A 57,671-nucleotide genomic window follows, 5' to 3' on the forward strand; every position below is an offset into this window, starting at 1 on the left:
GACACCCCGAGTGGTTCCCTTGGCGACCCGATACGGGCCGGCCGGGTCGAACGTCAGGCCGACGGGCAATCCGGTCCGCGGGTCGTAGGCCCAGGCATTGATCGACTCCTTGAAGAAGCGGACTGAGCCGTCGGCGAAGGCGAAGTTGCAGCCGCCAGGGTGGAAGCTGGAGGTACCGCTGATGTAGGCCGCCATCCTGGGGTCGCTGGAGTCGCCGAAGAGCTCGTCGACCCGCCGGTGGGAGTTCATCGGCCAGAGTGTGCAGAACAGCGTATCACCATAATTGGCCGTAGCCCACCAGTGCCACCAGGTCGCCGAGGACTTGTTGAGCAGGCCGTGGGCGCGCTCGCCGAGCAGGAACGTGTTCGACGTCCCGTCGGTGATGTCAGCCATTCTGGTGCTGCTGGAGAGGTGAAAGAGCCCGTTCATATGGGCCTGCGGGATAGGATCCTGCTGGAACCAGAGCTGCCAGGTGCCGGAGTTTCCCGCGTAGCTGGTGTAATGCATCGACGCATCGCCGGGGTCCAGGATCTGGACGACCCTCCGCTCGGCGACCCCAGGGTCGCTGGGGCACTGGAGGAAATTCAAGCCGACGCCGAAAATCGTCGTGTTGGCCGAGTTGTGCACGTTGCCGTCGAAGTTGATCGTATTGAACAGCGCCTGCTGATCCATCTGGGGGAGGACGGAGACGAAGACGCTGTGATTGCTATACATCCGATTGACATTCGTGAACATCCTCTGGAAAGGGAAGCCCATCGGCATCGTTCCGACTATCTCCGTGTAGTGGACCGTGGCGAGGGCCAGCTGTTTGAGGTTGTTGTTGCACTGCATCCGTCGGGCGGCTTCTCGCGCCGACTGGACGGCCGGCAGGAGCAACCCGATCAGGACGGCGATGATGGCGATCACCACGAGTATCTCGATCAACGTGAAGCCTCGTCGCCGCCGGGGGAGAATCTTGGCCATAGCACTCTCTCCTCACTTTCCAGAGGAACGGGGCGGGGGGTAGCCGGTTAACTCGGACAGATCAGCGTCGGGGCGAATTCGGGCGTGGTCGTCGAACAGTGGTCTTCGATACGGGAGGCCCCGACGCGTCGCGGCCGGGGAGGACCATCACCTTGCTGGTGGGCCGGTCCCGGGGCGCGTCGACCGATCCGAGGCCCTGGGGGCCGCAACCAGGCGCGGCGGGCATCATCGCCATGACGACGGCAATCGTGATCCACCACCGGAATCTCATCGCGTGCCTCCCGTCCATGGCGACCCGTCCCATAACTTCAAGAACCCGTCTTGGTCCGCCGAGGCGATTGTCCGTCCGTCCGGGCTGAACGCCACGCCCCAGACGTAGTTCGGATGACCTCGCAGAGCGATTAGCTCCTGGCCGGCATCGACGTCCCAGATCCGGACGGTGTGATCGGCGCTGGCCGAGGCAAGCCGCCGCCCGTCGGGGCTGAAGGTGACGCCGGTGACCCACATCTTGTGCCCTTTGAGTGGCCGGCCCTGGGGGCGACTGTTCTTGGCATCCCAGATGCGGAGAGTCCCGTCGGAGCTGGCCGATGCGAGCTTCCTGCCATCCGGGCTGTAGGAGATCCCTTTGATCAACTGCTCGTGGCCTTCGAGCGCCGCGAGGGGGCGCCTCGACTCCGCGTCCCAGACCCGGAGGACCTTCCCGACGGCCGCCGCGATTTGCCGCCCGTCGGGGCTGAAGGTCACATGGGGCACCCCGGCTTCGAGTCCTCCGATCGTTCCCAGCATGCTCCCCGTGGCTACGTCCCAGACGACCACGTCACCACCGGGACTGCGGTATTCCCCGCCGGCGGAGGCGAGCCGCTGCCCGTCGGGGCTGAAGGCCACGCTCCAGGCGACCCCCCTGTGGGCCCGCAGGGTATGGATCGCCAGGCCGGTCGCCGCATCCCAGATCATCACCTCGCCCGGGCGATCGGACTGCTTCCAGTCCCCCGCGGCCGAGGCGATCCTCCGGCCGTCCGTGCTGAACGCCACGCCATAGACCGGGGCCGAGTGGCCGGACAGGGTCGTTAGCAGCCGGCCCGATCGCACCTCCCAGATCCTCAAGGCCTGATCCATGCCGGCCGAGACCAGGAGCCGGCCGTCGCGGCTGAAGGCCACAGCCGACGCCCTCGAGGAGTGTCCGGCCAGGGTCCGGGCCTCCGGGGTGGCCTCCGCATCCCAGACCTTGACCGTGCCGTCCTCACCGCCGGTGACCAGGCGACGGCCGTCGGCGCTGAACGCCAGCCCGAAGAACGGCCCGCGGTGGCCTCGCAAGGTGATCAAGACACGACCGTTCTCGGCGTCCCAGATCTGGGCGGAGCCATCGTCGCTGGTCGAGGCGATCCGTCGGCCGTCGGGGCTGAAGGCGACCCGGTTCACGCAGCTCCCGTGGCCCCGATACGCCAGCACCTTCCGATAATCGCCGGCATCCCAGACGTGGACCATGGCATCGTACCCCCCGGCCGCGATCCGAGTCCCGTCCGGGCTGGATGTCACGGACATCGCGCCCCCCTCGACCGGCAGTTGACTCAAGACCTTGCCCGTCGCCGCGTCCCAGACCCAGACCTGGCCGGGCTTCCGATCGGGGTCGGCGAGGTTAGACTTTCCCACGAACCCCACCAGTCGCGAGCCGTCCGGGCTGAACGACGCCGAATAGCTGGGCTCGTCCGGCACCGGGATCATGAGCCGTTCCCGGCCCGTCTCCGCGTCCCGGACCTGGACCCAGCCATCCGGCACGGGATCGCCACTCGAGATCACGATCTCCCGGCCGTCTCGGCGGTAGGCCACATAGCCGTCGGCGTTCATCGGCCCCAGGCCCATATCGATGATCGCGCGACCGGTCGCTACCTCGTGGACCAGGAGCTTGGAGGGCTGATGAATCGAGCCGCAGACCGAGGCCAGCCTCGTCCCGTCGGGGCTGAAGGCCACCGCGCAACGCCCCGCCCCATGTCCTCGCAGGGCCCTGATCTCACGCCCGGTCGCCGAATCCCAGATCCGGACGACGCGATCCAATCCTCCCGTGGCGATGAGCCGGCCGTCGGGGCTGATCGCCACCGAGTAGACGAGGCCCTCGTGGGCCGGGAAGGACATCAGCTCGGTGTGAGTCTGGCGCTTCAGGTAGTGACGTTCCCAACCCCAGTTGTCCTCGGGGCACTCCTCCAGCAATTCCTCCGTCCGGGCCGGGTTGTTCTCCCGGAGTTCGCGATCGGCGGAGAGGATCCGGTTGAAGTAGCGGACCTGGCGCTCGGCCTTCAACGCGAGGTCCTTCTCGGCATAGGCGATCGTTAGCCGAGAGTGGTAGGTCAGGGCGACCGCCAGCCCGACCAGGGTCAGGGCCGCCACCCCGCTCATGCCCACCAGCGACGCCGCCGCCGGGTGACGCCGAACCCACTTCGCCGCCCGCTCCGCCGCGCCCGTCCGCCGCGCCAGGATCGGCTTGCCCTCCAGCCACCGCTCCAGGTCGTCGGCCAGGGTCGCCGCCGAGTCGTACCGCCTGGCCGGCCCCTTCTCCAGGCACTTTAGGCAGATCGTCTCCAGGTCCCGGTCGACCTTGGCGTTGATCGCCGATGGCCGCTCGGGCGCCCGCTCCCGGACCTGCTCCAGCGTCTCCAGGAGCGAGCTGCCGCGGAACGGCGCCCGGCCGGTCAGGCAGGCGTAGAGCACCGTCCCCAGCCCGTGGACATCGGACGAGGTCGTCACTGCCCCCCGACGCCCGCTCGCCTGCTCGGGGCTCATGTACGGGACGGTCCCGGCGATCTGGCCCGACTCGGTCGTCAACTCGACGCCGATCCGCATGGCCAGGCCGAAGTCGGTGACGTGGGGGCGGCCCTCGGCGTCGATGAGGATGTTGGCGGGCTTTAGGTCGCGGTGCAGGATGCCCCTCTGGTGCGCGTGGTGGACGGCCCTGGCAACCGTGACGACCAGCCTGGCCGCGGTCCGGGGATCGTCGCCGTAGCGGGCGAGCTGGCGGTCGAGGCTTCCCCCCTCGACCAGCTTCATGCTGAAGTAATGCTGGCCCTTGTGCTTGCCCACCTCGTAGATCGGCACGATGTGGTCGTGGTCCAGCTCGGCGACGGCGCGGGCCTCGGCGTGGAGCCGCTTGATCTCCTCGTCGTCGGCCAGCCGTCCGGCCAGGAGCATCTTCAGGGCCACGACCCGGCCCAGGCTGACCTGGCGGGCCCGATAGACCCGGCCCATGCCGCCGCGGCCGATCGGCTCGATCAGCTCGAAGTCGCCGAAGTACTGGACGCGAGTCCCCGGCGGGAAGGCGTCGGCTCCATTGACGCCCGGCGGCGGGGACGGGGAACGGCCCGGCCCCTCGGCTAGCGACGCGGTCGCGCGACCGGAGGCGACAGTCGAGGCCGAGGCCTGGCCAACGGTCTCTGCGCGGGCGTCGGACGTCCCGACCATCGCGGCGTCCGGGGTGTCCTTATCGGCTCCGGCTCGGATCGAGTCAGGCGGGACCAACCGGGCCATCTCGCCCTGGTCGGAGAGGAACTGGAGGAGGTCCGGCTCCAGGTCCGGGTGCTCGGCGAGCCAGACGTCGAGGGTGGGGGCGCGGCCGGCGTCGAACGACTCCAGGTATTCCCCGATGACCCGCTCCAGCCGCTCCCGCCTCTCATCGCTGTCAAACTGTTCGGTCGGCTCCATCACGCCTCCCCTCTGGACTCTCCAAGCATCTGCCTCAGCGCCCGCAGCCCCCGCTGGAGCAGGCCCCCCACCGCCGCCGTGCTCCGACCGACCTCCTGGCCAATCTCGGCCATCGACATGCCCCTCAAGTACCGCAGCTCCACGGCCCGTCGCTGGTCGACGGGCAGGCGGGCCAGGGCATCGGCCAGGCGGAACAGCCCCTCATCTCGCTCCATCCGGCTCAAGGGAAGCGATTGACCGGCCGCCAGCCAGGCCTCCAGCCGCCGCGAGGATCGCCCCAGCGCCTCGTCCAGCGAGCGTTCCCGTCCGGCCGCCCCGTCGCCGTACTTCCGGGCCGCGTCGACCACGGCCCTCGCCAAGATCATCCTGAGCCAGGCCGCCTGCTCGCCATGGGTCTTCCCCCGGAACTGGTCCCGCTTCTCGTGGGCCTTGAGCAACGTCTGCTGGACCACATCGGAGGGGTCGAGCTGGCCCCGGAGCCGGCCGTCGATCTGGAGCCGGGCGAGCAGGAGGAGATAGTCGCGATAATCTTCGAGCGGCGGCACCCGGTCGGCGTCGAGTGTCATCGCTCCCCCTACAGATAGAGACGGAGCCGGCTTGTAAATTCAGCGCGTCTCAATAATAAAATATCCGAATCGCACGGCTTCAGACGGTGGAATGGGGTTCGCCGGAATTTGGTCGGCGGGAGTATGAGAGGGGTTATGAAGCTGAGGACACGTCGATCCGGGTACCTGGGCCGGGTGGCTTCGGCAAAGCATATGGATATCATCGACTTCGCCATAGGCGAGAAGTAAAGACGTCAAAGCGTAAACCTACAAGGCCCATCAGTTCAATAGGCTACGTGCGAATCCCGATAATTTGGGACGCGTCCTGCCGTCCGGCCCTGGGCCGGGTAGAGGCCCACGCCATCGGGACGACCGCGGTGACCGCCAGGGTCACCGCGACTGACCTGCCCCGGAAAGTTGGACCAGCTAAACGAGAGCTTTTCGGTCGGATTGACCCGCTGACCCGACCCGGAAAGTTGGACCAGCTAAACGAGAGTTTTCCGGTCGGACTGACCCGCCCCGGAAAGTTGGACCAGCTAAACGAGAGTTTTCCGGTCGGACGAGGCGTTCAGATCACTGGCCTTCAATACGGCGAAATCCCTCGGGGCCAGGTTCCCCAGGGCGCCGTGCGGGCGGACTTCATTGTAGTCGACCCGCCACGATTCCACCCGCTCCCGGGCGTCTTCGAGGCTGGTGAAGTAGGTCTGATTGAGGCACTCCTCGCGGACGCGGCCATTGAAGGACTCGATGAAGGCGTTGTCCGTCGGCTTGCCGGGGCGGCTGAAATCCAGCGTCACGCCGTTCAGGTGCGCCCACAGGTCGAGCATCTTGCCCGTGAACTCCGGGCCGTTGTCCACCCGCAGTGCACGCGGCGCCCCTCGGGTCGAGGAGACCTCCGCCATCACCTCGGCGACCTGCCCGGAGGTGAACCGCGGGGCCACTCGCATGGCCACCGCCTCGCGGGTGAACAGGTCGAGCACCGTCAGGACGCGGAGCTTGCCGCCATCCGAGAGTGCGTCACTCATGAAGTCCATCGCCCAGGCCTGGTTGGCCGCCTCGATGGCCGGCCGGTCGTCGCGATGGCGAGAGCTCACCCGTCGCCTCGGGGCCTTCCGCCGCAACGTCAATCGCTCCAGGCCGTAGAGGCGATCGACCCGCTTGACGTTGATGGCCCAGCCCTCGCGTTCGAGCAGGATGTGCAGCCGGCGGTAGCCGTATCGGACGCGGCTGGTGGCCAGCTCGCGCAGCCGCAGCCGGAGGGGCTCCTGGGCGTCGCGGGTCCTCCGGTAGTGATACGTCGACCGCGGGTAACCGACGACCTGGCAGGCCCGCCGCACGCTGACGCCGAAGCGGACGGTCAGGTCCGCTACGACCGCCCGTCGCTGCGGCGGGCTCAGGATTTTTTTGCCAGGACGTCCTGGAGCATCTTCTTGTCGAGGCTGAGGTCGGCGACCAGCTGCTTGAGCTTCTGGTTCTCCTCCTCGAGCAGGCGGAGCCGCCGCACCTCGGGGGTGCCCAACTCGCCGTACTTGACCTTCCAACGGAAAAACGTGGCCTGGCTGACGCCCAGTTTGCGGCAGGTCTCCTCGACCCCCAGTCCGGACTCGGCCTGCCTCAGGGCGAAGGTGATCTGCTCGACGGTGAACTTCGACTTCTTCATGGGCCTGAGCTCCTGAAAACCCGAGGCCTCATCGTATCCGAACTCTCAAGTGCGATGGCCCAGGAAATCGGGGGCACGTCAGAAATCGGGGGCACGTCATTTCAGGCGGATGGCGACCGATGGCGGGCCCGCTTCATATCAGCCTAGATTAGAGATGCCGTTCGTTCGATCCGATAAAATTCGCTCCGGGCATTCCGGCGGGATTCCCATCCCACAGTCAGTCCAGGGTCCTCAAGGCCCCGGTCGCCTCGGCCGGATGCCCGGTGCAGCCAACATCCCATGGACGATTTCGGATCATGAGACTGATCGACCTGAGCACCGACGAGCTGAACCGGGCCCTGGCCTCGGTCGATCGTGGTCGAGTTCCCGGGACCGACATCGCGGGGGATGGCCGGCTCGGATGATGGAATCCTGCTCGGCTCGACGTCGATCACCGGCCGGCCGCCCGGACGTCTGATCCGACGCGAAACCTCCCGCGTGTTTCTCGCCAAAGTTCGCGGCTGCTCGCCGTCGAGGACAACACGGACACGGCCAAAGGCCCGACGAGATTGCTCCAACTGTGCGGGCACGACGTTCGGATGGCCCCTGACGGCGATCAGGTCGCCCGGCAGCTCCGTGCCGAGAATTGCCGCAAGGACGCAATCATCACTGCAGTGTCGGGGTGCTGCCAACCCGAGGACCTCCGCCACTCGAAGGAAGTGGGCTTCGATCGGGACCTGACCTGGCGGAGCCCCTGGATGACGAAAGGAAGTGGGCTTCGATCGGGACCTGACCTGGCGGAGCCCCTGGATGACAAGGTGCCGACGACGCGGCTCACGTCGACCGGCGGTTAGCCCGCGTCAGGCGTGGAAGGGCCGTCCATTCGCAACCCAGGGGGGGAAATCTGAGTTGCGTTCGACGTCGGCATTGTCCCTGTATTCCCGGGATCTCCGTCGTCCACGGAAACAGGGGAGTTGCCAGATGAAACACCCGGCATATCATGACCAAATTCTCTGACGCTAATTTTGGCTGCTCTTGTGTGGTTGGGATGTCCGGGACAAGATTGATCTGGAAGACGCGAGACGTCCCCGGTGTGGCCGCTCGCCGGGTACGGGTCTCTGAAATGGGGACTTGATTGGGACCGATCCAAGCCGGCGATTGCCGGCATCGAATGCCATCGTTCAGGTTTCCGGCGGGCGTAACCAAGAGACGGGACATCGGCGAGGAATCTCTGCAATGTCGAGGCGATGGAACATCTTGGTTTTGGCCGTTGTGGCGATCGGCGGCCTGGCCATCGGTGCCGCAATCTCGAGCCCCGAGGCGTGGGAGCGATGGCGGGAAAGGTCGGCGGGGAAGGCCCCCCAGGCGATTCCGGCTCGCCCTCGGGACGGGTCGAACAATTCGATTCCGGACGCCCGATCTCGGCCCACCTCCGACCTGGCCGAGGCCGCCTTGGACGGTCATCGCCCCGCCCTCGAGCATTCGAGACCGGGCGAATTGGGGCATGCTGACGTGAGGATGAAGCTGTTAGTTCCCGCCTATTTCTACCCGGCGGGAAAGTCGCTGGACGATTGGGAACGAATCTTCAAGGGAGCTCTGCGGACCCCGCTGACCATCATCGCCAATCCGAATTCGGGCCCGGGCGAGACGGAGGATGCGAACTACCTCGCGGTCATCCACAGGGCCGCGTCATCCCAGATTGCAATCGCGGGATACGTCGATACCGGGTACGCAAAACGGCCCACGGCCGAGGTCCGGGCCGACATCGAGAAGTGGATCCGCTTCTATCCGGAAATCGGGGGCATCTTCCTCGATTCGCAGTCCCCGCGGGCGGAGCATGTCGATTACTACGCCGCATTGCGGACGTTCGTCGCCGAGAAGATCTCCCGCGGGTTCGTGATCACGAATCCGGGCACGACCTGCGCCGAGGAGTACTTCTCGCGGCCAGCGACGGACGTCGCATGCGTCTTCGCCTCGCACGAGCCATTCGACAACTTCCGGCTCCCTGCGACCTGGAGTGGGCGTTACCCGAGCAAGAACTTCGCGGCGATCCCGTACGGGATCGAGGGCGAGGCGGCCATGAGAGGGTCGATCAGGCAGGCGGCCAGTGGACACCTGGGGTATATTTACGTCAGCGATGCGAAGTCGCCCAATCCCTGGGACCATCTCCCGCGGTACTGGGAGGCCGAAGTCGACGCCGTACGCCGCGTGAACCAGAGGCAAGCGCCGTAGGTCTCGGGGCCCGACCGGAGGTTCGTGGTACGTCTTGGCGAGACGGGGAGGGGCCGAACTCGATCCGAGACCGAGCCCATCCAGCCCCGACGATCTCTTCAACTCTTGCCGGGCCCCGGCCTTTGTTCGGTGCAAACGGGTCGCCTCAACCTTCTGACCTCGTAATCTCTGCGAGTCGGTGAACGATGAGATCGGAAATCTGGTCGCCTCCCCCACGCCCGATCCCCGGTTACGAGATTGTCAGGCCGCTCGGCGGTGGTGGCATGGGGGTCGTCTACCTGGCCCGTCAAATCTCGCTGGGCCGCGTCGTTGCGATCAAGCTCCTGGCGAACGGCCCCGACTCGAGCCTGGTCAGCTTGGCGAGACGGTTCCGTCGCGAGGCGGAATTGATGGCCAGGATACGCCACCCTAACATCGTCTCCATTCACGAGTTCGGCGAAGTTGACGGCCTTCCTTTCCTCGTCATGGAGTATGTCGAGGGGAACGACCTCCGGCATTCGATGGTCGAGGGGACGCCACTCGAGATCCTCCAGGTCCGATCGCTGATCGCCCCGCTGGTGTCGGCCCTCGACTGCTTGCACAAGCACGGGATCCTGCACCGCGACTTCAAGCCGGAAAACATCATCATCGGGCCGGGCTTCACCCCCATGGTGTCCGACTTCGGGATCTCCGTGGAATACGCCACGGCCGGGTCGCTGACCAAGGGGGACCAATGGTTCGGGACGATTGGCTACGTGGCCCCCGAGCAGCAATATCGCCTTAATGTCGACGAGCGGGCCGACCAGTACTCGATGGCGGCCGTCATGTACGAGGCCTTGACCGGCCAGAAGCCACTCGGCGTCTTCAAGCCACCGTCTCAATTGAACCGGCGGCTCGACGAGCGCGTTGACGAGGTGCTGATGCGGGCCTTGCAGGAGGATCGCGACGACCGATTCCCGACGATCGTGGGATTCGGGACGGCGCTCGAGGCCGCGCTCGCCCCGCCGCCCGCCCGTCGACCGCCTGCGGGACGGCGATCCCTGCGAATCGCCGCGATCGCGCTGCTGCCCCTCATCGGCATCGCCTGGTGGATCCTCCGCCATCGGGAGGTCGTCGTTGTCAGCAAACCGGGCAAGGGCGTCGCCACCCGGCTGAGCAAGTCATTGGACCTGTCGTTCGTGTTCATCTCCCCGGGCGAGTTCACGATGGGATCTCCCGATTCGGACCCACTCGCGAGCGTCCATGAGATGCCCCCGCATCCCGTGAAGATCGCCCGTTCGTTCTATCTGTCCACCTGCGAGATCACCGTGGGACAGTTCCGCCGATTCGTCGAGGCGACCGGATACCGCAGCGATGCCGAGGCCCAGGGGCGAGGCGGGTATCTCTACGACGCACAGCAGGAAGCACTCCTCCAGCACCCTCACTACCTCTGGAGCAGCCCGACCGGGGACAAATCGCCCGATGATGACGAGCCCGTGGTGCAGGTGAGCTGGAACGACGCCGTGGCGTTCTGCGCGTGGCTCTCGAAGGCCGATCGCAGGACCTACCGGTTGCCGACCGAGGCCGAATGGGAGTATGCGTGCCGGGCGGGCAAGAACGCCCGTTGGTGCATGGGCGACGATGTCGGAGAACTCGGGACCTACGCCTGGACCGAGGAAAACTCCGGAATGGCCGCCCATCCGGTCGGGCTCAAGCGCGCGAACGACTTCGGCCTCTACGACATGCATGGCAACGTCTGGGAGTGGACCCAGGATCGCTTCGCCTCCTATGAGGGAGCCCCGGCGGCCGCCCCGCCAGGCGCCGCGCCGCCCGTCGAGCGTACCCTTCGCGGGGGCTCCTGGGAAAAGGGCGAGCTGATGCAGACCCGATCCGGGGCGAGGCGTGACTCGCCCCCAGATTATGCCTACTTCACCTACGGCTTCCGCGTCTGCGCACCGCTCTGAAGCATTCCCGCCGTGGCCTCCGAGGGGAGCTCGACCGTCCATGGATGCACCTCACCATCAAGAGGTTTTGCGTTGCCTCTTCCGGGAATCGAACGACGCGTTCTTCCTCTTCGACCCCGAGAGCCTCGTCGTCCTGGACCTGAACCCGGCGGCCCTGCGGCTGACCGGCCTCGATCGCAAGACGGCCCTCCGCTCCCGCGTCACCGAGCTCTTCAGCTCGGACGATCCGGTAGGCGTCGAATCCCTGATCGACGCCTACCGCAACACGGGCGTCTTCCATTCGAGGGAGGGCTATTATTTCAAGCGGCCCGGCTCAACCCCGCTCGCGATCAACGTCAGCGCCAGCCGGATCCACACGACCCCGAAGTCAATCGGCCTGGTCGTGGTCCGCGACATCAGCGAGCGTCGCAAGGCCCAGGAGGTGCTGGAGCGATTCTTCCAGTTCTCGCCCGCCCTCTTCGCCATCCTCGACGACGACGGCCGGTTCCTCAAGGTGAACGCCGCCTGGCCTGAGACCATGGGATATTCGGAGGAAGAGCTCCGATCGGTCGAGGCCATGGCGCTCGTGCCCCCCGAGGATCGAGAGGCCGCGCGGCTGGATCACGTCGAGCCGGGTCCGCAGGGGCCGACCACGCGCGAGATCCGGTTCCGCCACAAAGACGGCGGCGACCGATGGCTCGCCTGGAGCTCAGCCAGGGGCGATGGGTTCAACTATGCCGTGGCATTCGACGTCACGGGCATGAAGGAGGCCGAGGCGCTGCGGCGCGCGAAAGAGTCGGCAGAGGCCGCGAGCCGGGTCAAGGGCCAATTCCTCTCGAGCATGAGCCACGAACTCCGGACTCCCCTCACGGCGATCCTCGCCCTGGTGGACGTGCTCATCGCCGACCCCTCTTTCCGGCGGATCTCCGAGGATCGCGCCATGGATCTCCTGACGATCCGCAGGAACGGCGATTATCTCCTCCAGCTGATCAACAACGTCCTCGACCTGGCGAAAATCGAGGGCGGCACGTTGACGGCGGCCCGGAGCCCCTGCGACGTCGCGGAGATCATCGCCGGAGTTGCCGAGTTGCTGAAAGTCAGGGCGGACGCCAAAGGTCTCACCCTGACGGTGGTCCCCCCCGCCACTCCGCCGCCCACGATCATGACCGACCCGACCCGACTGCGGCAGATCCTCATCAACCTCGTCGGCAACGCGATCAAATTCACCGAGAATGGGGGAATTCGGATCGAGGTCGGTGCCGGGGCCAATTCGTCGCTTTATCTCGACGTGACCGATACGGGGGCGGGCCTCTCGGACGAGGAAATCGCCGGCCTGTTCCAGCCATTCCGACAGGTTCGAGACTCGCAGGGGAAGAGCCCCGCGGGGACCGGCCTCGGGCTTGCAATCAGCCGGCGACTGGCCGAAACCCTGTCCGGCACCATCTCCGTCGTCCGCAGCAAGCGGGGGATCGGCAGCACTTTCCGGTTATCCATCCCGGTGCAGGATCCTGACCGAGAGGCCTGGGCGGTGGGGGCGGCCGTGGCGACTCGCACCCCGCCCATCCCGCCGGCGGCGGCAGAGACCAGGCGAACTCGAATGCGGCGGATCCTGCTGGCGGAAGACAATCCGGACAATCGGCGGGCCGTGAAGCTCAGGCTCGAGATGGGCGGGCTGGAGGTCTCCACCGCGCAGAACGGCCAAGAGGCCTATGAGATCGCCCTGAGGTCGAACGCCGACGGGCTCGCCTTCGACGTGATCTTGATGGACATGCAGATGCCGATCCTCGACGGGTTCGAAGCGACCCGACAGCTCCGGATGAAGGGTTACGAAGGCCCGATCGTGGCCCTGACGGCGTTCGCGTTCGAGGAAGATCGCGAGGAATGCATCCGCTACGGGTGCAACGATCACGTCGGCAAGCCGATCGACTGGGACCATCTGTTCAGCCTGATCGATCGCCTGAGTTGATCGAACGGTCGAAACCCGGCGGAAGGTGGCTCGGAACCTCGGGGTGGATGCGTCGCGCCCGTGTCCCTGTCCGCTGGCGGTGAGGGAGCACTGCCTTTGCTCACCTCCGGTCTGATACAACGTGGGCGGGCCGGTGGCGCCATCGGTCCAAGGCAGATGGGCGAACGCCCTTCCGGCCTGGCACCGCGAGGCAGGCGAGGCGATTGGCACCGGGCTCAGGCTCGATACCTATGAGATCTTTCGACCCGGAACGGGAGCGTTCGATGATGATCCAGGTAGCGGCTCGTGCCCCTTCGGGGCTGGCGGCAGGGGTGGTGCTCTCGGCCTGGCTCCTGGCCTCGACGGCGGCCTCGGCCCAGGAGCGCCCGGCGGGGATCGCCGCCCCGAAGGGCGACCTGGTCGCGATGACCGGGTCGTGGAAGGGGGAACGACTTGCGGACGGTCGACCCAAGGTTTCCGACGACATCCTGACGCGGATGAAGGCCGTCTCGATCGAGGAAGCCTGGGACGTGCTGCGCCTGCGCGGCTATGAAAACCAGTTCGTCACCGGCTGGGAGATGATCCACCCCGACACGCCGTTCGTCGGGCGGGCGCTGACGGCCGCCTACCTCCCGGGCAGGCCCGACCTGGTCGAGCAGATCATGAAGACCGGCAAGGAAGAAGGGCGGGTCGGGCCGTCGAACTCATGGCCGATCGACATGCTCAAGCCGGGCGACGTCTACATCGCCGACGGCTGCGGGAAGGTGTCCGAGGGGACGCTCATCGGCGACAACTTGGGCAACGCCATCTACGCAAAGTCGGGGACCGGGGTAGTGTTCGACGCGGGGGCCCGCGACCTCGATGGGCTGCGGAAGATCGAGGGGTTCAACGCATTCGTCCGCGGCTGGGATCCTTCGTTCCTGAAGGATATGGTCCTGTCGTCGATCAATCGGCCGATCCGGATCGGCATGGCCACCGTCCTGCCGGGCGACGTCATCCTGGCCAGGCGCGAGGGTGTCATCATCATCCCGGCACAACTGGCGGAAGCCGTGGTCGTCACCGCGGAGGTCGTCGCCCTCAAGGATGAGTTCGGCCATATCCGGCTCCGTGCCGGCGTCTACGCCCCCGGGCAGATCGACATCCCCTGGACCGCCCCGATCAAGGCCGACTTCTTCAAGTGGCTCGACGCACGCCCCGAGAAGACGCCGATCCCCGCAGCCGAGATCGAGAAGCATCTGTGACGTGAACATCGCCCCGGGGCCGGTCGAGGCCGGTCCCGGGGCGATCGGTCATGTCGCGGCGAGGATCGAGCGCATGCGCTCGGCGACGATCGCGTCCTCGCCGGGCTCCAGCATCCAGACCCCGATCTGAACCTGCTGCTTCGAGCCGGGGCCGACCTCGATGCTGGGGTCGCCTTCGCGGAGCTTCTTCACCATGTCGGCCACCGTCAGCCCTCGCTTCTGGTAGTCCCAGGTGATGCGCAGGTGGGGAACGGCGTTGGCGATCTTCGGGACGTAGACCTCGGTGACGACGTCGGGGAAGGCCTTCAGGGCTCCGATGATCAGGTTGCAGCGCCCTTCCCAGTCCTTCCAGACCGCCGTGTGGTCCTCGTTGAGGAAGTTTTCGAGGGCCACCAGCATGCCGATGACTTCCTCCTTGTTCACCTTGTTGGTCCGGCAGAGGGTGTCGCCGTTGGGGCTGTTGTTGAGCCTGGCCGCCTCGATCAGGTCCTTGCGGCCGAGCAGGAGGCCCGCGGACTGGGGACCTCGGAGGCCCTTGCCGCCCGAGAATGCGACCAGGTCGAAGCCGAGCTTCGTGTACTTGTAGAGATTCTCGACCGGCGGGACGTCGGCGGCGGCGTCGATCAAGGTTGGCACTCCGGCCTTCTTGGCGATCGCGACGAACTCCTCGTGATGGACCTTGCCCAGGGGGTCGGCAAAGTTCAGGAAGAACATCATCGCGGTCCGGTCGCTGATCGCCGACTGCATCTCCTCGCGGGTCTCGACCTCGATGAGGCGGACGCCTGCGTTGCGGATCGCGTGGTCGTAATTGACCCTGTGCGTCTTCTGGACGATGACCTCGTTCTTCATCCCCGTGGTGTCGGGAAGCTGGCTGATGCGGGCGCGGTCCTTGCCGGCGACGCACGCGGCCGTCGACAGCGCCATCGCCGAGGCGCAACCCGAGGTCACCAGGGCCGACTCGCAATGGAGCAGCTCGGCGATCCGCTTGCCCACGGCGTTGTGAAGGTCTTCGAGCGTCACGAATTTGCGCGAGGCGACCTGCATGGCCGCCACGACCTCGGGCCGCATCAGGGATCCCGTCAGCGCCGTGAACGTGCCCGCGGCGTTGATGAACGACCGGATGCCCAGCTCCTGGATCATGTCGCGGGCGGGCGCCGCCACGACCCCGGCCGCAACGGCCTGCCCCGGGGACACCAGGAATCGCAAGCCCGGGACCCCGGCGAGGGCACACAGGAGGGTGCGGCGGCTGGCCTGTAATCGTCCCATTCTCGGTCTCCGGCGAGAGAAGTGTGTCGTCGCGGATCGGGCCGGTGAATCGGACGGGCGAGGGGGCCCGGCCAACCCGGGGAGAGGGCCCCCCATTCTGGCGGTGGCCGCCGCGTAAGTCCACGGCTCAACAATCGCGGCCAATCGGTCATTCGGGCACCCGGGCGGGGGTCGCCTCGCTCGGCAAGGGGTCGTGTTCGGTGAGGGGCGGGGGCCGCAGGCCATCCCAGCGGCGGTCGCCCGTGTGCCGATAGTTCTTGGGGAGGGTCGTCCAGTCGGGGCGCGATAGCCCGTTCAGCTCGTAGACGATCTTGCCGTCGCGGATGGTCATCTCGCAGGTCAGCTTCTGCGTCCCCATCAGGCGGCCGCCAAAGGAGTCGATGAAGCCGAATCGGCCCCGATCGAGGCTCAGCACGGCGATGTCGGCGGGGGCCCCGACCGAGAGGTTGCCGATCTGCTCCTGCCTGATTTCGCGGGCGGGGTTCCAGGTCGAGCGCAGGATGACATCGTCGAGCGGCAGGCCCAGTGCGAGAAACTTGCTCATCACGTTGAGCATGTCCTTCATCCCGGCATTCACGCTGCTGCTGTGCAGGTCGGTCGAGAGTGAGTCGGGCAGGAAGCCCTCCTCGACGATCGGGACGGCCACGCGCCAGGTGAAGCTGCCGCCGCCGTGGCCGACGTCGAAGTAGACGCCCCGTTTGCGGCCCTCGATGAGCGCGGGGTTTGTGTGGCCCGTCGCGTCGAGCTCGCCGCGGAGCCCGGAATAGACGTGGGTGTAGATGTCGCCCGCCCTGAGCTTGCTGGTCATCAGCTCGGCGAGTGTCTTCTGCGGGTAGGCGCGGCCGAAGTCGATCATCACCGGGAGCCCGGCGATCGTGCCCGCCTCGATGGCGCGGTCCACCGCGACGAACTCGGGGCCCTGAAAGTGCGCCGTCTTGATCCCGACGATCAGGCCCTTGTGACGCAGGGCCATGTCGGCGGTCTGCCGGGCGTCCATATCGCTGACGACCCGCTCGAAGCGGAGCCCGCGCATCCCGTGGCCGACGATGTTGATGAAGGCGAGGACGCGGGTCCTGGAGCGGTCGATGACACGCTCCTTGAAGTCGTCGAAGTTGCGCCAGCCGGCGCATCCCGCGTCGGCCAGGGTGGTCACGCCGCTGCGGAAGGTCACTCCGTCGGGGTAGACGCTGTGGTCGCCCGCGTAGGAGTTTCGCTCACCGGTCCCCGCGTAGACGTGAGCATGGATGTCGATCAGGCCGGGCGTCACGTACAGACCCGACACGTCGATGGACTTCAGCGCCTTGGATGGATCGATGGCGGGGGCCACCTCGGCGACCTTGCGATCGCGGATCGCCACATCGAGCACGGTGCTGACGCGGTTCTTGGGGTCGATGACGTGGCCGCCGCGGAGCAGCAGATCGTAGGGCTCCTGGGAGTGGGCAACACAGGCGAGCGTCAGCACGAGGAAGGCTGGCAGCGCTTTCATGAGTCCCCTCGGATTGGCCTGGGTGCCGGGGGCGTCGGTCCGCCCCCGATATCTTGCGTGGTCGGACGGGCCGTGTCGAGCGGCAACCCCGCGCCCCGCGATGGGGCCGCCGCCGACTCCAATGCGGCCGGGGGTTCTGCTAGACTCCGCCTTCCGTCGGGCCGCGGGGGATGCCGTCGAGGCCCCGCGTCGGCCGAGGTTCGCCGCCCATCACCCGCGGGGAGAACATCAATATGACCAGGACCATTCCCGTCATCCTGTCGTCGGCCGCCGTCGCGCTCGGTCTCGCCCTGCCTGCCTTTGGCCAGGCCCCGGCGCCGGCCCCCGAGAAGAAGTTCCTGACGAAGGACGGCTCGCGGCCCACCGGCCTGTTCGCGCCCGGTGTCGCCGTCGGCAAGACCGTGTACGTCGCGGGCAAGGGGGACTATCGCCCGGACGCCGACCTCTCCGAGAAGGTGAAGAACTGCCTCGGCGAGATCAGGAAGACACTCCAGGCCGGCGGGCTCGACCTGAAGCACGTCGTCAAGTCGTTCGTCTATCTCGAGGACAGCTCGCAGTACGCCGAGTTCAACAAGCACTACGGCGAGTTCTTCCCGGAGAACCCCCCGGCGCGGACCACGCTGGGAGTCGCCGCAGTGCCCGGTGAATCTCGCCTGGAGATCACCTGCATTGCCTACAGCGACCTCGACGAGCGGAAGCAGATCGGCACGCCCCCGGCCGGATTCCCCTACAGCCCCGGCATCCTGGCCGGCGACACGCTCTACGTCTCGGGCAAGGGGGATCAGCTCCCCGACAAGACCCATCCGGCGACCTTCGAGGAGCAGTTCCGCCAGACCATGAAGAACGTCCAGACCACCCTGAATCAGGCAGGCCTGGACTTCAAGAACGTCGTTATGAGCCACGTCTTCCTGGACGACTCGAAGAACCTCGAGGTGGCCAACAAGGTCTACAAGGAGTTCTTCGCCGAGGGCGACGAACCCGCCTGCGCCACCGTCTTCGTCGACTGGATCCCGGGGGGCTCGCACTCCGAGGTCACCTGCATCGCCACCACGAAGCTGGAAGGCCGCAAGGTCGTCCGCCCCTCCGACGTCAAGCACGGGCTGGCCGAGGGGTCGGTGGCCGCGAGCCCAGGCGTCTGGGCGGGACCTACCCTTTATCTGTCGGCGCTCGCCGGATCCAAGACCCCGGGGGCCGATGCCAAGGCCGACCTCGACGCGCAGATCCACCAGGTCGCCAAGGACCAGGTCCGGGTGCTCGACGCAGCCGGCCTGAAGCTCGAGGACATCGTCTCGGGCTACGTCTACCTCAGGGAGATGAAGGACTACGACGCCTTGAACGCGATCTATCGCCAGTACTTCTCCAAGGGCCCCGGAGTCAGGACCTGCCTGACGCCGAACTCGAAGGCCGAACAGGGCGACATCCGCGTCCGCGCCTCGTTCATCGCGGCGAAGACCCGGCAGCCCTGACCGAGCGGGCCGGGTCGTGCCCTCGCCTCATTTCAAGGGCGCGGGCACGACCGGCACCCATCCCGGGACCACAAACGCGTACGCGGTGACGATCAGGCCCACAATCGTGACCAGCGCCAGGCTGTGCTTGATGACGGCGCGGAAGATGGCCGCCTCGTTGCCCACCTGCCGGGTCGCCACCACCGCGACGACGATCGACTGGGCGTCGATCATCTTGCCCATCACGCCGCCGCTGGTGTTCGCCGCCGCCATCAGGATCGGCGAGAGGCCCATCCGCTCGGCCGTGACCTTCTGGAGGTTGCCGAACAGTGCATTGGAGCCCGCGTCGGTCCCGGTCAGCGCCACGCCCAGCCAGCCCAGCAGCGTGCCGAAGAACGGGTAGCCGACACCCGTCCGGGTCAGGCTCAGGCCCAGCACGGTGTCCATGCCCGAGTATCGCGTCACGTATGCCAGCCCCACCATGAAGCTGATCGCCAGCAACGACGGGACCATCTGCACGACCGTCCGACCGAAGATCAACGCGATCCGCGCAGGCGAGAGGCCCAGCCCTAGCGCGGAAATGACCCCGCCCAGCAAAACGGCGGTGCCGGGCAGAGTCACGAAGTTCAGGTCCATGAACGCATCCTCGGGCGTCGGCTTCTCGACCACGGGCGCAACCCGCAGCACCGAGCGGTGCAGGCCCGGCATCGGCTGCTTCAGCGATGCGACCGTGAGCATCTTGACGATCGCCGGCTGGGTCACGACGAAGATGAACACCGAGGCGAGCAGGAACGGCGACCAGCCCTTCAGCACGGCGGCCACCGAGTGGCGGCGGATCACCAGGGCCTCTCCCTCCGTCGGGCCGTGTCCCATAATCGACTTCGGCTTCCAGATCTTCAGGAATCCGACCATCGCGAGCAGCGAGAAGAGCGCCGCGACGATGTCGACCAGCCCTGCATCCTGGTAGTTCGACCAGTAAAACTGCGCCAGGGCGAACGACAGGCCGCTGACCGCTAGTGCGGGCCAGACGGCGAACGTCTCGCGCCAGCCCACCATGCTCCTGACCAGCCAGAACGGCAGAATTAGTGAGATGGGAGGCAAGATGCGCCCCGTCATCGCGCTGAGGGCGGCCTCGGGCAGGCCGGTGACGCCCGTCAGGACGCGGATGGGATTGCCCACGCCTCCCCAAGCCACGGGCGCCGTGTTGGCGACCAGGCAGAGCGTGGCCGCCTTGAACGGATCGAAGCCCAGCCCGATCAGGAACGAACCGGCGATCGCCACGGGCGCCCCGCCTCCGCCGGTCCCTTCCAGGAACGCGCCGAAGCAGAAGGCCACAAGGATGAGCTGAAGCCGCTTGTCCGACGAGAGCGAGGCGATCGACTCCTTCATCACCTCGAACTGCCCGGTCTCGACGGCGATCTCGTAGAGGAAAATCGATGCGACGATGATCCAGGCGATCCGCCACATGCCGAACTGGACCCCGAGCGCGAACGCGCTGCCCACCATCGGAGCGGGCATGCCGAACACCGCCCAGGCCAGCACGACGGCCGCCAGGGCGCCGACCGATGCCGCGACCCAGACCCGAGCCTTGAGCACCAGGAGCGTGAAGAAGAGCGAGACCACCGGCACGGCCGCGACCAGGGTCGACAGCGGCCATGACCCGAGCGGGTTGTAATCCTGAGACCAGGTCAACAAGGGCGCACCTGTCGGTCGTGGCCGCGGGGGAGGGTCCAAGCTGGCCGGGCGAGGCGCCGCGAGTCCGCACGAAGACCCCGCGGCATGCCCGGTGGAAGGAACCTAACCGAACCGGCCGAGCGACTCCACCGACTGGCCAGCGGCTTCTTCCAATCAGGCGGACGGAGCAGACGATCGATCCGACTTGTGCGAACCCCGACTAGCCCGATGGGACGCGTCCCACCCCCTCGCCTGGCTGAGTTTCAGACCTCCCACGTAAGGACCGGCGTCAACTGCCCGAAGAATCGATCCCGGTCATTTTCCGACTTAATGTGCGGCCACATCCCAGACCATCCGCGCGAAGACGACGTAGGCGTTTTCAAGCTCGCCGCCTCGGAAGAATCGCACGGGGAGGTTGGGCGCTCCGAGGAAAGGGCGGATGGTCCAGCCGAGCTGGATTCCGACGAAAGCGTAGATCAGGAGCCAGGCACGCAGCAGCCAGCGATGGCGGGGGTTGCGGACGATTAACGCTTGATAAGCTCGGCGAAGGTGCCACTGGGCTCCCAGGCTGGCGACGGTGAACATCAGGGCGTTGAACAGGATCGCGGGCTCGTAAGCGGCCGAGGAGGCGTACCAGACGCAGGTCAGCGGCGCCAGCGAGACCAGGATCAGGCCCAGGGCGGCCTGCGAGGCGACGATTGATCGGAAGGATTCGGCGAAGTCGGACCTCACGCCCAGCAGCGTGCTGATGACGAAGAAACTGGGCAGGCTCAGGCCCAGGGTCACCAGCAGCAGCAGCGGGACCTTAATCGCCGAGAAGACGACCTGCCACGGACGGTCCCCCTCGATCCCGCCGAAGGTGCCCATCACGGCTCCATAAGCGAGGCCGCAGGCGAGGACGAGGCCCCAGGGCCGGCCGGCCGGGCGGCCCCGCAGCACGTCGTCCGCCCGACGGAAGGGGCTCATGAGAGGACGCTCTGGAGCGAGAGCCAGACCGCCTCGAAGAAGCTCGACTCGCGGGCGCGGAACCAGGTGAAGGGGATCGCCGGATTGCCCAGGAAGGGGCGCAAGACCCAGCCCATCTGGGCGCCGACCAGCCCGAAGAGGATCACCCAGCAGCGGAAGACGGCCTTCACCCGACCGCTGGGCACCTGGTCCTCGATCGGATCAAGGGCCCCCGGGTGCGGCACTTCCAGCTCGCACGGCTTCTCGTCGCCGACCAGCTCATCGGCCTCGGTGGGGGCGGGCAGGGGCCTGACCAGGCTCAGGCGGTGCAGCGTCTGGAGCAGGAACGACAGCCCCAGGACCCCCGAGACGGCGAAGACCGCCACGTTCAGCAGGACCATGAACGGGTAGCTCGCCGTGCTGACGGAGAAGAAGGCCACGATCGGGCCGAGCGAGGCCAGCACCGCCACGATCACCGCAAGCGACGTCAGCAGCAGCCGCGCGACCGACCTCGGCGTCAGCCTCGAGCCCATCAACGCATTGAACACATAGAGCGACGGGAACGTGACGGCGAGCGTCAGCGCGAAGAGCAGCGGCACCTTCACGATCGAGGCGAAGACCTGCATGTAAGACGGGCCCGCCCCCTTGAACAGGGCGAAGCAGCCCATGCAGGCGCCGTAGCTCATGGCGAGGATCGCCAGCACCACCGAGAGCCCGCCGACAGGGGTCTCAATCGTACCCCGCCGCAGCCCCGGCAGACGCGTCGCCTCGCCCCTCAGGATCCTGTCCAGGTCGGCCCACCAGGCTTTCATGCAAAGTCCTCCCCCATCCGTTGCGGGCTCGCATCCAGGCGCGAGCCGATGGGGGCTTACTTTGCATGACAAAGAGCCAGAAGTCAACGACAAACTTTGCGTGGCAAAGCGAGAGTCGGCCCGGTTCGCCTGCTCAGAGGAGCTTGTCGAGCGTGACGGGCAGGTCGCGAACACGGCGGCCGGTGGCGTGATGGATGGCGTTGACCACGGCCGCGGCGGTGCCGACGAGGCCGATCTCGCCGATCCCCTTGACGCCCAAGGGGTTCACCACATCATCGCGTTCCTCGGCGAAGATGACGTCGATCTGGCCGATGTCGGCGTTGACCGGGACGTGGAACTCGGCCAGGCTGTGGTTCATGAACCGGCCGAGGGCGTGGTCCATGACGCTCTCTTCATGCAAGGCCATGCCGATGCCCATCACGACGGCGCCCATGACCTGGCTGCGGGCCGTCTTGGGGTTGAGGATCCGGCCTGCCGCGACCGCGTTGACGACTCGCGTGACCTTGACGGTGCCGAAATCGGGGTCGACCTCCACCTCGGCGAAGATGGCCGAATGCGAGTAGCGCGAGAAGGGGGCCTGCTTCGCGAGGTCGGGCTGGCTCTTGGCTTCTTCCTCGATCGGCTTGCCCCCGCCGGACCGCAGGGCCTCGACGATGGTGACGCCTCGATCTGGATCGGCGATCAGGCGGACCCGGCCGTCGGCGAACTCGACCTCATCGTGTGACGCGTGGGCGAGGGAAGAGCCTTCGGCCTTCTTCGCCAGCGCGAAGACGCGCTCCCGCACAGCGAGGCAGACCTTCTGAACCGCGGAGCCGATGGTCGAGGCGGTCCAGGAGCCCCCCTGGACCGGTGAGGTGGGCATCGAGGAGTCGCCCAACAGGAAGGTGACGTCCTCCAGCGGCAGGCCGAGGGCCTCGGCGGCGATCTGGGTCATGATCGTATAAGTGCCGGGGCCGATGTCGGCCGTGGCGCTGGAGACGGTCAGCTTGCCGTCCGCGTTGAGGATCGCCCTGGCTTTGGCCGCCCCTTGCATCGCGTCCCAGACGCCCGTGGCCATGCCCCAGCCGACGAGGGTGTCGCCGCGGCGCATCGATCGGGGCTCGGGGTCGCGGCGGGCCCAGCCAAACCGCTCGGCGCCAAGCTGGTAGCAGGCCCGCAGCTCCTTGCTGGAGAACGGCTTGCCCTCGACCTGGTCTTCCTCGGCGTAGTTCTTCAGCCGCAGAGCCACCGGGTCGACACCGAGCTTGACGGCCAACTCGTCCATGGCCACCTCGAGCGCGAAGATGCCCGTGGCGGCGCCAGGGGCCCGCATGTCGATGGGGGTCATCAGGTCGAGCGGGACGATCCTGTAGTCGAGCCTGATGTTGTCGCACCTGTAGAGCATGCCCGTCCAGTTCACCACGTTCTCGACGTAATCCTCAAACTGCGACGTCTCGGCGACGGCCTCGTGGATGATGGCCCCGAGCGTCCCGTCGGGCGCGGAGCCGAGGGCGACTCGCTGGAGGGTGCCCGGCCGATAGCCGATCGTGAACATCTGCTGGCGCGTGAGCGAGACCCGCACGGACCGCTCAAGCTCCTTCGCGGCCATCACGGCGAGGACCACCTGATACTGCGGCCGCAGGCCCGAGCCGAACGCGCCGCCGACGAACGGCGAGACCACGCGAAGGTCGTCGTGCGAGTCGCCGAAGACCTTGCAAAGGTAGTCGCGGACGTTCTGGCACCCCTGTGTCTTGTCATAGACGGTGAGCTTTCCGCCCCCTTCCCAGACGGCCGTCGTCGCGAACGGCTCCATCGGGTTGTGGTGCTGGGAGGGGAGGCTGTAGCGCTCGTCGACGGAGACGGAGGCCGCGGGCGTGGTCAACGCCTTTTCGGCATCCCCTCGCGATTGGGGCGGACTGTAGCCAACTTTGCCCTTGGGGGGCTCCTGGGCCTCGGCCTGGTGGGCTTCCAGGCCGGTGGCGTGGTGCTTGGCCTTCACTTTGACGCGGACGAGCATCGCCGCGTGCCGGGCGGTCTCGAAGGTCTCGGCCACGACGAGCGCCACGGGCTGGCCGCTGAACTTGATCTCGGCGCCGCCGAGCGGGCGGAACGGCGAGCCCGTGGGTGCGATCTCGTCTCGATAGCTGCGGTCGAACCAGGCCAGGCTGGGCCGGTTCGCATGCGTCAGCACCTTCACGACGCCGGGGACGGCCTCGGCCTCGGCCGTATCGATCTCGGTGATCGTGCCCCGAGCGATTTCCGAGGAGACGACGACCCCATAGAGCAGGCCCGGCATGTTGTACTCGGCGGCATATTTGGCCGCTCCGCTGACCTTCTTGGGGCCGTCGACGCGGCTGATCGGCCGGCCGACGTAGGCGGTCTCGGGGACGCTCATGACGTGGCTCCCATCGCGGCGGCCTGGCTCAACGCGCGGACGATGGCCCGGGGCGCCAGCTTCAGCTTGAAGTCATTGTGTCCGCGTCCCACGGCGCCTTGCAGCAGGACCTCGGCGGCCCGTCGGAAAAGGTCCTCGGTGGGGACTTCGCCCCGAAGCACGCCCTCGGCCTCGGGCACGCGCCATGGCTTGTGCGCCACGCCACCCAGGGCGAGCCTCGCCTGGGCGATCCGCCCCCCGTCCAGTTCCAGGGCGGCGGCGACGGAGACCAGGGCGAAGGCGTAGGACGACCGATCACGCACCTTCACATAGGCATAATTTTTGGCGAATCCCAGTGCGGGAAGGTCAACCGACGTGATGACCTCGTCGGGCTTCAGGGTTGTGTCGACCTCGGGGGTGTCGCCCGGCAGGCGGTGGAACTCGGCGAAGGGGATCGACCTCGGGCCGCCGGTCCCCTCGACCTGGATGACGGCCTCCAGCGCCGCCATCGCCACGCACATATCCGACGGGTGCGTGGCGATGCAATGCTCGCTGGCGCCCAGGATCGCGTGGATCCGGTTGTAGCCGGTCATCGCCGGGCAGCCGGTGCCCGGCTCGCGTTTGTTGCAGGGGGTCGCCGTGTCGTAGAAGTAATAGCAGCGGGTCCGCTGGAGCAGGTTCCCGCCGGTCGTCGCCATGTTCCGAAGCTGCGGCGAGGCGCCGGCCAGGATCGCCCTGGAAAGCAGCGGATAGCGGGCCTCGATCTCCGGGTGGTAGGCCACATCGGCGTTGGTCACGAGGGCACCGATCCGTAGGCCGCCGCCGGGCAGGGCCTCGACCCGCTTGAGGGGGAGCCTGTTGATGTCGACCAGGCGGTCGGGCCGGCTGACCTTCTCCTTCATCAGGTCGACCAGGTTGGTGCCGCCGGCGATGATCCTGGCGGCCGGGTTTCGGGCGAGTTCGTCGGCGGCCCCCGCGACGTCGGCGGCCCTCGCGAGTGAGAACGTGTTCATCGGGACGCAGCCCCTTCGTTCGCGTGCATCGCCTGCTCGATCGCGGCGACGATATTGGGGTAGGCACCGCAACGGCAGAGGTTGCCACTCATTAACTCGCGGATCTCGCCCGCGCTGGTCGCGTGCCCCTCGTTCATCAGGCCGACCCCCGAGCAGATCTGCCCTGGCGTGCAATATCCGCACTGGAAGGCGTCATGCTCGACGAAGGCAGCCTGGAGCGGGTGAAGCCCTTCGGGACCGGCCAGGCCCTCGACGGTCGTCACCTCGCAGCCGTCCTTCAACGCCGCCAGCGTGAGGCAGGAGTTGACCCTGACGCCATCGACCAGCACGGTGCAGGCCCCGCACTGGCCGTGGTCGCAGCCTTTCTTCGTGCCGGTCAGGTCGAGTTGCTCACGCAGCAGGTCGAGCAGGGTCGTCCAGGGGACGATCTCCAGGTGGCGGGCCACGCCGTTGACGGTCAGGTCAAGGGCGACCCGCGGGCCGACGTCCGGCCGGCCGGTCTCTGCGCCTTGGATCGATCCCATGCGGCTTACTCCTGCGGGCCGGGCGAGGGGGACGGTGAGGCCGGCGAGTGGAAACCGCTCGGAACCGAATTCCGGAGGCGGGCGCGATTCCTCGGCGGCGGTTTTCTCAATGCAAGAGTCATACCCGGGCGCCCGTTAACCCCACGATTCTCGCCTGCCCACATCCCTTCGGCGCCCGATCCGATGGATCCGACCGCCCCTGTGCCGCGCAGTTCCGCAGAGCACGCCCCGCGTCTGGGCTAGCGATCGGACCACGGTCTGGGGGTATCATGGAATCTCGTCAGAATTGGGATGGGTCCGCCCGCCCGTTTGTCGGTCGCCCGGTCGGTCCGTCGCCTGGCGTCGCATCAATCGTTGGATCGCGACGCGTGGCGACGCACGCCGGAGAAGCCCGTCCGCCCCGCCGGGGTATCCCGCCTTGCAGACCCGCGTTCCATTGCCCAGCTCAACCCGCGAGGGGCGCCCGAGATCGTGATGACCATGACACCCAGGGAGGCCGCCGGCCGGGTCGACGCCACGTTCGACGCCGAGTTCCGGCATCGCCTGCGCTATACCTCGGACGTGCTGGGGCCCGATCGATCGGCGCTGACCGACCTTCTCGAACCCTCGGAAGGCAGGCCGGCCCGCGTCCAGTTCGTCGTCGACTCCCACGTCGCCTCGGCCCGGCCCGGCCTCGTCGGGACGCTGGAAGCGATCGAGGCGGGGGCCTCGGGGCGGTTCGCCCTGGCGGGCCCGATAGAGATCGTCCCCGGCGGCGAGGTCGTCAAGAATGACCGGGCCTACCTGGAGCGGATCCTGACGGTCTTCAACGACGCCGACCTCGACCGACGCAGCTACGTCGTCGTCATCGGCGGCGGCGCGGTGCTCGACGCCGTCGGCTTCGCGGCGGCCATCGCCCACCGGGGCCTGCGGCTCGTCCGGCTGCCGACGACCACGCTGGCGCAGGCCGACTCGGGCGTGGGCGTGAAGAACGCGGTGAACTACTTCGGCAAGAAGAACTGGCTGGGCACCTTCTCCGTCCCCTGGGGCGTCATCAACGACTCGGCCCTGCTGGAGACGCTGCCCGACCGCGACTTCGCCTGCGGGTTCTCCGAGGCGGTGAAGGTCGCCCTGCTCAAGTCTCCCGAGGTCTTCGACCGGCTCTGCCAGCTCGCGCCCGCCATCCGCCGCAGGGAACCGGCCGCCACCCAGCCGATGATCCGGGCCTCGGTGGAGATGCACCTGGACCACATCACCCGCGGCGGAGACCCGTTCGAAGCGCTCGAGGCCCGGCCGCTGGACTACGGCCACTGGTCGGCGCACAAGCTCGAGCCGCTCAGCGACTTCAAGCTGAGGCACGGCGAGGCCGTCGCCATCGGCGTGGCGATCGACTCGGTCTACTCGTCGATCGTCCACGGCCTGCCCGGTCGCGACGCCGACCGCGTCCTCTCGTGCCTGGCGGCGCTGGGGTTCGCGCTCAACCACCCGCTGCTGGCCGATCCTGGCCCGATCTTCGACGGGCTGGAGGAATTCCGACAGCACCTCGGCGGGCGACTCACCCTGACGATGCTCAGGGGCGTGGGCGACCCGATCGACGTGCACGAGGTCGACCGGGCCGCGATGCGCGAGGCGATCGCGCGAGTCGCCCGGTTCGGCGCATTGGATCCCGGTCGGTTCGGCGAGTGAGTCGGTCGCACGGGACCGCCCGAGGTCACTTACCGGCACGGCCCGCGCCGGGTCGGCCCGGCGGGCTCGCACGGGGCGTGGGCGGCGAGTAGCCCCCCTCGGACGTGAGCGCGGCCCTGATGGCCAGCAGGTCCAGGAGGGCCCGATACTTCGGGCTCTCGATGGCGGGCTGGCCCTGGTACTCGATCAGGCTCCAGCTGCCGTAATTGCTCCAGCCGCCCACAGACGAGTAATGATTCGCCGCCTTGACTCCCCAGGTTTCCAGCAGGCGGTAGTAGGCGTCGTAGATGCTGCCCATCCTCGGGTCTCGATTGCACTCGACGAAGACGTCGCTCAGCGGCGGCGAGCCCTGGCCGGACGGCAACAGGTGCTGGCCCGACTCGTAGCAGGAGAGGGCGACGCCATCGGGGTCGCAGACGTCCTTGTGGAGCGCGGCCAGCCGGGCGGGCAGGACGGTCGCAAGCTGGTCTTCCATGGCGGCGAAGATCCCGTCCATCGCCGAGGCCCGATAGGCCCAGATCCGCTGATTGTCGGGCGCGGTGGCCGCGCCGGAATGGCCGCCGTCCACATAAAAGGAGAATCGGTCGGCGTCGATCTTGCGCACCCAGGCGAGCCGGTTGTACTCGGGCTGCCTCGCATTGCAGACCTTCACCTGGTCGCCGGTCTCGAATCCGTGCCCCTTGCTGGAACCGAAGGCCACGCCGCCGGAAACCGAGAGCGAGGCCAGCTCGCGGAACCAGGGTGCCTCCTTGACGCACCGGATCGGTCCCGAGTTCCCCCCGAGAGGTTTGCCCGGGCCGCCCGGATCGCCCGAGATCGGATAGGTGAAGCGGTCGTCGTCGACGCGCGTCACGGGGAAGATGCCGCAATATTCGGGCTGGGCGGCGTTGGAAATCTGGACCGAGTCGCCGGTGCGGTAGCCGTGGCCGGCGCAGGTAGCCGTGGCCAGGCCCCCGGCCGCATCTAGGATGCACACCTTCACCACACCGGTCAGGTCAACATCCCTGACGTTCACCACGCCGCCGGGATCCTTGTACAGGTAGGGGCCGATGGCGAGCTGGACACCCGGCGGCATCCGGCCTCCGGCGTCGATCTTGTACTGGTTCAGGGCCGACTTGTTGAAGATCGGCCCGGGAATCGCCCAGCCGCCGACGGTCCGCACGAGCCGATCGCCCAGGATGGCCGCCATGATCTCGTGCGCCTGGCGATGCCGCCGGCCGCTCCAGCGGGCCGCGCCGTCGTCGGCCTGGGGCACGCCGGCCGTCTGGACACCCCTGCCACCGCCATTGGAGCCGACCAGGCGGGCCATCAACCCGAGCCCGGGGGCCGCCTTGATCTCGGTCTTGCCCGCCGAGAGCCCCGGCAGGGGCCGGAGCTGGCACGGGACCACGTACAGGGTCACCGAGTCGGCCGAAACCTTGTCGACGGCGTAGATCCCGTTGGCCAGCGGGTCGGCGCAGTTGCAAAGGGCCAGCAGGTCGCCGCCGGCAAGCTTGTAGCCCGGCAGGAACGACGGGTCGATGCCCAGCCTGATCGACGACTCGGTTGCGGTCGTCGTGAAGGTCAATGACGACACCTTCGCGGCCAGCGCATCCGCCTTGAAGGCCAGGATCTGCTGATCGGCCAGGGGCGTCGCCGGCGAGGCCGGAGAGCCGGGCACCTCGAAACTGAACGTGTCGGCGTCAGGCGTAGAAGCGACCTTGAATTCGCCGTTGTACTCCGGCTGGGCGGCCCCCGTGATCAGCACGGGGTCGCCCGGGCGCAGGCCGTGCGCGGCCCGTTTCGCCGTGGCCGTCGAGCCGTCGCGGACCAGCGAAGCCACCTTGAACAGCTCCTCGGCCCAACGGGCGAAGGCCCAGCGCTTCACGCCATAGGACCAGTTCCAGACCTCGTTGCTCCACTCGGCATAAACCTTCAGGCCGGGGTCGAGGTGATCGCGGAGGTAGGTCGCCAGCTTCGCCAGGTAGTCGTCGGTGGCGCGATGCGGCAGCGTGAACCAGAGGTGCTGGTGCAGGATGTTTCCGAAGTCCACGAGGGGCTCGACGGCCAGGCCCGACGACTTGTCGAAGCCGGGCCCCTGCACAGCCTGGGGGCGGTCGGACCACTCGGCCACCGGCGACGGGTGGAGGCTGTCGTTGACGTTCAGCACGTCCGTCAGCCGGCAGACGGCGAACGGACGGTAGAAGTCCAGGTAGCTCGGGTGCCAGAGGAAATAGCCTGGGTCACCGGCGTTGGCCTCGTACAGCGACGCGAAGCTCGGGCCGCGATAGCCTTCGGGCTCCGCCGCGATGACCCTGAGGTCGTGCAGCGGGTCGGCCGGGTCCGACTCCATCACGGTGATGACCCAGTTGACGACGGCCGCCGACTGGTCGTGCACGAACGTCGGCGTGGATGTCCGGCCCTTCCGGAACCTGGCGGTCAGCGAGCGATTCTTGCCGACGGTGGCGTGCTCGATCCGCACGGCGCCGGTCCCCTTGGCCTGGACGGTCCAGGTCCCGCCGGGGTCATATCGCCCGCCGACGTGGACGACGCGGAAGCTCTGCTTGCCGGACAGCCCCGCCGGATAGCCCGTGTCACGCCCGTAGACGACGTGCGCCGGCGCCACGGGGGCCATCTCAGGGTTGTTCCAGTGCATCCCGAACCGGTCGATCTGGCTGCCCGCGTCGCAGGGCAGCTCGCGGCCCTTGATCTCCTTGACCACCAGCAGGTTCGACCCTTCGACGAGCCGGTAGCGGAACGAGAACATCCCGCGGCTGACGCCGCCGTTCGACGCGCCCGAGTCGCGGACGTACGCCGTGTCCTCGGAGACACCGCCGGTGTAAGGGATCGTGCCCGAGAAGACGCCGGGGTCGGCCACCACGAAGGTCCCCGAGCCGACCTTGTGCGCCTCCGCCAACGTCGACGTGATCCGGTCGCGCTGGAACCGGCTGCACTGGGCGGCCAGGATGTCCGGCGAGATGATCGCCGAGATATACGAGTTGATCTGAGTTAAATGGCAGCCGATCTCCATGCCGATCCTCGCGCCTTCGGGGACTGTCGCGGCGGGCGACGCCACCGGCCAGGGATGCTCCCGGCGTAAATAAACGCGGGAGACGACCGCCTCCAGCCTAACCGTGGCCCATCCCCTGGGGGAACCCGGGCGTTCAGGCGTCCTCGGTCCCGATCGACCAGTAGGCTCGACCATCCGGGGCCTGCCGACGGCCGAGCTGCCTCGCCTCGGGGGCGAGTCCGTCGACGAGCAAGGCCTTCAGGTCGTCGAGCATCCGCCTCGCCGCGGCGAACTCGCCGTGTCCCAGCCAGCTCAGGTTCGCACACGTCACGTCGACGGTGTCGATCCCATCCAGGGTCATCAGCGGCGGGGAGAATCCGGCCCGTTCGCCGTCATTCATGATCGTCGAGGCCCGCAGCGCCTGGTCCTTCGACGAGGCGTAGAGCGTCGTCCGCCGCGCGGCCTCGGCATAGGCCCCCGCCAGGTCCCTGAACACCCGCGAGTCGATGTCGGGCGCCGCCAGCACGATATTCTCGAACGGCACCCGGCCGGCCCTCGACGACGCCTCGACGACCCTCGTGAGCGACCGGATCAGCCCTTGGTTGCCCATGCTGTGCGCGATGACGTGCACCGCGTCGACCCCGTCCAGGTTCGCCAGCGCGGAAAGGTACTCGACCAGGAACGGCTCGCACGCCTGCACCGCCGTCGCGTCCTGCTGGTAGCCGAACCGGAGCATCCGCTCGTGCGACGGCCAGCTGTAGAAGGCCATGATCCCGGGCACGTCCAGGTCCACGCCCAGCTGCGCCGACCGCAGCGCCGCGTCCTGGAACGACACGTTGAACCCGTGGATCAGGACCACCGCCGACCGCCTGCCGGGCGCCAGCAGCTTCAGCGCATCGCCCAGCCCGGCCCAGTATTCCGCCTCGGCCTCCAGCACGATCCGGCCGAGCTTCAGGCGGTCGTCCGCCCCCTCCCAGAGCCGTTTCAGCAGCGATGAGCCCAGCTCCCCGATCTTGTGCGAAGGGGGCACCTCGACCCAGCAACGGCCCAGGTGCAGCCGTCGATCGTCCGCGGTGCCGAACCCCCGAGACGGGTCCGACGCGTCGACCGGAGCACGGTTGGTCCCGAACCAGAGCGGGAACCGCCTGGGCAATTCGGGCACGGCTCGCGTCGTATTCTCCTCGCCCTTGACGCCACGATCTAGCTCCAGCGACCCCTCCTCGCGGCCCGATCCCGAGTGCGTCAGGCGCGGGACCAGCGAGGCCGGCAGCTCGACCAGCTCAGGCGCGCATCGGCCCAGGTCGAAGGCCCCGTCGATGTCGAGACCCCGGCCGATCCCGCCGTAGAACCCGCCCACGAAGGCCAGGGCCAGGGCCTCGCCGATCGCCCGGTCGGTCGAGACGACCCGATCGCCGGCCAACGCCGCGGCCAGGCCCGGCGAGCCCGCGCCGCACGCGTTGAGCACCACGCATCGGGCGCGAGCGCCGATCGCACCCCCGGCAGGCTCGGGCAGGCACGCCTCGACCTCGCCGAGTCCGCTGACGTGGAGGAACTCGGGCCGATCGACGAGCAGCCGGTCGAACAACGACTCGGGAGTCCCCGGACGGGCCGTCTCGACGACGAACGAGCCCCCGCCTTCGGCCAGGACGCGGCGGATCAGCTCAACCTCGTCCGCGTCCGGCTCGTGCCTCAGGTCGGCCGCGACCACCAGGACACGCCGAGGCCCCGATGCGAAGGCATGGGGCAGGGGGCTGGCCACCGCCGCCGGCCGATCCAGGAACGCATCCAGCGCCTCCAACCCGGGGGGCGTCCGGCCTGCAAGCTGGCCCAGGATCGCCCCCGCGATGGCCGCCGAACTCCCCCCGGCATTCTCGATCGCCACCGGGTCCAGCTCGAACTCGGTCACCAAGGCTTCCAGGACGCCCGCGCCGTCCAGGGCCACGGCGAGCCGGGCCGATCGATTTTCGTCGGAGTTCATCATCGAAGCCCCAATTCCCGGTGCGTTCTCCATCTCCCGCCAACTACCCATATTAAGCGAGCGCTGACGTCCCCGCAATCGGCGACTAGCGAGCCGGGCGGGGTTCGAGCAGATAGGCGATCAGGTCGCGCAACTTCTCATCGCCGATGGCGCCGGCCAACCCGACCGGCATGATCGAGGCGCCGCTGGGCCGCATCTCCTCGACCTCAGATCGTGGGATCAGAGCGCTCTTGGCGTCGATGTCGGCCACCCTGATCGAGTCGGCCCCCTCGGCCCTGACGGTACCGACAACCACCCGACCCGCCTTCAGGGCGACGGTATAGGTCGCGTAGTCGGGATGGATCGATGCGCTCGGATCGGCAATCTGCCGGTGGATCCAGGGGGCCCCGCGCGTGCCGATCTCGTCCAGGGCCGGCCCGATCGCCGACCCCTTGCCGCCCACGGCATGGCAGTTGGAGCACTTGGCAATATCGCCATAGAAAACAGCCTCACCCCGGGCCCGGTCGCCCCCCGCGAGCGAGGGCGGGGGCGCCGCCTCAGGGGCCGTCGGCGGGTTCGGCGGCACCCACGAGGGGATCAAGGTCGATCCGTCGATGGGTTGGGCCGCACTCCCCTCCTTCGCGAACGTCACCCGGACGCCGGGCAGCGTGCCGGCCGTCTTGCCCGTGTGCAAGACGAGCCCGAGGTCCAGCGCATCGCCGGTCGCCTCGAGATCCAGGGCTGCCAGGTGCCTGTCGGCGGGCCCGGGCTCCGACTCGGCCTGGTCGGTGCCGTAGGTCAAGGTGAACGGGGCCGAGGCGTCGGCCGCGATCCTGGCCTTCCCCTCGGGCAGGGCCAGGGCCCCCCTCAGCGAAAGCCGGCCGGGCTTCGCCAGCAGGCCGAACATCCGCTCGTGCTCGGCCGATCCGCGGGTCCGGCGTGCCGCCTCGGCGGGGTCGAGCACCGGCCACCAACTCGCAGGGCCGGCCCCTTCTTCCGGGTCGTTGTCCCCCTCGGACCACACGACCTCGACCCCTTCCAGGACATACGCCAGGCGAATTGGCGTCGTGCCCGGCAGGATCAGCGAGTAGTCGGCCGGTCGGGGGTGCGGGTCGGTCACCAGGACCAGGGTGCGGCCGTCGTCGTCGAGCCTCGCCGCGGCCACGCCCAGCGAGCCCTCGCGGCCCTCCTCGCCTCGCACGCGAAACGCGATCCTGGCCCCGACCATCGCCGGAACCGCCCCGACATCCGCGGCCGACTCGAACGCGACGCGCACCTCCATCGGCCCGGACGCCCAGGCCAGGACGGGCCGGGGCCACGAGGCCAGTCGGGGGCCGGCCGCCGCGGCCGACAGCATCGCGATTCCCATCAAAGCGACCGTTCCCACGCATCTCTTCACGTCGCCAACCCTCAAAGAGAACGCCCCGCTTCGTCGCCGGCCCGCGCATGGACCCGGTCGTCGGGCAGGGGAAGCTTGACCGAGATGGCCGCGGTGCCAGTGATCAGGCGAGCCCCCCGCGCGGAGGTCAGCATCTGCCAGGCCCAGTTCCAGAGCACCGCCAGCTTGTTGCGGAAGTTGACCAGGAAGGCGACGTGAATCAGGGCCCAGAGCAGCCAGGCGATCAGGCCGCCGAGGTGAAACCGCCCGATTTCGGCCACCGCGCGCCCCTTGCCGATCGTCGCCATCGATCCCTTGTCCCAGTACGAGAACGGCTTGCGCGGGCGTTCGGTCCCGGCCTTCACCTCGGCGGCGATGATCTCGCCCGCATACCGGCCCATCTGGATCGCCCCCTGGGCAACCCCGGGCACCGGCTTGCCGTCGTTGGCCGAATTGACGGCGGCCAGGTCGCCCACGACGAAGACCCTGGGCGCGCCCGGGACGGTCAGGTCGGGGTTCACCAGGACCCGGCCCGATTGATCCAGGGGAACTCCCAGGGAACGGGCCAGCGGGTTGGCCTGCACCCCGGCCGCCCAGATCACGTTGCGCACGGGCAGGAACTCGTCCCCGACCGTCACCCCACGGGCGTTGATGTCGGTCACCCTGGCGTTCAACCTGACCTCGATGCCAATCTTCTCCAGGTCGCGTTTGGCGCGATCGCCCAGGTCGGCGGCGAAGCCGGGCAGCAGGCGGTCGGCCCCCTGGAACAGGACCACGCGGGTCGTCCCCGTGTCGATGTTGCGGAAGTCCGCCGGGATCGACTGCGCGGCGATCTCCTTGATCGCGCCGGCCAGCTCGACCCCCGTCGGGCCGCCGCCGACGATCGCGAACGTCAGGGCGGCGCGGCGTTCCTCCTCGCTCCCCTCATATTCGGCGCTCTCGAAGGCGAGCAGGATCCGCTTGCGGATCTCGGTGGCGTCTTCGAGCGTCTTCAGGCCGGGGGCGAACTCTTCCCACTGGCGATTGCCGAAGTAAGAATGCGTGGCCCCCGCGGCCAGGATCAGCCAGTCGTATTCGACCTCGGAACCGCCCGCGTCGACCACGCCCCGGGCGGTGTCCACCCCCTCGACGCGGGCCATCACGACTCGGCAGTTGCGCTGACCGCTCAGGATATGCCGGATCGGCGATGCGATGTCGGCCGGCGACAGCGCCGCGGTGGCCACCTGGTACAGCAGGGGCTGGAAGAGGTGGTAGTTGCGCTGATCGAGCAGCACCACGTCGACCGGCTGCCGCGCCAGCGCCTTGGCCGCCGCGATCCCACCGAATCCGCCGCCGACGATGATGACGCGAGGCAAGGGTCCGCTCGTTTTCGCCATCGCCCGGCCGACTCCTCGTGTCACCGACAATTCAAGGCCGCCCATCGTGCCATCCCCGGTCCAGCGTTGCAAATCGGGCGCCCCGTTTGCTGCAAGGACCATGCATGACGCCGACCACCCAGCCCGAGACCGAGCCCGACGAGCCGTTCGACATCGACGAGGTCTTCCGCCGCCTCCGCAAGGCCGTCGCCCCCTACGCCAAGGCGGCGATGTTCGACCTGCGCGACCGGGGCTACGGCACGCCGTTCGAGCAGCTCGTCGGTAGCCTGATCTCGGCCAGGACCCGCGACGAGGTGACCCTGGCCATCTGCCTGAGGCTTTTCGAGGTGGCCAGAACTCCTCGGGCGATGGCCGCGATGGACCACGCCACCCTCGTCGGGCTCCTGACCGGCGCCGGCTTCCCCGAGCCCAAGGCCCGCGACCTGATCGAGTTCTCCCGCAGGATCGTCGAGGACCACGGCGGCGTCGTCCCGGACACCGCCGAGGGGCTGATGGCCTTCCGCGGCGTGGGCCCCAAGATCGCCGCCCTGACGCTCGCCGTCGGCTTCGGCCGGCCCGCCCTGGCCGTCGACATCCACGTCCATCGGGTCACCAATCGCTGGGGCTACGTCGCCACGAAGACGCCCGAGCAGACCGCCGCGGCGCTGCTCGAAATCCTGCCCGAACGCTACTGGATCGAGATCAACGAGCGCCTCGTCCCCTTCGGTAAGCACATCTGCACGGGGACGCTCCCCGCGTGCTCGTCCTGCGTGTTGCGGTCGATGTGCAGGCGGGTCGGCGTGACGCAGTCGCGCTGACGGGCCTCAGTCGCGGTTCCAGCGGCGCACGGGCTCGGCGTCGAACCGGCCGGCGGGGGGGGCGAACTTGATGCCCACCTGCGCCAGCATCTCGGGCTGATGCTTGGCCAGCAGGTACTTCATCACCACCTCGTCGGAGGGGGGCATCCCGGGGTCCTGGAATACGACGCACAGGCGGCTCTCGGCCCGATGCGTCTTGGCGTCCCAGACCTCGATCAGGCCGTGCGGCCGGCGCGGGATCCGGTAGTATTTGCCGTTGCTCAGCACCGTCACCCGGTCGAGCCGGCAGAATTCGTCGAACTCCTTGGCGGTCACCACGTCGCGCACCAGCTCGGCGGCGACCAGCTCGGGGACGCCGGCCTGGTAGGCGCCAGAGTCCAGCTTCATCGGCTCGTCCTCGTGAGTCGGCGCGGGGGTGCTCCTCCCCTCGATGACGCGGAAGATCTCCCACTCCACCAGCCGCGCGTAGCCGGCGCGCAGGGCCGCGCTGGCGATGACGAGCTGCGGGAAGCTGGCCGCGGCGTGGACGACCTCGTGGGCGAAGGCGTTGGCCTCGCGCTGGAGCTTGGTCATCCAGAAACGGGGGGTCTTGGCGCGATCGGCCTCGTCGTACCGGAAGGCACGCGGGCCGACATCGGGGACGACCACGTCGGTCTCGGCGCCGTCCTTGTGCAGGGTGCGCATCACCGAGTCATACGTCTCTTCGCCGCGGAGGAACTTCTCGGCCGCCTGCTGGTGCCCCTGGTTCTTCACCCGGACGATGCGGTAGCTGGGCCTGGCCCGGAAGGTGACCTCGCGCGCCTGGAGGTCGACGGCGCTGCGGGCGTCGACGACGTCGATCTCCCACCTCAGGTAGCCGGTCCGAATCATGGAAGTTGATCCGACATATGGGCGAGCAACGGCTCAGCCCCCCTGAATGGCCGGGACCAGCAAGATTTCCGGGGCGGTGGCGTCGAACGCCTTGATCGGCGAGGTCCGGCCCGGCCCGTCGAGCCGGAAGGCCAGGCGCCCGGGGGTGAAGTGCTCGGCGAACGCGCCGGCGGCCTCGGTGATGGTCTCGGGCCGGGCTGTGTCCCACTCGGCCAGGCAGAGGTCGCCGTGACCGGTCTTCAGCAATCGCAGCTTCGCCATGGTCGGTCGCTCCCTCGCCGGCAATCCGTGGGACGGCCCCGTGACGCGAAGGTCTTGAGGGTCGCTACCCGGTCGTGCATCCGTACCGATTGTATCGGCCAGAGCAAGCGGCGACCAGACTCAACAGTAAGCCGACTTTCACTTGGCGGCGGGGGCCGCCGGCGGGTCGGGCGGGGCGACCCTGAGCTGGTTCAGCCAGAGGTCGGACGTCCGCGCATCCTCGTATCCGGCCAGGTCGACCGTGGCCGTCGTGAAGGCCCCCGACTTCGTCTTGCCGACCACCCGGATGGGCCCCGACCAGGTGTCCGCCCCCTCGCTCTTGAGCGTCAGGTCGACCGACTTGGCGGTCGGCCCCTTGGGGTCCGAGACGACCGCCGCACACGTCACCGTCGCCGGCAGCCCCTCGAAGGAGACCTCGACCGCCTCGCTGAACTCCGCCAGCCGCTGGACGGCGACGGTCACGACCTTCGGCTTGCCGGGGCCGATCGCGAGAGTGTCGTCCTTCAGGGTCAGGCGGACCTCGGGCCGGGGAGGGCCGACGGTCAGCAGGTAGGCGTGGCCCGGGCCGCCGTGGGCGTAGACGTCGCGCACCGCGATCCGGTAGGGGCCGTCGGCCGGCGCGGTGAAGTCGAGCCGGGGGTCGCGCGCGTCGGGGCTCGTCTCGCGCCGGCCCCCCACGTCGTCCGACTCGGCCAGCACGGTCCCCTTGCCGTCGGTCACGCGCAGGCCGCCATCCAGGGGCCTTCCCAGCGACCTCGACTCGACCCGGATGGCCAGCTTCTCCCCTTGCTTGAGCACAACTTCATATGTGTCAACATCGCGGGCCGGGTCGACGTGCCCGCCGACGACCGCCGGGGGCGTCAGCCGCTGCGGGTGCTTCAGGTCGTTGGGCTCGACCTCGAGGACCACGGCGAACCCTGCCGGCGGGATCCGCACCGAGGTCGTGTTGCCCAGCGCCGCGTGAAAGAGTTCGGTCAGATCGTCGGGTCCGTCGGCCGGGGCGGCCAGCCGCCTGGCCTCGTCGGGCAGGTTCCAGCCGATGATGTCGACCTCGGCCGCCGATCCGCGTGCCACGGCCGACGGCGAGGCATGATCGACGTAGCCGGCGGTGGTCAGCGTCAGGCGATAGACGAACCCGGGTCCCCCTTCGAAGCCGATGCGCTGGCCGGGGATGGCAGGGAACGCGAACAGGCGGACGACGTAGCGGCCGTCGGCGGGGGCCTTGAAGACGATCTTCGGGTCGCGGTCGGGGGCGTCGTCCACCTGGGCCAGCACGAACCCGGCGGGCGAGACCACCTGCAAGACCCCGTCCATCGGCGAGCCCAGCCGGCCATTGGCCTCGACCGCCGCGACCAGGGTCTGACCTCGCTTCAGGTCGACCGCGTAGCCGTCCACGTCGTCATTCTTGGACAGGCGTCCGTTGATGACCGCGGCCGGCCCGTCGACCGCCTGCCAGGCCTTCGGCCCGTCGTTGGGCTCGACCTCGCCCAGCTCCGGCAGCGTGCCGACCACGAACGGGCGGAGCGGGCCTGCCCCCTCCACGCCGATCAGCCGGACCCATCGGAGCCCGGGCGCGGCATCGTCGGCGATCTTGAATGAGAGTTCCCCCTTGCCCGCGCGAGGGACGATCTCGATCCCCTTGCCGCTGATCCAGGGCTTCAGGGGCCATGAGGCGAAGGTTCCCTCGGCCTTCACGGCCACGGTCGTGCCGCGCCGGCCGCCCGGCGGGAAGAGCCGGTCGTAGGCGGGCGGACCGGCCCAGGCGGGGGCGGCCAGCACGGTGATGAGGGCGATCGAGCGAATCCAGAGCAACGGGGTGCATCCTCGGGGGAACGGGCATCGAGACGCCCGGGGTCAGCCCATCAGCTCCTTGATCGGCGTCGGGTCGCTGACCAGGTGGACCGGCCGGCCGTTGGGGGCGTGCAGGATCTTGCCGGGGTCGATCCCCAGCTTGGTGTACACCGTCGAGGCGAAATTCTCGGGGGCCAGGATCCGGTCGACCGCCGCGTACCCGCGCACGTCGGTCGCCCCGATCACCTGGCCGCCGGGCGTGCCGCAGCCGGCGAAGACCACCGACATGGCGTTCGACCAGTGGTCGCGTCCGCCGTCCTTGTTGATCTTGGGGGTGCGGCCGAACTCGCCCAGCACGACGACCAGGGTCGAGTCGAGCTGGCCCCGGCGGTCGAGGTCCTCGATCAGGGCGGCCACGGCGTTGTCCACCGGCGGGAGCTTCTTGTCCAGGCCGTCGAAGATGTTGGTGTGATGGTCCCAGCCGCCGTCGTACAGGGTGACGAACGGGACGCCGGCCTCGACCAGCCGCCTGGCCAGCAGGCAGCGCTGGCCCAGGGGGTTGCGGCCGTAGGCGTCGCGCACCGAGGCGGGCTCGGCGTGGATGTCGAACGCGGCCTGGGCCTGCTTCGACGACATCAGGTCGTAGCCTTGCTCGTAGTAGTCATCCAGCGCCACGGCGGGGTCGCCCGCGGACCGGTCGGCGAACCGGCGGAAGCGGTCGACTCGCGACTTCAGGTCGCGCCTGCGGTCGAACCGGTCGACGGCCAGCTCGCGCGGCGGGGCGACGTCGCGGACGCGGAAGTTCTCGCGGGCCGGGTTGTCGGGCACCACGAACGGGGCGTACTTGGCCCCCAGGAAGTTGGGCCCGCCTGATCGGGACATCTGCGGGATCGAGAAGTAAGGGGGCAGGCCGCCGACGGCCCCGCGCTCGCTGGCCACGACGCTCCCCAGGCTGGGGTGGAAGCTGACGAAGGCCCCGCAGCCGACCGGGATACGCGTGGGCGCGCCGGTCATCATGTAGTGGTTGCCCGCGCCGTGGTTCCCCTGGTCGTGGCGGATCGACCGGACCACCGCGAGCTTGTCGGCGATGGCGGCCATCTTCGTCATGTTCTTCGAGAAGAACATCCCCGGCACCTTGGTGGCGATCGGGTCGAAGCTGCCGCGGATCTCCGAGGGGGCCCCCGGCTTGGGGTCGAACGTCTCGTAGTGGCTCGGCCCGCCATCGAGCCAGATCAGGATACAGCTCGTCGGTTTCGCGGCGGCCGATCCGGCCATCGCCGCCTGCCCGCGCAGGCGCAGGGCGTCGATGAAGCCGCCGCCGAGCATGGTGCCCAGCCCCAGGCGGAGTCCGTCTCGGCGCGTCATCGACTCGCAGTTGGTGTGCAGGGCCATGTCGGTCGCTCCCTTCGAGCGTTGGCGTCGAAGCGTCAGTCCTTGAAGACGAATTCGGCCGAGTTGAACAGGGCCCAGAGCAAGTCTTCGGTCGCCAGCCGCCGCGTCGCCGAGCCGTCGAAGGCGGAGCGGCTCTCGCTCACCTCCTCGGGCGTGGGCTTGCGGCTGAGCGTCAGCAGATAGAGTTCTTCGATGATCGCTTCCGGCGTCTTGTCGGTGGCGGCCAGCGCGGCGGCGCGGCCCGCGTCGTCCGAGATCTTGGCGTTCAGGGCCGGCGAGTTCATCAGGTGCAGGGCCTGCACCACCGACGTGTCGGGCGTGCGCTCGCAGGGGGGGTCCTGGTTGGGGTCGGGCCGGCCGAAGGTGTCGAGGAACAGCGAGGGGCTCCGATGCGTCCAGATCGCCGCGGCGCTGGTGCCGGCGGGGGCCGCGTCGAACGACTCGGGGACCTGCGTCACGTCCACGATGGCATCGAGCAGGCTCTCGGCCCGCAACCGCTGGCGGTAGTGCCGCGAGTAGTTCCTGATGTCGCCGATGTTCCGGTCGTTGGGCTCCGACGACAGCCCGTAGACGGCCGAGTTCATGATGGTCCGGATCGTGTGCTTGAGGTCGCACCCGTGCTCGCGGAAGTCCTCGGCCAAGGCGTCCAGCAGCGGCCCGTTGCTCGGCGGGTTGGTGGCACGCAGGTCGTCCACCGGGTCAACAATCCCACGGCCCATCAGGTCGGCCCAGATCCGGTTGACGATCACGCGGCCGAAGTAGGGGTTGTCGCGGGCCGTGACCCAGGCGGCCAGGGCCTCGCGCGGGTCGGCGTCGCCGCCGTCTTCGCTCGCCGACTCGGGAGACTTGCCGAAGAGGGGCTTGGCCTCCAGCGGCTTGCCGGTCAGCGGGTGCTTCACGTCGCCCGTCTTGCCGGCGACGACGATTTCCTCGCCCCCCGAGATCGGCGGCGAGAGGCCGACGCCCTTGCGGCCGACCTTGGCGAAGAAGGCGGCGAACTCGTAGAACTGCTCCTGGCCCCACGACTCGAACGGGTGGTGGTGGCACTTGGCGCATTCCATCCGGATGCCCAGGAAGAGCTGGGTGACCGTGGTGGTCAGCTCCTCGGGCTCGCGACGGTCGCGGAAGACCACCGCCGCGCCGTTGGTGAACGTGCTCCCCTTGGCCGCGACGATCTCGCGGACGAACCGGTCATAAGGCCAGTTGTCGCGGAAGGCCTCGCGGACGAACCCGTCCAGGCTCATGACCGCCTTCATGCCGACCCGGTAGGGGTTGGGCCGCAGCAGGTCGACCCACTTGTTCGCCCAGTGGTCGGCATACTCGGGGCGGTCGAGCAGGGCGTCGACCAGCGTCGCGCGGCGGTCGGGGTCGGTGCTGGCCAGGAACGCTCGGGTCTCGTCGGGCGTCGGCAGCCGGCCGATCACGTCGAGATAGGCCCGCCGCTGGAAGGTGGCGTCGCCGGCCCTGGCCGAGGGGGTCAGTCCGAGCTTCTGCAGCTTCGCCCAGACCAGGCCGTCGATGAAGTTCCGCCTCGGCAATGACTCATACGTCGACGCGGGGACGTCGCCGGGCAGCGGGATCGAGACGTCGCAGGTGGCGAACGACCCGAGATAACGCGCCGTGATGGCGGCCTCGCCGGGCAGGGTGCCGGCCTTGATGGTCCCGCTGTCGTCGACGGCGACGACGGCCGCCTCGTTCGACTGGTAGGCGGCCATCGCGGTGACGTCGGCCGTGGTGCCGTCGGAGTAGTGGGCGGTCACGGCCAGCGGGACGGTGGCGCCGGCTTCCAGGCTCTTCTCGGCGGGGCTGACGGTGATCTTCGCGAGCTTGGGGGCGTCGGCCGGTGCCCTGGGCGTGCCGTCGGCGATCCAGGCCCGCAGCATCTCGAACGGCGGGCTGCCCGGATCGATCTTCCGGCCGCCGCCATGAGGCACGAGCGCGGCGGCCTTCAGCAGCAGCAGGCTCTGGCCGGGCTCGGCGGGGAAGACCCGCCGGCCGCGCCCTTCGCGGGTGATGGCGGCATGGTCCGAGTCGGTGTCAAACCCCAGCAGGGAAAGCGCGAACCCGTTCTGCCCCCGGGCTTTACCGTGGCAGGCCCCCGCGTTGCAGCCGAACCGGGTGAGCACCGGCAGGACGTCCTGCTCGTACGTCACCTTCGGCACGCGGGCCGGGGCGGCGGCGTGTGCCGGGGCGACTGCCACCAGGGCGAGGATACCCCAGGAGATCGCGGTGCAACCGTTGGAAAGCCGCATGGGCGGGGCCTCGACGGAGCGGGGAAGGCGAGGGTGCGGGCGGGCAGGCGGGGGCGGGACAAACCTGATCCTAGTCAATCTTCGGATTGCTTTCAACAAAAGTAGAAGATTCTCCACGAATTCGTTCGCTAGGGCTTGGGGGCACCCTGGGCTGCGGGGGCCTCTGGGGCGGGGGTTTTGACGAGGCCCTTGGCGGCGGCGATGATGTCCTCGACGTCGACCCGCCAGGCGACCTCGGGCTCGTTCAGGGGGATCTGCTCCACGAAGGCGTGGCAGGATTGGCCGCGCTCGAGCGGGCGGTTGGTGACGCTCTCGACCCGGTAGCTGCCGAACCAGGCGGTGACGTTGACGGGCCCGACCACCTTGTCGCCGGCCAGGTGGGTGATGTTCAGCAGCAGCGAGCGGGTCGACTCGTCGTAGAGCTGGCTGACGGAGAGATATTCCTGGATCCGTTCGACCCGGAACGGATACTGGCGCCGGGTGATGGTCTCGCCGCCTGGGGCCTTGGTGATCTCCAGGTGGAGGATGGCCGCCTTGTCGAAGCCCCCCTCCAGGGGGAAGGCCGAGCTCTCAACCCGCCCCGAGGACCCGGCCATGGCGCCGACGAACTTGCGGCCTGCGACCGGGATCTCCTTGCCTCGCGTCAGCTTGAGCACCTGGTCGGTGGCGGCCGAGCTCTCGGGCACCTCCTTGCCGTCCATGGCCAGCCAGGTCCGCACGCGGACGCTCATGTCGAACTCGGCCGTGAGCACAATCTTATATTGCAGATTATTGGTCGGGTGCATGTACCCCTGGCCGGGGTGCTCGCGGAACTGGTCGGCGGAGGCGATCATGCCGCGGAGTGCGACGGCGATCGGCTCCTTGACCGGCTCGAGCGTGGCCCCGACGGTGCCCGTGCCGAAGAACCGGCCGCGGTAGAAGGCCCGCGGCGAGAGGTTGACAATCTCGGCCACGGCGCCGGCCTCGGTGCGAGTGACGGTGTACTCGATCCGGCCCGCCTGCGCGGGGTCGACGGCCGCGGGGACGGCGGCGCGGGCCGATCGGCCGTCGGCCTCGGCCAGGCTCAGCGGCTTCGACGGGTCGAACCGGACGAGCACGGCGGCCTCGCCGCGCGGCACCCGGCCCTCGGCCACCAGGGCGACTTGCAGGGGCTTCGCCGCCCACGAGTCGAGCCGGATGCCGCCGCCCGGCGTGGCGGCCAGCGAGAGCCTGGCCTCCAGCATCGCCTCGGCCTCGCGCCTAACCTCGGCCAGCTCGGCCGGCTCGATGGTCGCGGCCTCCTCGGCGGCCCGCAGCAGCCTTCGGGCGTGCTCGGGGGCGAAGTCGGCCAGAAGGCGCCGGGCGTGCCAGATCGCCTGGGCCTGCCGGAGGGCCTGCCCGAGCGCCTGGGCCGGCCGGTCCCCCAGCGAGGTCGAGTCGGCCGACGGCAACGACCGGGCCGCCCTGTCTTGCGCGGCCAGGGCGTCGAGGGACGACGAGCCGGCCTTGCGCAACGCCTCCAGGCGGGCCCGTCGGAGGCCTCGGAGCAACTCCGAAAGGGCCTCGAAGGCGGGGGTCGGGTCGGAGGCCACCGAGGCGCCCGCGGCATTCCAGCGGGCCTCGACCTCGGCCAGCTCCTGGGCGTCCGCCCCGCCGATCTCCAGCAGGCCCCACTCGACACGCGCCAGGGCCAACGCATACGTCCAGAACGAGGGGTCGACCGGCAGGGCCCCGCCGGACCCGCCGATGCGCTCGGCGATCACCCCGGTGTCCTCACGCTTGCCCCGGGCGGCCAGCTTTTCTCGGATCGACTCGCCGACATAAGTCCCCACGTCGGTCGCCGTCGACGAGGCCGCCGCCGAGGCCACGGCCGCCTCATCGGCCAGCACGCCGGCGATGGGCCTCGACCGGACACGCTTGAGCAGCAGCGACCGCGACTCGGCCGGGACCAGGGGGGTCGCGAGCAGGGAGTCCAGCTCGCGGAAGCCCCCGCCGAGGCCCGACTCGACGGCGCGGGCGAAGTCGTTCTTCAGGGCGTCGAAGGCCCCCTTGACCCGTCCCGAGAGCCGGTCGATCTCGGCCAGCTTGCCTTCGAGGGCCGCCAGGGGAGCGTCGCCGTCGCGGTTCGAGGACGCTGCGGGGACCGGCCCCGCCAGGGCGCGGGCGAGCTCGGCCGCCTGGGCCATCAAGGTGACGAGGTCGCCGTCGAGCGGCCTGCCACGCAGCGAGGCCTGCCTGGCACGCCAGCGGCCGTAATAAGGGAGGGTCGCCTGGAGTTCGTCGAGCAGGTCGACCGCGCGGGCGCACCTGCGAGCCGCGCCCAGGGCACGGCCGCCGCCCAGCCGGGGATTGGCCGCCTCGTCGAGCGCCTGGCCGTAGCGGGCCTGCGCCAGGTCGAGGCGGCTGGCCAGGCGTTCGGAGTCGGGCTCGGATTCGGCGAAGAGGGCGTCCTGAACCCGCCTCCGCAAGGCATCGCCTTCATCGACATAGGGGGCGATCCAGCGGGCAATCCTGATGTCGGCCGAGGCGGCCTCCTCGGCAAGCCGCCTCAGGCGCTGGAGCCTGGACAGGAGCTCGAACCGGCCGCCGCGGAAGGGGTCGGGCACGCCCGACTGCCGGGCGAAGACTCCGGCCCAGAGCAGGGCCTGCCCCTCGACATAGTCGGGCCTGTCGACCCCCACCGAGTCGGCCGCCAGGGCCCCCGCCATGGCCGAGGCCAGGTCGTTCGTGCCGGCCTCGGGCTTGGCGTCCTGCGCCGGGGGCGGTGTCGGTGCGGGTGCCGGGGCGACCTTCTCGGCGGCGACTTCGGCCTTGGCGGGGGCGTCTTCCTTGCCGGCGGCGGGCTTGGGGGACGGCTTGGCGGCGGGTGCGTCGGCCTTCGAAGGCTCGCGGGGCTTGGCTTTGGGCTCGGCGGGAGCTTTGGTCGCAAAGTCCTCGGCGGGGGCTCCCGCGGGGGCGGGGGGAAGCTCGGCCTCGGCGGGGGTCATGTCCAGGCGCTGGTCGCCGGCCAGGGCTTTCATCAGGTCATCCAGGCGCGTCAGTCCGTTGACGAACTCGCGGCGGCCGTCGGCGATGGAACTCTGGAGCAGCTCGCGGCGGAGCAGGGCCAGCGACCAGGGGTCCTTGACGGGCGGGCCGTTCAGGCCTTGTTCCAGGCGGCGGCGCTGGGCCTCGGGCTCGGTGGTCAGCAGCGCCAGGGCGTCGTCGTGCCGGCCGGCGCGGTCGAGGCGCTCGATGTGCATCAGCGTCTCTTCATATTGCCGCCAGAGCGAAGGCGACCAGCGATAGGGCCGGCGCAGGGCCAGGCGGTCGTGGGCGGCCCAGGCCGCGGCATGCTGCGAGGCGAAGCGGGCGCGCGGGTCTTCTTCGCCTTCCTTGGGCGCCTCGGCGACCGGCTGGGGCGATGCCGACGCCGGCCTGCGCGTGGCACGCAGGGGGAAGTTCAGGTCGGCCCTGGCCACGACGAGGGTGGGGGTCTGGACGGCCCGGCGGTTGGTCTCGACCCAGGCCTCGACGTTGGCCCTGACGTAGCTGGCCAGGCCTCGCACCGTCAGCCGGCGGGGGTTGTCCGGGTCCCAGGCCCCTTGGGCCTCGCCGGCAAGGCCCCTGGCGACGAAGTGGGCGAAGACCGAGGCCCCGCCGGCCTCGGTCGACCAGCTCGACTGGCCCGGCCCGGATGAGCAGAGCACCGCCAGCCTGGGCAGCTCGCGGCGGGCGACGGCCTGCTTCAGGCGGGCGGCGAAGGTGTTGCCGTAGACCCCCAGGTCGCGGTCGCTGTCGACCTGCCCGGCGTCCAGGATGAGCAGGGCGTCCCTGCCAGGATGGGCGGCGAAGACGTCGATGAGGCGCTCGGCGGTGACCCTCGTCGCGGTCGAGGGCGCCGTGGCGTCCAGGCCCGGGGCATCCGGCGGCAGCAGGATCGCCTTGCCCTCGACCCCCGCCCCTGCGGCCGAGAGATAGACCACCACAGGGCCGCTTCCCTTGGTGTCGAGCAGGGCCGCGATGGGCGCGAGCACGTCGCCGTCGGTGCGCTCGGAGCGGTCGACGGTCGCGGGCCGCAGCCCCTTGACCAGCCGGAGGTCGGCCGCCTGGAACCCGACGATCGGCCCGCCGACGGACCTCTGGGCGACGTACCAGCCGGCGATGCCCCCGCGCGGCCTGGAGGCGGCCAGCCAGAGCAAGATCCAGGCCAGGAGCACCGCGGCGGTCACCAGGGCGGTGGCCACCAGGATGAGGGCCGAGAGCTGAGGCCTGGACATCCGCCCCAGGCCCAGGGCACCGGCCAGCGCCGGCGGCCTACGCCGCGCGGGCCTCGAAATCGTCTCCGGCATGGCCTGGCTCGCGGGGTTGGCGGGAGGGGCAGGGGAGGCCGACATGGCCTGATCCGGCATATTACCACGAAGGAGATACGCCCGCGGCGTCAAATGCGGACACTCGCGGCCGGCGTCGGGCCGGTCAAAATGGGCCAGATCGGGACATGCCCCTTCAGGTCGGGCGGCCGATGATCTATGCTCGCTGCGCCGAGGGGTCGCGACCCGGGGCTGGGTCGCGCGGGGGCAGGGCGGGCTGCGATGGCACACCGGGCGGTCTACTGGCACGAGGGAATGTTCCTCCAGCCCCACCACATGCAGGCGGCCGACCGCCATGCGCACGAGGCGCTGGTCACCTCGGAAGAGTGGTCCGGGCCGTTCGCCTGGGGCGTCCGCCGGTTCGAGCTCGACCGCGAGGCCGTGGGCAACTCCACCGCGCTGCTGCGCGGCTGCGAGGCCCGACTCAAGGACGGCACCAAGGTCTCGATCCCCGAGGACTGCGACGTCGCGCCCGTCGAGCTGAGGTCGGCGCTGGCCGCCTCGGGCTCGGTCACGCTCTACCTGGCCGTCCCCGCCTTCAGGCCGGGCCGGGCCAATGCCCAGCCCGCCCCCACCGCCGACGGGCCTCGGTATTGGGTCGAGGAGCTGGACGTCGCCGACGAGAATTCGGGCGGGGCCGAGCAGCCCATCCAGGTGCGTCGCGTCCGCGCCCGCTTGCTCCTGTCGGGCCAGGACCAGACCGGCTACGAGGTGCTGCCGCTGGCCCGGATCACCCGGTCGGCGCAGGTCGAGGCGCCCCCGGAGGTCGACCCGTCGTATGCACCCCCCTTGCTGCGTCTGGACGCCTGGCCGCCCCTCTGGAACGCGGTGCAGTCGCTCTATCATCAGGTGGGGGCGAAGGTCGACCAGCTCGCCTCGCAGGTCGTCGACCGCGGGATCTCGCTGGACAGCCAGGTGCCGGGCGACGCCGAGCGGGTGCTGAAGCTCTCGGCCCTGAACGCGGCCCTGACGGCACTGGAGGCGATCGCCTTCCTGCGCGGGCTGCCGCCGCTGACGGTCTTCCGCGAGCTCTGCCGGACGGTCGGCCAGCTCGCCATCTTCACCGAGGCCCGGCGGCCCCCGGCGCTCCCCAAGTACGATCATGAAGACCTCGGCGGTTGTTTCTATGGTGTCATCAAGCTGATTCAATTGGGACTCGACTCGATCGCCCCGGCCGCCTTCGAGAAGCGCTACTTCGAGCGTGCCGGCGAGCGGCTCCAGGTGGCGCTCGAGCCCGCTTGGCTGGCGGGCTCGCGGACGCTCTACCTCGGCGTGGAGACCGAACTGGGCGACCAGGAGTGCGAGGGGCTGCTGCGGTCGATGGACATGAAGCTGGGCAGCTCGGCACGCGTCGAGCAGATCTTCAAGCAGGCGCTGCGGGGCCTGAAGCTGGTGCCGGTCGCCCGGCCGCCCAGGCAGCTCCCGGCGGGGTCGGGCATCGTGTATTACCAGGTGGAGCGCGACGCGGTCTTCTGGAAGGACGTGGTCGACACGGCCTCGATGGCCCTGCGGATGAACATGGCCAGGGCCGCGTTCCAGGGGGACCGGATGCTCGCGGTCGCGACCCCCGGCGGGGGCAAGGCGGCCAACCTCCAGTTCGCCCTGTTCGTGATCAATCAATCGTCATGACAGAACCTTTCGCAAGTGTCGTCGGCCCCCTCTTCCAGCACGTCGTGGACCTGCTCGGCCGCATCGACCGGGGCGAGGCCGGCTCGCTCGACGACGAGCGCCGGGGGATCGTCGCCGCCGTCGAGGAGGCCGACCGACGGGCCGCGGGGCTGGCGCAAGTCGCACAAGGTTATCAATTTTCCAGACATGCCATCATCTACTGGATTGACGAGGTCCTGACCGACTCGCGCTGGGCCCACGCCGGCGAGTGGCGTCAGCGCATCCTGGAGTGGGACTTCTACCGCGACCGGATCAGGGCCGACGCCTTCTATGAGCGGCTGGACCGCGCCGAGCGGCTCGACTCGGTCGACCCCCTGGAAGTCTTCCTGCTCTGCCTGACGCTGGGCTTCCGCGGCAGGCTGGCCGACGACCCCGACGAGCTGCGTCGGGTGGTGGGCCGGGTCTACGGGCGGGTCGCCGCGGGGTCGACGCAGGCCGATCGGTTCCTCGCCGACGAGGCCCCCCGGGGCAAGCCGATCCGGCCCCTGCCGGGCAAGTCGACGCTGCTGGCCGCGTGCATCCTGGTCTCGCTGTCGGTGCTGTTCACCCTGGCCTGCTTCGTGCTGGCCGTGCCTCCCCCGCTCTGGGACTGACCCGAGGAGAGGCATCCTTCCGCCTCGACGTAATCCATGAATCTCTTCCAGACCTATCTGACCAGCACGGCGCTCGGCATCATCACGGCGCTGGGGCTCGGCACGGCGTTGGCGTTCGCCTGGTTCCGCGGCCGGCTCACCTGGCGCCTGGTCGTAGGCCTGGTGGCGGTCTCGCTGGCCATCCTCTTCCTGGTCGTCCTGCCCCGCGTCTTCCCGGACGCCACGGCGTCGCTGGGTGACCTGCCCGAGCTGTTCCGGGGCTGGTTCTGGGCCTGGCTGCTGGCATTCGCGCTCGGGGTCCTGTTCTCGGTCACGTTCCTCGTCCGCGTGATCCTCGCCTCCAGGCCGTCCGGCGTCGCCGAGCCCGACGAGTCGCGGGTTGACGGCCGTTACCCCGAGATCGACGCCGCCTGGGACGAGATCCTGCTGCGGCTGGCCCAGGCCCGGATCGAGCTCGCGGATCAGCATGTCTACCTCGTCCTGTCGCCCGACGAGGACGCGATGTCGTCGCTCGTGGAATCGGCCGGCCTCCAGGTCTTCGCCAGGGCCCCGGAAGGCCCCGCACCGCTCCACGCCTATGCGGTGGCCGATGGGGTGCTGATCAGCGTCTCGGGGGCGTCCGCCTTCGGGATGCGGGATTCGGCGGGGGCCCAGCGGCTGGAAGATGTCTGCCACAAGCTGCGGGCGCTCGACCCGGATCGGCCGGCGTTGCTCGGGGTGGTGGTGCTGGTGCCGCTGGGCTGGGCCGGGCAGCCCGACTCGGTGAAGTGGGCGGCGTCGGTGCGCGACGACCTGCGCGCCATCGAGCGCTCCACGCTCGTCTCGTGCCCGGTCTTCGCCCTGTTCGGCGAGATGGAGAGCGCCCCCGGCTTCGCCGAGTTTTTGGCCCGGATGTCGCCCGCGTCGCGCCAGGGGCGATGCGGCTTCGCGGTCCCCCCGTCGCGCGAGTTCGACGGCGACCTGGCCCGCGACGGCCTGGCCTGGATGGCCGGCTGGTTCGACGGCTGGGCCCTCAGCCTGATGGCCGACGACCCGATGAACTCCCTGGGCAACGGCGAGCTGCTGACCCTGGGCAATGAGTTCCGCCGCTACCGCAAGCGGCTGCGTTCGATCCTGGAGTCGGCCTTCTCGACGATGAGGCCCGTCGACCCGGTCCAGTTCCGCGGCTGCTACTTCGCCGCCACCGGCCACAACCCCAGCAGCCAGGCGTTCGCCGCCGGCCTCTTCAGGGGCCCGACGGCCAGGGTGATCCGCGAGCACGTCGCGGCCCGCTGGACCACGCAGGCCGTCGAGGACGACCGCCGCTACCGCCGCCTGGCCCTGGTCGTGGCCGGCGTCGGCCTGGCCCTGCTCATCCCCGCCTGGTTCTACATCCTGGCCGAGGCCGAGTGGCTCAGGCCCCTCTGGTACGCCGCGCTGGCCGCCCTGGTGGTCGCCTGGATCTACGCAGGATACCGGATCTTCGCGGGAAGACACACTCACGCCTAGATCCGTCGGCCCGGTTCGCATGGCGTCTGCATTCCGGCATCTGTGGTCGCTTGGCGGAACGATCATGCTCAATTTCTCCCCGCCTCCCAGACAACTCGACGGTGCGGATGTGATTGATTGGGCAGTAAGCCGTCGGGGGCTCTTCCACACCATCCCCCATGGGGCGGACCCCGGTGCGTCGGGCGTGATTTGCGTCGCTGCGATGGCGATCTGCCGCTATTCCGAGGGGGCTGTGTTCTACCTGTTCAAATGCGACCGGGACTGGGAAGTGGTCTTCGACTGGGACGCCGAAAGCGTGGAAGAAGCTAAGGAGATTGCTTCGATGCATGCGAAAGCGGAAACGGTCGAGTGGCAACCAATCGACAAACTTCCTCCGTCAAAATGAGCGTGGCGGACCATGAGATCCGTTGGCCCGGTTCACGGGCTGGACGACGCCGAGGCCGGAATGCCCCCACCCCGCCCCTGGTTGGGCCGAGGTCTTTTGCCCCGAATTGTCAAAGAACCGGCCAATTTTCGGGCGTCGCGACCGATGGGGCATCCAACGATCAGCAGGCGATGAGTTGCGCGTGGGCGGCGTGGCGGCGGCTGCGGGCGCGGCGTGAATGGGCATCGCGGCGCGGGGCCGGGCTTGCTCCGAGGGGCGGGATGGCGGCTTCGGGCGTGGCGAAGGTGACCTCGGCGGGCATCGCACCCATCAAAAGCTTGGCGAAGTGGCCGTGCACCGGCTGGGCGGCGGGCCCGGGATGGGTTCGTTCTGCGCCGACGGGTTGGGGTCGTTCTGCGAATTCGGGGGGCATCATGTCGGCGTAGGAGAGGCGGCTGCGGCGGGCGTTCTCGCAGTGCCTGATTTGCTCCTCGGTGGCGGGCGACGCGGGGCCGTACGAGGCCGGGCCGTCGTGGTCCCATCGGGAGGATCGCGCGGGATCGGCCGGCCGGGATCGGCCCCGTTGCATCAGGTCGAGCGCCCATTTCATGCGCCTGAAGCTGGCCGTCTCGTACCGACGCAGCAGGACCAGGGTGCGATCGTCGCCCGTCGTCAGGCCCATGATCGCCGCCTCGCGCCCGTCTTCCTCGAGGTCGTCCAGGCTCGACTCCTTGCGCCCGAGCAGCCGTTCAAGCTGGTCGTCGACGAGTTCCTGGCGATGGTCGAGCGGGGTCATCCCCTCGGGCGCATCCAGCGGCGTGTGCAGGTCGCGCAAGGTGCCTTCGACGCCGAGCAGGTCGAGCGCCAGCGCCTCCTGCTCGTCGGTCCATGCTCCCGACTTGTCCAGCGCATGGCCCAGGGCGCGCCAGCGGTCGATCATCCAGTCGCAGCCCGGGGCGGTGATGCTCAGGCGGGCGGCGATCTCCTCGGGCCGGCGAGGCAGCGTGCGGGCGACCCTGGCGATCTCGGCCTTGCGCTCGTCGGCCCAGCAATTGGTGGCGCGTCGGGCCCGGGCGTCGCGGGCGAGACGTTCCTCGAGGCGGCAGCGCTCGATGCGCAGCGATTCGACGGCGATGGTCTCGACCAGTCCGATCTCGAACGCGTTCATGGGCCGCAGCGACGAGTTCCACTGCTCGGCGCGCTCGCGAACGGCCTGGGCCTGGTCCTGCGGCACGACGACGCCGGCGCCCGAGAGCCCGTGAATCAGGCTGTTACGGCGGGATTTTTCCTTCCCTTCAACCGTCTTCGGCCCGGTGCTGCGCATGGCGTTGCGGCGGTTGGCGTCGATTCGTTTCTGGCTGACTTCGATGGGTCCCATGGGGCTGCGTCGCTTCCCTTGGTGCGTGGTCAGTGGATGCCGCCGGCGTCGGCGAGGGGGGTTACCTGCCGCGCGACGTCGCGCGGAAGGGGTCCCTATTGGAAATAGTCAGAAAAATGGCCCGTCTCCTCCCTACTTTCTTGGAAATTCGAAGGATTATTTCTCCGGGGCCGGGTCAGGGCGATGTCCCATCAGCGAATGACGTGGACACTCACTGTCCGCAGGGGGGCGTGAATTTGTCCCATTCGGGTCGCGGCAAGCGGGATCGATTGGCCGATTTCGGGGCCTGGATCGGGGAAATGGCGGTGCAGGGGACCGGGCGCCGAAAGTGCTCAGAGGCCGGGATGAGCGATTCTGCATCTTCGACATCCCCGCTTGGTGACGCATGACGAACCCCCGGCGACGACGCCCCTCACGGATGGCCTTCACGCTGATCGAGCTGCTGGTGGTGATCTCGATCATCGCCGTATTAATCGCCCTGCTGCTGCCGGCCGTGCAGGCGGCGCGCGAGGCGGCCAGGCGCATCCAGTGCACCAACAACCTGAAGCAGCTCGGGCTCGCGTTGCACAACTACGAGAGCGGCGTGGGGGCGCTCCCCCCCTCGTTCATCATCTCGGTGCTGGTCGACGGCACGAAGAAGCTGAGCGCCTGGAGCGTGCACGGGCGGATCTTGCCGTACATGGAGCAGTCGGCGATGTCCAACGCCATCAACTTCAACTACAACTATGAAGACCCGGGCAACACGACGGTCTCCAACACCAACGTCGCGGCCTTCCTCTGCCCCAGCGAGCTTCACCCCGAGCCCAAGGCCAGCGCCTACGGCCCGCAGGGGGTTTCCAGCTACGGGTTCGCCATGGGCGACTGGTTCGTCTGGGGCGGCCTGGCGGGCCCCTACAATCGGTCGGCCTTCGGCCCCAACCGCAGCGTCACATTCGCCAACATCACCGACGGCCTGAGCCAGACCCTGATGGCGGGCGAGGTGAAGACGTACACCATGCGCATGAACAACTGCGCACTCTCGCTCATCAACAATCCGGCGAACGTGCCGATGCCCGACGCCTCGCCCGAGGCCGTGGCGCCCGAGTACGTCGGCCCCTGCGCCATCAAGAACGATGCCCACACCGTCTGGGCCGACGGCGGCGTGCTGGAGTCGGGCGTCACCACCGCATGGACCCCCAACCGCCCGACGATGGGGGGCCCCGCGCGGCTGGTCGACATCGACATCGTGGGCTCCAGCGAGAAGACCCTGAAGCCGGTCTTCGCCGCCGTCAACTCGCGCAGCTACCACCCGGGTGGCGTCAACGCCCTGATCGCCGACGGCAGCGTCCGTTTCCTCAAGAGCACGATCAACGGCGCCACCTGGCGCGGCCTGGGGACGATCGCCGGAGGCGAGATCCTGTCGGCCGACTCGTACTGACCCCCTCGAATTGGACAAGGAAATGCAACCATGATGATTCTCGCATTCCTGGCGCTGGCCGCCGCCGATCCCGCCGGGTTCGAGCTGGCCGGCCACAAGGCGTCGGTGACGGCCGTCGCGGTCTCGCCCGACGGCCGGTCGGTCGTCTCGGGCGACGAGGATGGCGCCCTGCGGGGCTGGGACGTGGCGGGGCGGAGCGAAACCTGGAAGGCCGACGGCCACGCCACCCGCGTCTACGCCGTCGCCTTCAGCCCCGACGGATCGAAGTTCGCCACCGCAGGCGGCGACAAGCTGGTGCGGCTCTGGAGCCCCGCGGGCAAGCCGATCGGCACCCTGAGCGGCCACGACCAGAGGGTCTACTCGCTGGCGTTCTCCGGCGACGGCAAGACGATCGTCTCGGGCAGCAAGGACGCGACCATCCGGCTCTGGGACGTCGACTCGATGTCCCCTCGCGCCACGCTCTCGGACCACAAGGAGGGCATCAGCGGCCTGGCGCTCTCGGCGGACGGCAAGGTCCTCGCGTCGTCCGACCGGGTTGGCCTGGTCAAGCTCTGGAGCCTGCCCGAGGGCCGCGTGACCGCCACCCTCGACTCCGCCTCGGGCAAGGCCTATGCACTGGCCCTTACCCCCGACGGCCGGACCCTGGCCATCGTGGGCAAGGATGGCTCGGCCTCGCTCTGGGACGCCGCCAAAGGATCAAAGCGTCTCGATTTACCGGGCCACGTCGACCGGGTCATCACCGTCCGCTTCTCCGGTGACGGCAAGACCCTGGCCACCGCCGGCGACGACAAGCTCGTCCGCCTCTGGGACACCGCCACCGGTCGCCCCCTCGCCGCGCTCCCCGCCGGCACCGACCGAATTCCCGGCGTCGCCTTCGCCGCCAACGCCCCCATCCTGGCCGCCGCCTGCGGCGACAGGTTCGTCCGCGTCTGGACGCTCGACGCCTCGCCGCGCTGACGGGGGACCTTGCCCTGCGGGTTTTGCCATTGGCGAAAACGGCATAACTGGTAGAGTACCCCGCGCGACCATCCTGCACGGATCCAGGAGCTGCCAGGCATGACGCCGATGAATACTCGCCTGAGAATCTGGCCAATCGCGATCTTCCCGGCTGCCGCCCTGATCGTCATGGTCGCCCGCGCCTCGGGGACCATGGGCGGCGAGTCGGACGTCGGGCCCGCGGAGGAGGCGTCGGCCAGATTCCTGCCCGGTCAACGCCCGCCGAGCCTGAGGCAGCCGGTCGCCGTGCCCCCCGAGAGCCTGGGCGACGTCGATCATCTGGTCGAGTATCGGGTCCGGTTCATCAAGCTCGGGCAGGGGCCCGTACCTGCGTTCATGGACGGGCGGAGCGCGACGGCGCGGAGCCTTGATGGGGAGTTGTACCAGGTCTCCCCGGAGAGCGACGTGAATGAGCCGAAGGTGACTCCGGGGCCGGCTCGCAGGACGATTCACGCCTGGGTTGTCGGGCCACAAGATGCCGACGAGGCGTTGCAGATCGGTCGAAGCGGGGCGGGCCACCTGATCGAGCTGCCGCTGGTGAGGACGACGCAGGAGGCGCGGACCGCGTACCTCCAGAACGGGCGCGGGACGGCACGGTCGTGGCCCGTGGAGGGCCCGAAGACACGCCCGGCCGCGCACCCGGGCGAGAACGTGGCCTTCTACGGAATGCCGGGGACGCGTCTCGAGCTGGCCACGCGCTGGACGGAGGCCGGGACGAGGGTCACCTTCTGGCTCAACGACTTGACCTCGAAGCCCGCGCGAGTCAGCGTCTTCAACCGTCTCACTTCCGACACGCCGGACCGCAACGGCGAGTTCGAGATCCTCGACCAGGCGGCGGGCAAGGCCGCGTGCGACCTGGCCGAAGGGTCGAGCCTGGTGCTGGGCTACGGAACCGGCAGCCCCGAGAGCCCCCGGAGGCTGATCGTGGTGACCCCGACACGGGCGCAACGCGACCCATCGGAGCCCGCGCCGGTGCTGATGCATTATCCCAGGCCGGCGCTGACGATGCGGCCCGGGATGGTGGTGCCGGATTGAGGGACGCGGGGCTTTTGCGAGGCCCCGGCATCAGCCGAGGATCCGGTCGATCTGCCTGTGGCCGTGCATGACGCGGACGATTTCGAGGCGATCCTCGGTCGGGCGATAGAACACGAGGTGCTTCGGGAAACCGTCGATTTTCCAGACCCGGAGCCCGGCCAGGTCTTCGGCTCTTGAGGGGTAGCGTTCCCCGATGTTGGGGTTTTTCGCCAGGAAGTCGAACGTCTTGCGTGCCGCCTCCGCGAACGTGATGACGAGATCGATCCCTCCACGCTCACCCAGGTATCGTTCCTGGTCTTCCAGATCGGCGGCCGCCTCCGGCAGGATCGTCGGGCGATCGATCACTTCGGGACCACCTTCGAATACGTCTCGATGATCTTCCGACGCTTCTCCTCCCAGAATCGGTCGTCGAGCGGGATTGGCTCTCCCGAGTTGAGGCCTTTTCGGAGTTCATCGTCGAGACGATCGATCGCGTGACGATCCTGATCGGCGAGGATCAGGGAGAGGAAATATTCATCCATATCTTGATACTCGCCGGCCGCGATGCGTGACTGGACGTAGGACTTGACCTCTTCGGGCAGGTTGACGTAGATCGCGTCCATTGGTTTGATCTCCTGCTGAATCTCGGCGAATCGTCCCCGAACGGTCGCCCATCCCGGGAGGGAGGTCTCCAGGCTTCTAGTATACCCGGCCGGGTCCGTCGTCGACGCGGCCGGGGTCGTGGATGCGGAAGAGGACGCGGCCGGCTTGCAGGACGTCTCCGGGGCGGACGGGGCGGGAGCCGAGGACGTGGAGGAAGGTTCCGTTGCGACTGCCCAGGTCTTCCAGGACGAAGGTCTTGCCGGAGCGGCGGACCTGGGCGTGGATGCCGCTGACCATGGTGTCGTTGGCCAGCACCAGGTTCACGCCGATGCGGTGGCCTTCCAGCTTGCCCGACGATTCTCGGCCGATGATGGTGCGGTCGGGGCTGGTGATGGGAAAGCGGAGGCCGACCCGGTTGTTGGGGCGGATCAGGTCGAGGGCGCCGAAGGGCTCGGGGTCCCTGGAGCAGAACTCCTCGCCGTCGTCGGAGACGGCCGGGGCCATGGGCTCGAAGGGGTCCGGGGCGCGGAACTCGATGACCTGGACGCCGACGCGGAAGCGCATGCCGTCGACCAACTCGACTGGAGCGGTGACGCGGAGGTAGACGCCGTTGAGTGAGCCCAGGTCCTCGACGACGAGCTTGCCGTCGTCGTAGGCCAGGCGCATGTGGCGGGAGGCCATGGTGCCCAGGCCGGGGTGGTCGCTGGACTGCTTCGACCGGCCGACGTTCAGGCCGGTGGCGTGGATGGGGGCGTAGTCGATCCACTCGCCCGAGACGTCGAAGATTTGCAGCAGCAAGGTCGGCTGCTTGGGCCGCAGGTTCTTGAAGTTGAAGCCCGCGGCGAACTGGGTCCGGCCGTCGTCATCCGCCTGGGGCGGGGCCTGACGCGGCACCGGCGGGTGCTGGGGCACCGGCGCGTGGCCGGGTGGGCCCGGCTGGGCCGGCACCACGGGCGGCGGCGCGTAGGGCTGCGCCGGGGCGGGGGGCGGCGGCGCGTACGGCTGGGGGGCATAACCCGGTTGCGGCTGAGGCTGCGGGCCGTGGCCGCCGGGCCCGTAGTAGCCGGGCGGCAAGGGGGCCTGCGCCGGGTGCGGGGCATGGCCTTGCTCGCCGCCGATCAGGCCTCGGAGTCGACCCAGCAGGCCGGGCGCCTCGCGGGGTGGCGGCGGTGCGGGCTGGGGCATCGCGGGGGCCGGATAAGGATAGGGCTGGGCATATTCGCCCTGCGGGCCGGGCGGCGGATACCAGTAGCCCGGCGGCGGGGACTGCGGCCAGCCGGGCGGCGGCTGGGCGGGGCCCGGCGCGGCGGCGGGCTCGGGACGGGCCTCGCGGGGCGCGGGGGATTGCGGCCGGGGACGAGGCTTGGCGGGGCGTTCGCGGTCCCGATCTCGATCGCGTTCCCGATCGGCCGGCGGCGGG

Annotated in this window: 40 protein-coding genes (2 of these 40 cut by a window edge); 14 read left to right on the plus strand and 26 right to left on the minus strand. The window is 69.0% G+C overall.

All coding sequences use genetic code 11. The features are described 5' to 3' along the window. From EP7_RS12055 to EP7_RS12070, 4 genes are all read right to left on the minus strand, one after another. Positions 1-963 carry the 5' portion of a DUF1559 family PulG-like putative transporter gene (locus EP7_RS12055; protein ID WP_463528097.1) on the minus strand. It extends 54 nt beyond the left edge of the window, so 963 of the gene's 1,017 nt are visible here — the first part of the coding sequence; its start codon is at positions 961-963; the stop codon falls past the left edge of the window. A 267-nt stretch (positions 964-1,230) separates the two neighbouring features. Next, complete coding sequence (locus EP7_RS12060; RefSeq protein ID WP_463528098.1) at positions 1,231-4,653, minus strand: protein kinase domain-containing protein; 3,423 nt, start codon at positions 4,651-4,653, stop codon at positions 1,231-1,233. Further along, positions 4,653-5,219 (minus strand): sigma-70 family RNA polymerase sigma factor, encoded by a 567-nt coding sequence (locus tag EP7_RS12065; protein WP_463528099.1) that lies wholly within the window; start codon positions 5,217-5,219, stop codon positions 4,653-4,655. Before EP7_RS12065 ends, EP7_RS12060 begins: the two co-directional genes overlap by 1 nt. 515 nt (positions 5,220-5,734) lie before the next feature. Beyond that, a protein-coding gene (locus tag EP7_RS12070; protein ID WP_463527923.1) for an IS3 family transposase occupies positions 5,735-6,858 on the minus strand; the annotation gives its coding sequence in 2 pieces (ribosomal slippage) (positions 5,735-6,603 and positions 6,603-6,858; 1,125 coding nt in all). A 1,497-nt stretch (positions 6,859-8,355) separates the two neighbouring features. On the opposite strand from EP7_RS12070, the gene EP7_RS12075 reads away from it, so the two are divergent. The 4 genes from EP7_RS12075 to EP7_RS12090 all read left to right on the plus strand — a co-directional run bounded on the left by EP7_RS12075 (position 8,356) and on the right by EP7_RS12090 (position 14,156). Then, positions 8,356-9,069, plus strand: a complete 714-nt coding sequence (locus EP7_RS12075) for a spherulation-specific family 4 protein (RefSeq protein WP_463528100.1) — start codon at positions 8,356-8,358, stop codon at positions 9,067-9,069. 185 nt (positions 9,070-9,254) lie between these two features. Further along, positions 9,255-10,991 carry a bifunctional serine/threonine-protein kinase/formylglycine-generating enzyme family protein gene (locus EP7_RS12080; protein WP_463528101.1) on the plus strand — a complete coding sequence of 579 codons (1,737 nt, stop codon included), beginning with the start codon at positions 9,255-9,257 and terminating at the stop codon, positions 10,989-10,991. A gap of 40 nt (positions 10,992-11,031) precedes the next feature. Next, positions 11,032-12,936: a PAS domain-containing hybrid sensor histidine kinase/response regulator gene (locus EP7_RS12085; protein WP_463528102.1), complete on the plus strand. Its 1,905-nt coding sequence runs from the start codon at positions 11,032-11,034 to the stop codon at positions 12,934-12,936. A gap of 266 nt (positions 12,937-13,202) precedes the next feature. Beyond that, on the plus strand, positions 13,203-14,156 hold the full coding sequence (locus tag EP7_RS12090; RefSeq protein ID WP_463528103.1) for an RraA family protein: 954 nt from the start codon (positions 13,203-13,205) through the stop codon (positions 14,154-14,156). A gap of 48 nt (positions 14,157-14,204) precedes the next feature. On the opposite strand, the gene EP7_RS12095 is transcribed toward EP7_RS12090, so the two are convergent. Continuing rightward, the gene (locus EP7_RS12095) at positions 14,205-15,422 is read right to left on the minus strand and encodes an aminotransferase class V-fold PLP-dependent enzyme (protein WP_463528104.1); all 1,218 of its coding nucleotides are present in this window, start codon (positions 15,420-15,422) and stop codon (positions 14,205-14,207) included. A gap of 148 nt (positions 15,423-15,570) precedes the next feature. Next, positions 15,571-16,908 (minus strand): amidohydrolase/deacetylase family metallohydrolase, encoded by a 1,338-nt coding sequence (locus tag EP7_RS12100; protein ID WP_463528105.1) that lies wholly within the window; start codon positions 16,906-16,908, stop codon positions 15,571-15,573. 233 nt (positions 16,909-17,141) lie between these two features. Here EP7_RS12100 and EP7_RS12105 point away from each other — a divergent pair, with 233 nt between their 5' ends. Beyond that, positions 17,142-18,374: a RidA family protein gene (locus EP7_RS12105; RefSeq protein ID WP_463528106.1), complete on the plus strand. Its 1,233-nt coding sequence runs from the start codon at positions 17,142-17,144 to the stop codon at positions 18,372-18,374. A gap of 27 nt (positions 18,375-18,401) precedes the next feature. Here EP7_RS12105 and EP7_RS12110 read toward each other — a convergent pair whose 3' ends face one another. The 6 genes from EP7_RS12110 to EP7_RS12135 form a co-directional block, all read right to left on the minus strand. After that, positions 18,402-20,048, minus strand: a complete 1,647-nt coding sequence (locus tag EP7_RS12110) for an L-lactate permease (RefSeq protein WP_463528107.1) — start codon at positions 20,046-20,048, stop codon at positions 18,402-18,404. Positions 20,049-20,354: 306 nt separating this feature from the next. Then, positions 20,355-20,993, minus strand: coding sequence for a hypothetical protein (locus EP7_RS12115; RefSeq protein WP_463528108.1), 639 nt, complete (start codon positions 20,991-20,993; stop codon positions 20,355-20,357). Continuing rightward, positions 20,990-21,784, minus strand: coding sequence for a hypothetical protein (locus EP7_RS12120; protein ID WP_463528109.1), 795 nt, complete (start codon positions 21,782-21,784; stop codon positions 20,990-20,992). The genes EP7_RS12115 and EP7_RS12120 overlap by 4 nt, the downstream gene beginning before the upstream one ends. 133 nt (positions 21,785-21,917) lie before the next feature. Then, positions 21,918-24,158: a xanthine dehydrogenase family protein molybdopterin-binding subunit gene (locus EP7_RS12125; RefSeq protein WP_463528110.1), complete on the minus strand. Its 2,241-nt coding sequence runs from the start codon at positions 24,156-24,158 to the stop codon at positions 21,918-21,920. Further along, a complete protein-coding gene (locus tag EP7_RS12130; RefSeq protein ID WP_463528111.1) occupies positions 24,155-25,150 on the minus strand; it encodes an FAD binding domain-containing protein in 996 nt (331 codons plus the stop codon). Before EP7_RS12130 ends, EP7_RS12125 begins: the two co-directional genes overlap by 4 nt. Continuing rightward, on the minus strand, positions 25,147-25,674 hold the full coding sequence (locus tag EP7_RS12135) for a (2Fe-2S)-binding protein (protein ID WP_463528112.1): 528 nt from the start codon (positions 25,672-25,674) through the stop codon (positions 25,147-25,149). Before EP7_RS12135 ends, EP7_RS12130 begins: the two co-directional genes overlap by 4 nt. A gap of 474 nt (positions 25,675-26,148) precedes the next feature. Between EP7_RS12135 and EP7_RS12140 the strand changes: the two genes are divergently transcribed. Continuing rightward, positions 26,149-27,339 carry a 3-dehydroquinate synthase gene (locus EP7_RS12140; protein WP_463528113.1) on the plus strand — a complete coding sequence of 397 codons (1,191 nt, stop codon included), beginning with the start codon at positions 26,149-26,151 and terminating at the stop codon, positions 27,337-27,339. A gap of 25 nt (positions 27,340-27,364) precedes the next feature. On the opposite strand, the gene EP7_RS12145 is transcribed toward EP7_RS12140, so the two are convergent. From EP7_RS12145 to EP7_RS12160, 4 genes are all read right to left on the minus strand, one after another. After that, positions 27,365-30,394: a hypothetical protein gene (locus EP7_RS12145; protein ID WP_463528114.1), complete on the minus strand. Its 3,030-nt coding sequence runs from the start codon at positions 30,392-30,394 to the stop codon at positions 27,365-27,367. A gap of 88 nt (positions 30,395-30,482) precedes the next feature. Continuing rightward, positions 30,483-32,306 (minus strand): alpha/beta hydrolase, encoded by a 1,824-nt coding sequence (locus EP7_RS12150; RefSeq protein ID WP_463528115.1) that lies wholly within the window; start codon positions 32,304-32,306, stop codon positions 30,483-30,485. Positions 32,307-32,391: 85 nt separating this feature from the next. Beyond that, positions 32,392-33,654, minus strand: coding sequence for a heme-binding domain-containing protein (locus EP7_RS12155; protein WP_463528116.1), 1,263 nt, complete (start codon positions 33,652-33,654; stop codon positions 32,392-32,394). Between the two features lie 41 nt (positions 33,655-33,695). Beyond that, on the minus strand, positions 33,696-35,039 hold the full coding sequence (locus EP7_RS12160; RefSeq protein WP_463528117.1) for an NAD(P)/FAD-dependent oxidoreductase: 1,344 nt from the start codon (positions 35,037-35,039) through the stop codon (positions 33,696-33,698). 104 nt (positions 35,040-35,143) lie between these two features. Between EP7_RS12160 and EP7_RS12165 the strand changes: the two genes are divergently transcribed. Beyond that, the gene (locus EP7_RS12165; protein WP_463528118.1) at positions 35,144-35,836 is read left to right on the plus strand and encodes an endonuclease III domain-containing protein; all 693 of its coding nucleotides are present in this window, start codon (positions 35,144-35,146) and stop codon (positions 35,834-35,836) included. Positions 35,837-35,842: 6 nt separating this feature from the next. On the opposite strand, the gene EP7_RS12170 is transcribed toward EP7_RS12165, so the two are convergent. From EP7_RS12170 to EP7_RS12195, 6 genes are all read right to left on the minus strand, one after another. Further along, entirely contained in the window at positions 35,843-36,706 is an 864-nt protein-coding gene (locus tag EP7_RS12170; RefSeq protein ID WP_463528119.1) for a hypothetical protein, read from the minus strand. 33 nt (positions 36,707-36,739) lie between these two features. After that, the gene (locus EP7_RS12175) at positions 36,740-36,967 is read right to left on the minus strand and encodes a hypothetical protein (protein WP_463528120.1); all 228 of its coding nucleotides are present in this window, start codon (positions 36,965-36,967) and stop codon (positions 36,740-36,742) included. Positions 36,968-37,105: 138 nt separating this feature from the next. Further along, positions 37,106-38,779 (minus strand): PPC domain-containing protein, encoded by a 1,674-nt coding sequence (locus tag EP7_RS12180; protein WP_463528121.1) that lies wholly within the window; start codon positions 38,777-38,779, stop codon positions 37,106-37,108. Between the two features lie 42 nt (positions 38,780-38,821). Beyond that, positions 38,822-40,150 (minus strand): DUF1501 domain-containing protein, encoded by a 1,329-nt coding sequence (locus tag EP7_RS12185; protein WP_463528122.1) that lies wholly within the window; start codon positions 40,148-40,150, stop codon positions 38,822-38,824. A 35-nt stretch (positions 40,151-40,185) separates the two neighbouring features. After that, positions 40,186-42,402 carry a DUF1549 domain-containing protein gene (locus EP7_RS12190; RefSeq protein ID WP_463528123.1) on the minus strand — a complete coding sequence of 739 codons (2,217 nt, stop codon included), beginning with the start codon at positions 42,400-42,402 and terminating at the stop codon, positions 40,186-40,188. A 128-nt stretch (positions 42,403-42,530) separates the two neighbouring features. Next, positions 42,531-46,712, minus strand: coding sequence for a hypothetical protein (locus EP7_RS12195; RefSeq protein WP_463528124.1), 4,182 nt, complete (start codon positions 46,710-46,712; stop codon positions 42,531-42,533). 240 nt (positions 46,713-46,952) lie between these two features. Between EP7_RS12195 and tssK the strand changes: the two genes are divergently transcribed. From tssK to EP7_RS12215, 4 genes are read left to right on the plus strand one after another with little or no spacing between them, the layout of a single operon-like run. Further along, positions 46,953-48,359: a type VI secretion system baseplate subunit TssK gene (gene tssK, locus EP7_RS12200; protein WP_463528125.1), complete on the plus strand. Its 1,407-nt coding sequence runs from the start codon at positions 46,953-46,955 to the stop codon at positions 48,357-48,359. Further along, positions 48,356-48,991, plus strand: coding sequence for a DotU family type IV/VI secretion system protein (locus EP7_RS12205; protein ID WP_463528126.1), 636 nt, complete (start codon positions 48,356-48,358; stop codon positions 48,989-48,991). The genes tssK and EP7_RS12205 overlap by 4 nt, the downstream gene beginning before the upstream one ends. Positions 48,992-49,027: 36 nt before the next feature. Next, positions 49,028-50,479: a type VI secretion protein IcmF/TssM N-terminal domain-containing protein gene (locus EP7_RS12210; protein ID WP_463528127.1), complete on the plus strand. Its 1,452-nt coding sequence runs from the start codon at positions 49,028-49,030 to the stop codon at positions 50,477-50,479. A gap of 19 nt (positions 50,480-50,498) precedes the next feature. Beyond that, on the plus strand, positions 50,499-50,864 hold the full coding sequence (locus EP7_RS12215; RefSeq protein ID WP_463528128.1) for a hypothetical protein: 366 nt from the start codon (positions 50,499-50,501) through the stop codon (positions 50,862-50,864). A 160-nt stretch (positions 50,865-51,024) separates the two neighbouring features. Here the strand turns inward: EP7_RS12215 and EP7_RS12220 are convergent, their stop codons facing one another. After that, on the minus strand, positions 51,025-52,221 hold the full coding sequence (locus tag EP7_RS12220) for a hypothetical protein (RefSeq protein ID WP_463528129.1): 1,197 nt from the start codon (positions 52,219-52,221) through the stop codon (positions 51,025-51,027). 418 nt (positions 52,222-52,639) lie between these two features. Between EP7_RS12220 and EP7_RS12225 the strand changes: the two genes are divergently transcribed. The 3 genes from EP7_RS12225 (at position 52,640) to EP7_RS12235 (ending at position 55,669) form a co-directional block, all read left to right on the plus strand. Beyond that, positions 52,640-53,638 carry a DUF1559 family PulG-like putative transporter gene (locus EP7_RS12225; protein WP_463528130.1) on the plus strand — a complete coding sequence of 333 codons (999 nt, stop codon included), beginning with the start codon at positions 52,640-52,642 and terminating at the stop codon, positions 53,636-53,638. Positions 53,639-53,668: 30 nt separating this feature from the next. After that, a complete protein-coding gene (locus EP7_RS12230; RefSeq protein WP_463528131.1) occupies positions 53,669-54,595 on the plus strand; it encodes a WD40 repeat domain-containing protein in 927 nt (308 codons plus the stop codon). A gap of 99 nt (positions 54,596-54,694) precedes the next feature. Further along, the gene (locus EP7_RS12235) at positions 54,695-55,669 is read left to right on the plus strand and encodes a hypothetical protein (protein WP_463528132.1); all 975 of its coding nucleotides are present in this window, start codon (positions 54,695-54,697) and stop codon (positions 55,667-55,669) included. Between the two features lie 30 nt (positions 55,670-55,699). On the opposite strand, the gene EP7_RS12240 is transcribed toward EP7_RS12235, so the two are convergent. From EP7_RS12240 to EP7_RS12250, 3 genes are all read right to left on the minus strand, one after another. Next, a complete protein-coding gene (locus EP7_RS12240) occupies positions 55,700-56,014 on the minus strand; it encodes a type II toxin-antitoxin system RelE/ParE family toxin (RefSeq protein ID WP_463528133.1) in 315 nt (104 codons plus the stop codon). After that, positions 56,011-56,271 carry a ribbon-helix-helix domain-containing protein gene (locus EP7_RS12245; protein WP_463528134.1) on the minus strand — a complete coding sequence of 87 codons (261 nt, stop codon included), beginning with the start codon at positions 56,269-56,271 and terminating at the stop codon, positions 56,011-56,013. Before EP7_RS12245 ends, EP7_RS12240 begins: the two co-directional genes overlap by 4 nt. 76 nt (positions 56,272-56,347) lie before the next feature. Continuing rightward, positions 56,348-57,671, minus strand: the 3' portion of a protein-coding gene (locus tag EP7_RS12250) for an FHA domain-containing protein (RefSeq protein WP_463528135.1). It continues 188 nt past the right edge of the window; the window shows 1,324 of its 1,512 coding nt (coding positions 189-1,512); the start codon falls outside the window, past its right edge — the gene reads right to left on this strand; it ends in the stop codon at positions 56,348-56,350.

It is taken from the genome of Isosphaeraceae bacterium EP7 (genome assembly GCA_038400315.1).
Taxonomy (GTDB): domain Bacteria; phylum Planctomycetota; class Planctomycetia; order Isosphaerales; family Isosphaeraceae; genus EP7.

Coding starts and splice junctions, on each gene's coding strand:
- EP7_RS12060 (WP_463528098.1), bottom strand. CDS start 4,653: ATGGAGCCGACCGAACAGTTTGACAGCGATGAGAGGCGGGAGCGGCTG.
- EP7_RS12065 (WP_463528099.1), bottom strand. CDS start 5,219: ATGACACTCGACGCCGACCGGGTGCCGCCGCTCGAAGATTATCGCGAC.
- EP7_RS12075 (WP_463528100.1), top strand. CDS start 8,356: ATGAAGCTGTTAGTTCCCGCCTATTTCTACCCGGCGGGAAAGTCGCTG.
- EP7_RS12080 (WP_463528101.1), top strand. CDS start 9,255: ATGAGATCGGAAATCTGGTCGCCTCCCCCACGCCCGATCCCCGGTTAC.
- EP7_RS12085 (WP_463528102.1), top strand. CDS start 11,032: ATGGATGCACCTCACCATCAAGAGGTTTTGCGTTGCCTCTTCCGGGAA.
- EP7_RS12090 (WP_463528103.1), top strand. CDS start 13,203: ATGATCCAGGTAGCGGCTCGTGCCCCTTCGGGGCTGGCGGCAGGGGTG.
- EP7_RS12095 (WP_463528104.1), bottom strand. CDS start 15,422: ATGGGACGATTACAGGCCAGCCGCCGCACCCTCCTGTGTGCCCTCGCC.
- EP7_RS12100 (WP_463528105.1), bottom strand. CDS start 16,908: ATGAAAGCGCTGCCAGCCTTCCTCGTGCTGACGCTCGCCTGTGTTGCC.
- EP7_RS12105 (WP_463528106.1), top strand. CDS start 17,142: ATGACCAGGACCATTCCCGTCATCCTGTCGTCGGCCGCCGTCGCGCTC.
- EP7_RS12115 (WP_463528108.1), bottom strand. CDS start 20,993: ATGAGCCCCTTCCGTCGGGCGGACGACGTGCTGCGGGGCCGCCCGGCC.
- EP7_RS12120 (WP_463528109.1), bottom strand. CDS start 21,784: ATGAAAGCCTGGTGGGCCGACCTGGACAGGATCCTGAGGGGCGAGGCG.
- EP7_RS12125 (WP_463528110.1), bottom strand. CDS start 24,158: ATGAGCGTCCCCGAGACCGCCTACGTCGGCCGGCCGATCAGCCGCGTC.
- EP7_RS12130 (WP_463528111.1), bottom strand. CDS start 25,150: ATGAACACGTTCTCACTCGCGAGGGCCGCCGACGTCGCGGGGGCCGCC.
- EP7_RS12135 (WP_463528112.1), bottom strand. CDS start 25,674: ATGGGATCGATCCAAGGCGCAGAGACCGGCCGGCCGGACGTCGGCCCG.
- EP7_RS12140 (WP_463528113.1), top strand. CDS start 26,149: ATGACCATGACACCCAGGGAGGCCGCCGGCCGGGTCGACGCCACGTTC.
- EP7_RS12150 (WP_463528115.1), bottom strand. CDS start 32,306: ATGAACTCCGACGAAAATCGATCGGCCCGGCTCGCCGTGGCCCTGGAC.
- EP7_RS12155 (WP_463528116.1), bottom strand. CDS start 33,654: ATGGGAATCGCGATGCTGTCGGCCGCGGCGGCCGGCCCCCGACTGGCC.
- EP7_RS12160 (WP_463528117.1), bottom strand. CDS start 35,039: ATGGCGAAAACGAGCGGACCCTTGCCTCGCGTCATCATCGTCGGCGGC.
- EP7_RS12165 (WP_463528118.1), top strand. CDS start 35,144: ATGACGCCGACCACCCAGCCCGAGACCGAGCCCGACGAGCCGTTCGAC.
- EP7_RS12170 (WP_463528119.1), bottom strand. CDS start 36,706: ATGATTCGGACCGGCTACCTGAGGTGGGAGATCGACGTCGTCGACGCC.
- EP7_RS12175 (WP_463528120.1), bottom strand. CDS start 36,967: ATGGCGAAGCTGCGATTGCTGAAGACCGGTCACGGCGACCTCTGCCTG.
- EP7_RS12185 (WP_463528122.1), bottom strand. CDS start 40,150: ATGGCCCTGCACACCAACTGCGAGTCGATGACGCGCCGAGACGGACTC.
- EP7_RS12190 (WP_463528123.1), bottom strand. CDS start 42,402: ATGCGGCTTTCCAACGGTTGCACCGCGATCTCCTGGGGTATCCTCGCC.
- EP7_RS12195 (WP_463528124.1), bottom strand. CDS start 46,712: ATGCCGGAGACGATTTCGAGGCCCGCGCGGCGTAGGCCGCCGGCGCTG.
- tssK (WP_463528125.1), top strand. CDS start 46,953: ATGGCACACCGGGCGGTCTACTGGCACGAGGGAATGTTCCTCCAGCCC.
- EP7_RS12205 (WP_463528126.1), top strand. CDS start 48,356: ATGACAGAACCTTTCGCAAGTGTCGTCGGCCCCCTCTTCCAGCACGTC.
- EP7_RS12210 (WP_463528127.1), top strand. CDS start 49,028: ATGAATCTCTTCCAGACCTATCTGACCAGCACGGCGCTCGGCATCATC.
- EP7_RS12215 (WP_463528128.1), top strand. CDS start 50,499: ATGGCGTCTGCATTCCGGCATCTGTGGTCGCTTGGCGGAACGATCATG.
- EP7_RS12220 (WP_463528129.1), bottom strand. CDS start 52,221: ATGGGACCCATCGAAGTCAGCCAGAAACGAATCGACGCCAACCGCCGC.
- EP7_RS12225 (WP_463528130.1), top strand. CDS start 52,640: ATGGCCTTCACGCTGATCGAGCTGCTGGTGGTGATCTCGATCATCGCC.
- EP7_RS12230 (WP_463528131.1), top strand. CDS start 53,669: ATGATGATTCTCGCATTCCTGGCGCTGGCCGCCGCCGATCCCGCCGGG.
- EP7_RS12235 (WP_463528132.1), top strand. CDS start 54,695: ATGACGCCGATGAATACTCGCCTGAGAATCTGGCCAATCGCGATCTTC.
- EP7_RS12245 (WP_463528134.1), bottom strand. CDS start 56,271: ATGGACGCGATCTACGTCAACCTGCCCGAAGAGGTCAAGTCCTACGTC.